Source organism: Segeticoccus rhizosphaerae, from assembly GCF_005222685.1.
In the GTDB taxonomy this organism is placed as follows: Bacteria; Actinomycetota; Actinomycetes; order Actinomycetales; family Dermatophilaceae; genus Segeticoccus; species Segeticoccus rhizosphaerae.
The window spans coordinates 1-55045 of record NZ_SWMA01000022.1 but is presented as its reverse complement, the minus strand read 5'-3'; the positions used below and the strand labels follow the sequence as shown (position 1 = coordinate 55045).

At 70.7% G+C, this 55045-nt stretch carries 57 protein-coding genes and 1 pseudogene; 28 read left to right on the top strand and 30 right to left on the bottom strand.

What is annotated here, in order from left to right:
• Positions 1-132: 132 nt before the first annotated feature.
• From FCN22_RS14580 to FCN22_RS14570, 3 genes are all read left to right on the top strand, one after another.
• A complete protein-coding gene (locus tag FCN22_RS14580) occupies positions 133-618 on the top strand; it encodes a flavin reductase family protein (protein ID WP_202911589.1) in 486 nt (161 codons plus the stop codon).
• A gap of 73 nt (positions 619-691) precedes the next feature.
• A complete protein-coding gene (locus FCN22_RS14575; protein WP_137122294.1) occupies positions 692-1120 on the top strand; it encodes a CBS domain-containing protein in 429 nt (142 codons plus the stop codon).
• A gap of 179 nt (positions 1121-1299) precedes the next feature.
• On the top strand, positions 1300-1515 hold the full coding sequence (locus FCN22_RS14570) for a hypothetical protein (RefSeq protein WP_137122293.1): 216 nt from the start codon (positions 1300-1302) through the stop codon (positions 1513-1515).
• A 55-nt stretch (positions 1516-1570) separates the two neighbouring features.
• Here the strand turns inward: FCN22_RS14570 and FCN22_RS14565 are convergent, their stop codons facing one another.
• A complete protein-coding gene (locus FCN22_RS14565; protein ID WP_137122292.1) occupies positions 1571-2221 on the bottom strand; it encodes a class I SAM-dependent methyltransferase in 651 nt (216 codons plus the stop codon).
• A 151-nt stretch (positions 2222-2372) separates the two neighbouring features.
• Here FCN22_RS14565 and FCN22_RS14560 point away from each other — a divergent pair, with 151 nt between their 5' ends.
• Positions 2373-3281, top strand: coding sequence for a glycosyltransferase family 2 protein (locus tag FCN22_RS14560; protein WP_137122291.1), 909 nt, complete (start codon positions 2373-2375; stop codon positions 3279-3281).
• On the opposite strand, the gene FCN22_RS14555 is transcribed toward FCN22_RS14560, so the two are convergent.
• The 9 genes from FCN22_RS14555 to FCN22_RS14515 all read right to left on the bottom strand — a co-directional run bounded on the left by FCN22_RS14555 (position 3247) and on the right by FCN22_RS14515 (position 11911).
• Positions 3247-4251: a glycosyltransferase family 9 protein gene (locus tag FCN22_RS14555; protein WP_238384748.1), complete on the bottom strand. Its 1005-nt coding sequence runs from the start codon at positions 4249-4251 to the stop codon at positions 3247-3249. The two genes, FCN22_RS14560 and FCN22_RS14555, sit on opposite strands and share 35 nt — an antisense overlap.
• Positions 4248-4940, bottom strand: a complete 693-nt coding sequence (locus FCN22_RS14550) for an SDR family oxidoreductase (RefSeq protein ID WP_137122289.1) — start codon at positions 4938-4940, stop codon at positions 4248-4250. Before FCN22_RS14550 ends, FCN22_RS14555 begins: the two co-directional genes overlap by 4 nt.
• A gap of 76 nt (positions 4941-5016) precedes the next feature.
• The gene (locus tag FCN22_RS14545) at positions 5017-6000 is read right to left on the bottom strand and encodes a glycosyltransferase (RefSeq protein WP_137122288.1); all 984 of its coding nucleotides are present in this window, start codon (positions 5998-6000) and stop codon (positions 5017-5019) included.
• On the bottom strand, positions 5988-7049 hold the full coding sequence (locus FCN22_RS14540) for a glycosyltransferase family 9 protein (RefSeq protein WP_137122287.1): 1062 nt from the start codon (positions 7047-7049) through the stop codon (positions 5988-5990). Before FCN22_RS14540 ends, FCN22_RS14545 begins: the two co-directional genes overlap by 13 nt.
• On the bottom strand, positions 7046-8608 hold the full coding sequence (locus FCN22_RS22720) for an HAD-IIIA family hydrolase (RefSeq protein WP_137122286.1): 1563 nt from the start codon (positions 8606-8608) through the stop codon (positions 7046-7048). The genes FCN22_RS14540 and FCN22_RS22720 overlap by 4 nt, the downstream gene beginning before the upstream one ends.
• A gap of 161 nt (positions 8609-8769) precedes the next feature.
• Entirely contained in the window at positions 8770-9549 is a 780-nt protein-coding gene (locus FCN22_RS14530) for a glycosyltransferase family 2 protein (RefSeq protein ID WP_137122285.1), read from the bottom strand.
• Entirely contained in the window at positions 9533-10522 is a 990-nt protein-coding gene (locus FCN22_RS14525; RefSeq protein ID WP_137122284.1) for an acyl-CoA dehydrogenase family protein, read from the bottom strand. The genes FCN22_RS14530 and FCN22_RS14525 overlap by 17 nt, the downstream gene beginning before the upstream one ends.
• Complete coding sequence (locus tag FCN22_RS14520; protein WP_137122283.1) at positions 10519-11133, bottom strand: class I SAM-dependent methyltransferase; 615 nt, start codon at positions 11131-11133, stop codon at positions 10519-10521. Before FCN22_RS14520 ends, FCN22_RS14525 begins: the two co-directional genes overlap by 4 nt.
• Entirely contained in the window at positions 11126-11911 is a 786-nt protein-coding gene (locus tag FCN22_RS14515; RefSeq protein WP_137122282.1) for a PIG-L deacetylase family protein, read from the bottom strand. Before FCN22_RS14515 ends, FCN22_RS14520 begins: the two co-directional genes overlap by 8 nt.
• 135 nt (positions 11912-12046) lie before the next feature.
• Here FCN22_RS14515 and FCN22_RS14510 point away from each other — a divergent pair, with 135 nt between their 5' ends.
• A complete protein-coding gene (locus FCN22_RS14510) occupies positions 12047-12946 on the top strand; it encodes a Rieske (2Fe-2S) protein (protein ID WP_137122281.1) in 900 nt (299 codons plus the stop codon).
• 58 nt (positions 12947-13004) lie between these two features.
• On the opposite strand, the gene FCN22_RS14505 is transcribed toward FCN22_RS14510, so the two are convergent.
• Both FCN22_RS14505 and FCN22_RS14500 read right to left on the bottom strand, forming a co-directional pair.
• Positions 13005-13733 (bottom strand): GAF and ANTAR domain-containing protein, encoded by a 729-nt coding sequence (locus tag FCN22_RS14505; protein WP_162308215.1) that lies wholly within the window; start codon positions 13731-13733, stop codon positions 13005-13007.
• Positions 13734-13833: 100 nt separating this feature from the next.
• Complete coding sequence (locus FCN22_RS14500; RefSeq protein ID WP_238384747.1) at positions 13834-14376, bottom strand: ferritin-like domain-containing protein; 543 nt, start codon at positions 14374-14376, stop codon at positions 13834-13836.
• Positions 14377-14505: 129 nt separating this feature from the next.
• Here FCN22_RS14500 and argG point away from each other — a divergent pair, with 129 nt between their 5' ends.
• Positions 14506-15921 (top strand): argininosuccinate synthase, encoded by a 1416-nt coding sequence (gene argG, locus FCN22_RS14495; RefSeq protein WP_137122278.1) that lies wholly within the window; start codon positions 14506-14508, stop codon positions 15919-15921.
• Positions 15922-16037: 116 nt separating this feature from the next.
• Positions 16038-16622, top strand: a complete 585-nt coding sequence (locus FCN22_RS14490; protein WP_137122277.1) for a type 1 glutamine amidotransferase domain-containing protein — start codon at positions 16038-16040, stop codon at positions 16620-16622.
• A gap of 8 nt (positions 16623-16630) precedes the next feature.
• On the opposite strand, the gene FCN22_RS14485 is transcribed toward FCN22_RS14490, so the two are convergent.
• From FCN22_RS14485 to FCN22_RS14475, 3 genes are read right to left on the bottom strand one after another with little or no spacing between them, the layout of a single operon-like run.
• A complete protein-coding gene (locus FCN22_RS14485) occupies positions 16631-17563 on the bottom strand; it encodes a DMT family transporter (protein ID WP_202911588.1) in 933 nt (310 codons plus the stop codon).
• 4 nt (positions 17564-17567) lie between these two features.
• Positions 17568-18482 (bottom strand): SDR family oxidoreductase, encoded by a 915-nt coding sequence (locus FCN22_RS14480; RefSeq protein ID WP_137122276.1) that lies wholly within the window; start codon positions 18480-18482, stop codon positions 17568-17570.
• Complete coding sequence (locus FCN22_RS14475; protein WP_137122275.1) at positions 18482-20317, bottom strand: cytochrome P450; 1836 nt, start codon at positions 20315-20317, stop codon at positions 18482-18484. The genes FCN22_RS14480 and FCN22_RS14475 overlap by 1 nt, the downstream gene beginning before the upstream one ends.
• 107 nt (positions 20318-20424) lie before the next feature.
• Here FCN22_RS14475 and FCN22_RS14470 point away from each other — a divergent pair, with 107 nt between their 5' ends.
• Positions 20425-21582, top strand: coding sequence for an FUSC family protein (locus FCN22_RS14470; RefSeq protein WP_137122274.1), 1158 nt, complete (start codon positions 20425-20427; stop codon positions 21580-21582).
• 39 nt (positions 21583-21621) lie between these two features.
• Here the strand turns inward: FCN22_RS14470 and FCN22_RS14465 are convergent, their stop codons facing one another.
• Positions 21622-22359 (bottom strand): GAF and ANTAR domain-containing protein, encoded by a 738-nt coding sequence (locus FCN22_RS14465; RefSeq protein ID WP_162308214.1) that lies wholly within the window; start codon positions 22357-22359, stop codon positions 21622-21624.
• Between the two features lie 122 nt (positions 22360-22481).
• On the bottom strand, positions 22482-23228 hold the full coding sequence (locus FCN22_RS14460; RefSeq protein WP_162308213.1) for a sigma-70 family RNA polymerase sigma factor: 747 nt from the start codon (positions 23226-23228) through the stop codon (positions 22482-22484).
• A 324-nt stretch (positions 23229-23552) separates the two neighbouring features.
• On the opposite strand from FCN22_RS14460, the gene FCN22_RS14455 reads away from it, so the two are divergent.
• Positions 23553-24638 carry an AI-2E family transporter gene (locus tag FCN22_RS14455; RefSeq protein WP_152185224.1) on the top strand — a complete coding sequence of 362 codons (1086 nt, stop codon included), beginning with the start codon at positions 23553-23555 and terminating at the stop codon, positions 24636-24638.
• A 67-nt stretch (positions 24639-24705) separates the two neighbouring features.
• Here FCN22_RS14455 and FCN22_RS14450 read toward each other — a convergent pair whose 3' ends face one another.
• The 6 genes from FCN22_RS14450 to FCN22_RS14420 are packed head-to-tail and all read right to left on the bottom strand — an operon-like array spanning position 24706 to position 29268.
• Complete coding sequence (locus FCN22_RS14450) at positions 24706-26460, bottom strand: complex I subunit 5 family protein (protein ID WP_137122270.1); 1755 nt, start codon at positions 26458-26460, stop codon at positions 24706-24708.
• Entirely contained in the window at positions 26457-26825 is a 369-nt protein-coding gene (locus FCN22_RS14445) for a sodium:proton antiporter (protein WP_137122269.1), read from the bottom strand. The genes FCN22_RS14450 and FCN22_RS14445 overlap by 4 nt, the downstream gene beginning before the upstream one ends.
• Positions 26822-28093, bottom strand: a complete 1272-nt coding sequence (locus FCN22_RS14440) for an MnhB domain-containing protein (RefSeq protein WP_202911587.1) — start codon at positions 28091-28093, stop codon at positions 26822-26824. The genes FCN22_RS14445 and FCN22_RS14440 overlap by 4 nt, the downstream gene beginning before the upstream one ends.
• Positions 28094-28097: 4 nt before the next feature.
• Positions 28098-28499: a monovalent cation/H(+) antiporter subunit G gene (mnhG, locus tag FCN22_RS14430; protein ID WP_137122268.1), complete on the bottom strand. Its 402-nt coding sequence runs from the start codon at positions 28497-28499 to the stop codon at positions 28098-28100.
• Positions 28499-28759 (bottom strand): MrpF/PhaF family protein, encoded by a 261-nt coding sequence (locus tag FCN22_RS14425; RefSeq protein ID WP_137122267.1) that lies wholly within the window; start codon positions 28757-28759, stop codon positions 28499-28501. Before FCN22_RS14425 ends, mnhG begins: the two co-directional genes overlap by 1 nt.
• Positions 28756-29268 carry a Na+/H+ antiporter subunit E gene (locus FCN22_RS14420; RefSeq protein ID WP_137122266.1) on the bottom strand — a complete coding sequence of 171 codons (513 nt, stop codon included), beginning with the start codon at positions 29266-29268 and terminating at the stop codon, positions 28756-28758. The genes FCN22_RS14425 and FCN22_RS14420 overlap by 4 nt, the downstream gene beginning before the upstream one ends.
• 81 nt (positions 29269-29349) lie before the next feature.
• Between FCN22_RS14420 and FCN22_RS14415 the strand changes: the two genes are divergently transcribed.
• The 5 genes from FCN22_RS14415 (at position 29350) to FCN22_RS14395 (ending at position 34326) form a co-directional block, all read left to right on the top strand.
• Complete coding sequence (locus FCN22_RS14415; RefSeq protein ID WP_137122265.1) at positions 29350-31221, top strand: transketolase; 1872 nt, start codon at positions 29350-29352, stop codon at positions 31219-31221.
• Positions 31222-31269: 48 nt separating this feature from the next.
• Entirely contained in the window at positions 31270-31836 is a 567-nt protein-coding gene (locus FCN22_RS14410; protein WP_137122264.1) for a hemerythrin domain-containing protein, read from the top strand.
• A gap of 284 nt (positions 31837-32120) precedes the next feature.
• Complete coding sequence (locus FCN22_RS14405; RefSeq protein ID WP_137122263.1) at positions 32121-32306, top strand: hypothetical protein; 186 nt, start codon at positions 32121-32123, stop codon at positions 32304-32306.
• Positions 32296-33684, top strand: coding sequence for an amidase (locus FCN22_RS14400; RefSeq protein ID WP_137122262.1), 1389 nt, complete (start codon positions 32296-32298; stop codon positions 33682-33684). The genes FCN22_RS14405 and FCN22_RS14400 overlap by 11 nt, the downstream gene beginning before the upstream one ends.
• Positions 33685-33837: 153 nt before the next feature.
• Positions 33838-34326 (top strand): hemerythrin domain-containing protein, encoded by a 489-nt coding sequence (locus tag FCN22_RS14395; protein WP_137122261.1) that lies wholly within the window; start codon positions 33838-33840, stop codon positions 34324-34326.
• A 43-nt stretch (positions 34327-34369) separates the two neighbouring features.
• On the opposite strand, the gene FCN22_RS21625 is transcribed toward FCN22_RS14395, so the two are convergent.
• Together FCN22_RS21625 and FCN22_RS21620 are read right to left on the bottom strand one after the other, a co-directional pair.
• Positions 34370-34801: a class F sortase gene (locus FCN22_RS21625; protein WP_162308212.1), complete on the bottom strand. Its 432-nt coding sequence runs from the start codon at positions 34799-34801 to the stop codon at positions 34370-34372.
• A 427-nt stretch (positions 34802-35228) separates the two neighbouring features.
• A complete protein-coding gene (locus FCN22_RS21620; RefSeq protein WP_162308211.1) occupies positions 35229-35366 on the bottom strand; it encodes a hypothetical protein in 138 nt (45 codons plus the stop codon).
• Here FCN22_RS21620 and FCN22_RS14385 point away from each other — a divergent pair.
• The 3 genes from FCN22_RS14385 (at position 35359) to FCN22_RS14375 (ending at position 38215) form a co-directional block, all read left to right on the top strand.
• Positions 35359-35682 carry a hypothetical protein gene (locus FCN22_RS14385; protein WP_162308210.1) on the top strand — a complete coding sequence of 108 codons (324 nt, stop codon included), beginning with the start codon at positions 35359-35361 and terminating at the stop codon, positions 35680-35682. The genes FCN22_RS21620 and FCN22_RS14385 overlap by 8 nt on opposite strands.
• A 372-nt stretch (positions 35683-36054) precedes the next feature.
• Positions 36055-36813, top strand: a complete 759-nt coding sequence (locus FCN22_RS14380) for an alpha/beta fold hydrolase (RefSeq protein WP_137122258.1) — start codon at positions 36055-36057, stop codon at positions 36811-36813.
• A gap of 34 nt (positions 36814-36847) precedes the next feature.
• Positions 36848-38215 carry a cytochrome P450 gene (locus FCN22_RS14375; protein ID WP_137122257.1) on the top strand — a complete coding sequence of 456 codons (1368 nt, stop codon included), beginning with the start codon at positions 36848-36850 and terminating at the stop codon, positions 38213-38215.
• 53 nt (positions 38216-38268) lie between these two features.
• Here the strand turns inward: FCN22_RS14375 and FCN22_RS14370 are convergent, their stop codons facing one another.
• The gene (locus tag FCN22_RS14370) at positions 38269-39933 is read right to left on the bottom strand and encodes a DUF3352 domain-containing protein (RefSeq protein ID WP_162308209.1); all 1665 of its coding nucleotides are present in this window, start codon (positions 39931-39933) and stop codon (positions 38269-38271) included.
• A gap of 462 nt (positions 39934-40395) precedes the next feature.
• On the opposite strand from FCN22_RS14370, the gene FCN22_RS14365 reads away from it, so the two are divergent.
• Positions 40396-41835 (top strand): C40 family peptidase, encoded by a 1440-nt coding sequence (locus FCN22_RS14365; RefSeq protein WP_137122255.1) that lies wholly within the window; start codon positions 40396-40398, stop codon positions 41833-41835.
• Positions 41836-41868: 33 nt separating this feature from the next.
• Here FCN22_RS14365 and FCN22_RS14360 read toward each other — a convergent pair whose 3' ends face one another.
• Positions 41869-42387: an inorganic diphosphatase gene (locus FCN22_RS14360; RefSeq protein WP_137122254.1), complete on the bottom strand. Its 519-nt coding sequence runs from the start codon at positions 42385-42387 to the stop codon at positions 41869-41871.
• A 92-nt stretch (positions 42388-42479) separates the two neighbouring features.
• Here FCN22_RS14360 and dacB point away from each other — a divergent pair, with 92 nt between their 5' ends.
• From dacB to FCN22_RS14315, 9 genes are all read left to right on the top strand, one after another.
• The gene (gene dacB / locus FCN22_RS14355; RefSeq protein ID WP_137122253.1) at positions 42480-44066 is read left to right on the top strand and encodes a D-alanyl-D-alanine carboxypeptidase/D-alanyl-D-alanine endopeptidase; all 1587 of its coding nucleotides are present in this window, start codon (positions 42480-42482) and stop codon (positions 44064-44066) included.
• 77 nt (positions 44067-44143) lie between these two features.
• Positions 44144-45220 (top strand): Rv3626c family coenzyme F420 biosynthesis-associated protein, encoded by a 1077-nt coding sequence (locus FCN22_RS14350; RefSeq protein ID WP_137122252.1) that lies wholly within the window; start codon positions 44144-44146, stop codon positions 45218-45220.
• Positions 45221-45232: 12 nt separating this feature from the next.
• Positions 45233-46285, top strand: a complete 1053-nt coding sequence (gene tilS, locus FCN22_RS14345) for a tRNA lysidine(34) synthetase TilS (protein ID WP_137122251.1) — start codon at positions 45233-45235, stop codon at positions 46283-46285.
• Positions 46286-46294: 9 nt separating this feature from the next.
• Positions 46295-46846, top strand: a complete 552-nt coding sequence (gene hpt / locus FCN22_RS14340) for a hypoxanthine phosphoribosyltransferase (RefSeq protein WP_137122250.1) — start codon at positions 46295-46297, stop codon at positions 46844-46846.
• Between the two features lie 183 nt (positions 46847-47029).
• Positions 47030-49057: an ATP-dependent zinc metalloprotease FtsH gene (gene ftsH / locus FCN22_RS14335; protein WP_137122249.1), complete on the top strand. Its 2028-nt coding sequence runs from the start codon at positions 47030-47032 to the stop codon at positions 49055-49057.
• Positions 49035-49619: a GTP cyclohydrolase I FolE gene (gene folE, locus FCN22_RS14330; RefSeq protein ID WP_137122248.1), complete on the top strand. Its 585-nt coding sequence runs from the start codon at positions 49035-49037 to the stop codon at positions 49617-49619. Before ftsH ends, folE begins: the two co-directional genes overlap by 23 nt.
• Positions 49616-50425, top strand: a complete 810-nt coding sequence (folP, locus tag FCN22_RS14325; RefSeq protein WP_137122247.1) for a dihydropteroate synthase — start codon at positions 49616-49618, stop codon at positions 50423-50425. Before folE ends, folP begins: the two co-directional genes overlap by 4 nt.
• The gene (folK, locus tag FCN22_RS14320) at positions 50422-51303 is read left to right on the top strand and encodes a 2-amino-4-hydroxy-6-hydroxymethyldihydropteridine diphosphokinase (protein ID WP_137122246.1); all 882 of its coding nucleotides are present in this window, start codon (positions 50422-50424) and stop codon (positions 51301-51303) included. The genes folP and folK overlap by 4 nt, the downstream gene beginning before the upstream one ends.
• Positions 51297-51818: a DUF3180 domain-containing protein gene (locus FCN22_RS14315; protein WP_162308208.1), complete on the top strand. Its 522-nt coding sequence runs from the start codon at positions 51297-51299 to the stop codon at positions 51816-51818. Before folK ends, FCN22_RS14315 begins: the two co-directional genes overlap by 7 nt.
• A 195-nt stretch (positions 51819-52013) precedes the next feature.
• On the opposite strand, the gene FCN22_RS14310 is transcribed toward FCN22_RS14315, so the two are convergent.
• From FCN22_RS14310 to FCN22_RS22265, 3 genes are all read right to left on the bottom strand, one after another.
• Complete coding sequence (locus FCN22_RS14310) at positions 52014-53186, bottom strand: NADH-quinone oxidoreductase subunit D (protein WP_137122244.1); 1173 nt, start codon at positions 53184-53186, stop codon at positions 52014-52016.
• A 99-nt stretch (positions 53187-53285) separates the two neighbouring features.
• Complete coding sequence (locus FCN22_RS14305) at positions 53286-53909, bottom strand: hypothetical protein (RefSeq protein ID WP_137122243.1); 624 nt, start codon at positions 53907-53909, stop codon at positions 53286-53288.
• A 115-nt stretch (positions 53910-54024) separates the two neighbouring features.
• Positions 54025-54675 (bottom strand): CGNR zinc finger domain-containing protein, encoded by a 651-nt coding sequence (locus FCN22_RS22265; protein WP_137122242.1) that lies wholly within the window; start codon positions 54673-54675, stop codon positions 54025-54027.
• A gap of 116 nt (positions 54676-54791) precedes the next feature.
• On the opposite strand from FCN22_RS22265, the pseudogene FCN22_RS14295 reads away from it, so the two are divergent.
• A pseudogene (locus tag FCN22_RS14295) lies at positions 54792-55045 on the top strand (hypothetical protein); the annotation flags it as partial.

The window sequence follows — 55045 nt, the reverse complement described above, 5'->3', positions numbered from 1 at the left end:
CGCGGAACCTGCCTCGTGCGGGCGGCCCACGTCGGTCGGCGTCCGTTGGCCTCCGCTGGCCGGGCCGTCGCGCACCGAGGCGCTACCGTGGGCGCTACCGAGGCGGGAGCGGGTGACTGAGCCATCGAGGCGTTGGGAGTCGACGAGTTCGACCCGTTCGTGCGCGGGTTGGACTACCCCATGTTCGTGGTGACCAGCGCGCACGGTGGCGTCCGGGCGGGGTGCCTGGTCGGTTTCGTGACCCAGGCGAGCATCGATCCGCCGAGGCTGCTGGTCTGCCTGTCGGTGCAGAACCACACCTATCGGGTGGCGCGAGAAGCGTCGGTGTTGGCCGTGCACGTCCTCGCCTCCGACCAGCACCACCTGGCTGAGTTGTTCGGCGGCCAGACCGGCGACGAGGTGGACAAGCTCGAACAGTGTCGCTGGCGGCCGGGACCGGACGGCGTGCCGTTGCTGCAGGACTGCACGCCGCGGTGCGTCGGTCGCGTCCTGGCCCGGCACCCCCTCGGCGACCATGTCGGCTTCCTCATCGAGCCGGTCGTCGTCGAAGGGGACACCAGCGCTGACGTGCTGACCCTGCAACAGTGCCACGACCTGTCGCCCGGTCACCCGGCCTGACCGCGGGAGCGAGTGTGGATCGTGACCGAGTGGGTATCGGTCGGGGATCCACGAGCTCGAGAGGGTGACTCAGATGAAGACCGCACGGGAAATCATGACGGGCGATGCCACATGCGCCGGGGTCAACGAGACGTTGGTCGACGTGGCGCGCAAGCTGCGCGACCTGGAGGTCGGATCGCTGCCGATCTGCGGTGAGGACGACCGGTTGAAGGGCATGATCACCGATCGCGACATCGTCGTGCGGTGCATCGCCGAGGGCGGTGACCCTGCCTCGACGCAGGCGGGCGAGTTTGCCCAGGGCAAGCCGGTGACCATCGGCGCCGACGACTCCGTCGAGGAGGCGCTGCGGACGATGAGCGAGCACGGCGTGCGGCGCCTGCCGGTCATCGACGGACACGACCTGATCGGCATGGTGAGCCAGGCTGATGTGGCGGCCAACCTGCCGGAGGACATGAGCGGGCAGCTGGTCGAGAGCATCTCGGTGCAACGCAGCAACAACTGACCACCGGGCCGGGCCGGCCACTCTTCCGACTCGGTGTGCAGTGACTCGGCCCGGCACGTGGTGACCCGGCTTGTCCGCGGCGTTCTGGGCGACCGAGGGGCTGAGGGAGTCAACTGTTGCCGGCAGCAGTTTCGGGCGTTCTCAGGACGCGGAGCACTGCCCTTGCCTACGGTGCTTGCATGGGCGGACAGCCGCGAGTCACCTTCGGGCAGTTGCGGCCCGGCGAGTGGGTGGTGGCCGTCGACGATGCCACGGTGGGCAGGGTCCGGGGTGACGAAGAAGCCGGTTTCCAGGCTCGTCTGGATGCCGGTGAGTGGCTCCCCACCGTCTACGCCGACATCTCGACCGCGGTCGAGGTGATCGCGTTGGAGGCAGCGCTGCGGGCGAGACGCTGAACGCCCGGGGCTCAGCCGGATACCGTTGTGGCGACTGGTCGTCGGTCCTGCGCCGTCACGGCCCCGTGGGCGGCTTCACGGCGGTCCCGACGATCATCGGTTGACCCGGGAGGAGTGCTGCCACCCGCAACCCGAAGCGACGCAGACGCGTCACGGTCAGCGGAGAACGCTCCAGGGCCGCTGCCGTGTCGCGGTTCTGGTGGCAGTTGCCGTCGACTCGGCGAGACAGGGGCGTGAGCGCGTCCTGGGCCAGCGCCGCGACCCGGTTCTGGGCCCTCACGTGCTCCCCGAACCGCAGCTCCCCGCCGGGACGCAGGACGCGGTTCACCTCGGTGAGGGCAGTGCCGAGGTCGGGCACCGAGCACAGCACGAGCGTCATCACGACGGCGTCGGCGCTCCCGTCCGCCACCGGCACGTCGTCGGCGTGACCGGCCACCACGTCGACGGGGACAGCAGCCGAAGCCGCGTTCTGCTCCGCGTGTCGGCGCAGGACGTCGTCCGGTTCCACCGCCACGACGCGGGTCACCGTCGGCGGGTAGTGCCTGAAGTTCTTGCCGTCACCGCATCCGACGTCCACGACACAGCCGTGCAGTCCCTGCAGCAGCTCACGCCGAAGGTCACCGACGCCGAGCTGCTCCAAACGGTCGCTGATGCCGATGTAGCGCCTCGCGAACCGAGGATGCTGGAACTGGGTCAGGTCGCTCATGCGGGTCACGTCCTCGGTCCCTCGTGGATCCAGTGTCGACATCATGCCTGACCGGGCTGGAGCCGAGTTTGCGAGCAGGCTGCTCGGGTAGATCACGGGGGCCGGGTCTGCCGGCCCAGAACCCGTCACCCCGGCACACGAGCGAGGAATCATGCAGATTTCGCTCGGGCGGCGCCTGAGCGTGGTGCTGCTCACCCACAACTGCGCCACGCGCGTCGGCGAGACCCTCGACCGCCTCGTGGAGCTCCACGTCCCGGTGGTCGTCGTGGACAACGCGTCCTCCGACGGCACCGATGCACTGGTCCGCCACCACCCCAGCCTTCAGCTGGTCAGTCTCAGCGAGAACCTCGGAGCCGCGGGACGCAACGTGGGAGCGCGACGGGTCGGGACGCCATACATCGCCTTCTGCGACGACGACGAGTGGTTCGAGCTCGACGGTCTGCACCGCGCCGTCGAGCTGCTGGACCGGCATCCGTCGTTGGCGCTGGTGAGCGGGCGCATCCTGGTGGACCCCGATGGCCGGCTCGACCCGATCTGCGCCGAGATGGCGGAAAGCCCCCTGCCTGACGGCGCCGGAGTCCCCGGAGCCGTCCTGTTGGGGTTCATGGCTGGCGCGGTGGTGGTCCGCCGGTCCGCCTTCGAGCAGGTCGGCGGCTACGACCGCCGCTTCTTCATGGGCGGTGAGGAGGAAACCCTGGCCCTGCCGCTGGCCAAGCGGGGATGGCAGATGCGGTATGTCGAGGAGGTCGTCATCCACCACCAGCCGAGCATGGCCAACGCCTCGAGGTTGCGGCACTACGGGGTGCGCAACACGATCGTCAACGCTTGGCTGCACCGCCCCGTCCGGTCGGCGGCCCGGTGGACGTGGTTCATCATCCGGACCACGCCATCCCGGTGGCAGATGGTGCGGGGGGTCGCGATGGCCGTGCGTTGCGTGCCCTGGGTGCTGCGCGAGCGCTCGCCGATGCGGCCCGAGCTGGACCAGTGGCTCAGGATGCTGGAGGACCGCCGCCGCACCGCCACTCCTACCCGCCGGCGGGCGGACAGTGTGCCGTGGTGAGCATCCCCTCGGCCGCAGTGAGGACCTCCTCGGTCGTGATCGCCAGGAGACGCGGATCCACCTGGTCCGCATGCGGATCGCCGGACGCCGTCACCTCCGGATGCCAGAGAACCTGGTGCAGCTGCTGGTCGATGGAGGGCCCCCAGGCCGAGGGCGGCGTCGGGCCGAAGAGCAGGACCGACGGGGTCCCGAGTGCGGTGGCCAGGTGCGCCACCCCGGTGTCGCCGCACAGCAGCAACCGGGCCCGGGCGACCAGTTGTGCGAGATCGCGCGGCGACAACCGGCCACAGACGTCCTCCGCCGAGTTCGTCCCGGCAACGACCTCGTGACACAGGGAGGCTTCGGCCTGCGTGCCGGTGACGACGACCCGATGCGATGCCGCCAGGGCCGCCACCACGGTGTGCCAGCGCGACACCGGCCATCGCCGGGCCACGCAAGCGGCGCCCGGATGCACGACCACGGGCGCGCCGAGGCCGCCGTCCACCACGCCGCCCGCGCCGCCGTCCGCCGCGCACGCCGCACCCGGCTGCCCAGCACCCGGCAACCGCAGGTCTTCCCGGCCGCATGGTCCTCCCGCCCACTCCACCAGCCGGCACCAGCGGTCGACCTCGTGCAGCGTCGGGCACCACGGGGGTCCATCGTCGAAACCCACTGCGTCGCAGGCGTGGGCGATGACCGCGGCCGGGTGCCAGCCCCGCAGGACCTCGTGGCTCTGCGGGCCGCGGCCGTGCAGGTTCACTGCGACGTCGGGTGGGCGACCCGGCCACTGCGTCGGCGTCAGCCCGTCCTGCTCCACGGTGTCGTCGACGATGCCCTGCTCGACCAGCCACCGGGGCCAGGGTGGTGGGGCGGCCAGGACCAGCCGGTGGTCGGGAAAGGCACGCCGCAGCCCCCGCAGCGCGGGGACACCGGTGAGCGCATCACCCAGCCCCAGCGCCCGCAGCACCGCCACCGTGCCGACACCGGTCACGGCCAGGACGGCTCCGTGGAGGAGGTCATGATCAGCTCCCGCACCTCCGTGCCCGGGGGCTGACGCAGCGCCAACAACACGGCGGAGGCCACGTCGGCGGGATCCATCAGGTGGGCGTCGGGGCCGGGTTGGTACTGCGGGTCGCGCCCGTCGAAGAAGTGGGTCTGCATGCCCGCGGGCACCAGCATGGTGACGCCGACCTCGCCCGCCAGCTCCATCGCCAACGCCCGCGTGAAGCCGACGACGCCGTACTTCGAGGCGCAGTATGCCGTGGCGTCACCGGCGGGCCGCAGGCCCAGCGTCGACCCCACGGTGACGACCCGGCCGTGGCGCTGCCTGAGGTGGGGCAGGGCCGCCCGCACGACGGCCGCCGTGCCGATGAGGTTGACCTTGATGACCCGGTCCCACTCCTCGGCGGGCACCTTGTCGAGGGGGCCGCAGCAGTCGGTGCCGGCGGCCGTGACCACGGCGTCCGGGGGTCCGACCTGCTCCACGAGCCGGTCGAGCGCCTCCGCCGTCGCGGCACCGTCGCTGAGATCTGCCTTCTGCCAAGGCAGGTCGTCGCGCGGTGGGTTGATGTCCATGACAGCGGGGATGCCGCCAGCATCCCGCACGGCCAGGGCGACGGCCTCGCCGAGGCCGCTGGCCCCTCCGGTGACGAAGATGGTCCCGATCGTCGGTGTGGTCATGGGTCTCCTCCTGTTGTTCCTGTCATCTCGACAGCTGGGGTTGGGGCGGCGCCTGCTTTGCCGCCGGGGATTGCCGTCATCGGGCGACCTCCCCCAGAACCGCGTCCCAGTCCGCCAGGAACCGGGGCAGTCCGTACTGGTCGAGCGCGTGGCGGCGCGCGGCCGCGCCGCGCTCGCGGGCCTCGTCGGGTCGTGCCAGCCATCGTTGCGCCTGCTCTCGCAGCCGGGTGAGGTCGGACGAGACCAGCCCGGCTTCGGGCGGCACGGCGACGGGCGCCTCCGTGGTGGCGAGCACCAGCACGGGCAGTCCGAGCAACATCGCCTCGATGAGGGACAGCCCGAGGCTGGTCCACCGAAAGGGGTGCAGGTAGGCCCGGTGCCGTGCGAGCTCGGTGTGCAACCGGTGTTGCGGCACGTCCTCGTGCAGGCGATCCGCCAGGTCGGGCAGGCCCTCGTCGGCGGCCAGCTCTGCGAGGGCGGACATCCCCATGCCGTAGACGTGCACCGGCACGTCGCGTGCCAGCTCCAGCAGCAGGTCCGTGCCTACGACCCGGAGGCGCCGGACCGGCTCGTTGACCACCGCGGCGATGCTTGCATCGCTACCGTCGTAGAGGTGCCCCGGATCCGGCACCCCGTGCTCGACGACGATCACCGGCTGCTTGCCGTTGTCCCACATGACGGCGTTGAAGTGGGTCACGTGCACGATGGGCACGTCGGACAGCCGCTCGTCGTCGGCCACCGGGTGGCGGGTCGCGACCGGGTCGCCGCGCGGCGTGTTGTGCTCCACGTAGACGGCCGGCAGGTCGCGGCCGGGGCGCCGGCCGGTCCACCGTTCGCACAGCTCGACCTCCTCGGGGCGTTGCAGCACCACGACATCGAGCGGTTCGTCGTGCAGGTCCCGGGCAGCGACCTCCCGCGCACGCTCGGGCCAGTCCCACGTGTCGGCCCGGCCACGACCCTCCGGTCCCCGGTCGGGCGTGGTGGGAAGGATGACGTCGTGGTCGCCCTGGACGAAGCTGGTGGCCCAGGAGCCGTGGACGTGCCACATCAGCACGCGCATCGGACACCTGCCTCGGACGCGGGGGACCCCGCCAGCGTGGCGACGGCCTGCACCACGTCTTCCACCGACACCGAGGTCAGGCAGGGGTGCCCGGGCACCGGGCAGGTGCGGGCACGGCTGCCGGCGCAGGGTGCCGACTGATCGCCGAGCACCACGGTCGGCACCCCCCAGGGCCGCCACCGCTCCACCGGCACCACCGGCGAGAAGAGTGATACGACAGGCGTTCCCACGGCCGCGGCCAGGTGAGCCGCTCCGGTGTTGCCGACGACGACCGCGCTGGCGCGACGGAGGACCTCCGCCAGCTGCGAGATCGTGGTGGCGCCGATCAGGTTGCGGTAGGAGACGGCACCGACGTCGTGGGCGGGCGCCCGGTCCGAGAGGCCGCCGGTGACGACCACGTCCCAGCCGGAACGGCCCAGGGCGACCGGGAGCCGGTCGGCCAGCGCGTCGGGGATCGCGCGCGCCGGCACCGAGGCACCTGGATGCACCACGACGTAAGGTTCGGCCGAGGCCGACGTCTCGTGCGTCGCTGGTGTCAGCCGCAGCCTGCCGTCGTCCTGGGGTGGGAGGGCATATCCGGCCGCTTCGGCCAGTCGCAGGCCAGCCTCCACCTCGTGCCCGCCCCCGTGGGTTCCGCCGTCGTCCCCGACCGCCAGCCGGCGGTGTCGCACGTCCAGCAGGGCGCCGGGGTAGTCGTCGCTGGTGCCGACGACGTGGGGGATCCCGGCCATCCGGCAGACCATGGCGGTGGGCAGCGGACTCTGGTGGAACGAGGTGAAGATGACCGCCGCGTCGTAGCTCTCCCGGCTCAGCCGCCGGATCAGGTCGGCCACGTCGTCCCGGTCGAAGGACGTTGTCCGGGGATCGCACCAGGCGGCGCTGAAGGTGTGGACGCGCGTGACACCGGGCAGCAGCGCCGCCGCGCCGCGCGCCGCCGGCGAGGTGAGCAGGTCGACCTGGTCGGCGCCGTGCGCCAGGGCCCGGACGGCCGGCCCGCAGAGCAGCACATCACCGATCCCGTCGAGGCGGACGGCGAGGATCCGGGTCATCGACCGTTGCCCTTCGACAGGTTGCCCCCGGAGAGGTTCCCCTTCAGCAGCAGGTCCACGGCCGTCGCCAGGCTCTTCGCCACGAGAGGTGCGGCGAGGACCTCCTCGGGGCGCGTGTGCCGCGTCGGCACGAGGACCGGCCGGGCGCCAGCCGCGAGTGCCGCCTCGACGTCGCTTCCGACATCGCCCACGACCGCGCACCGGGAGACCGACACCCCGAGGTCGGCCGCCGCGGCGAACACCATGCCGGGCTGCGGCTTGCGGCACTCGCACCCGTCGGTGGAGGCGTGGTGGCACACCTGCCACGTGTCGAACGGCCCGAGCAGCTCCTCCACCCGACGGTTGATCCGGGCCACGTCGTCCTCCGATATCTCGCCGCGGCCGACGGCGGCCTGGTTGGTGACCACGCCGGTGCGAAGGTGGTGGCGGCGGGCCGTGTCCAGGGCCTTTCGGGCATCCGGCAGGGGTGCGACGCGAGCCGGGTCGGTGTTGAGCGGCACGTCGTGGATCAGGGTGCCGTCGCGATCGAAGAGGATCGCCTCGATGGCGGGAGGCCATGGACCGGCACGCCGGTGTCGCACGGCACCGCGCACCCGGTGGGCGATCGCGGCGGGCGGGATCAGCACGCTGGTCACCGCCATCCGGGCGACTTCGCGCGGGTTACGCGGTCCGGGTGCGATGCGTCGTCGGGCGAAGTCGAGGGTGATGGCCGCCCAGCCGGTCGACCCGGCGACGACGACGGCGTCGCGGGCCCGGCCGCGAAGGAGCAGACCCGCCGCGGCCAGCGCCGCGGACGACACGGTGACGGCATGCCACGGCAGGCGTCCTCGCGGCACCTCCAGCCGCTCCCGCCAGCGTGAACCGTGCAGACGGCGCAACAAGGAGTCGTCGGCGTTGCCGCACTGGACGCGCACGCTGGCCCAGAACGGCGCCGGACGCACCGGGTGCACGGTGAGGCGCTGCCCCCGCGACAGACGCCAGCCCGCGCGCCGCACCCGGAAGGCCAGGTCGGCGTCCTCGCGGTAGGCCCGAGGGAAGCGTTCGTCGAAGCCGTCGACCTCGATGAGGGCATCACGGCGGTAGGCCATGTCAGCGGTGATCCACGCCGAGCGCTCCAGCGAAGCGGTGGAGCGCTCCCAGTCCGTGGGCCGGCGGTCCTGCGGCAGCGGCACGCGCAGCCTGGACTGCACCCCCGCCACGTCACTCGCGGCGGCGGCAAGGTCGGTCGCGAGGTCCGTGGCCCATCCCTCGGGCAGGAGGACGTCGTCATCGAGGAACACGACCCAGGGCGCAGTCGTGGACCGCCACCCGGCGTTGCGCGCCGCTGCCGGCCCGCGCCCGCCGGATCTCAGGATCCGCACGTCGACCCGCTCGGTCAACGCCGTCGGAACCTGCACCGGTGGCGGCGACGCGGGGCGGTCGTCGGCGAGGACGACCTCGATCGGGAGGGCGCCGTCCTGCGATGCCAGAGACCCGAGCAGGTCCTGCAGGCTCTGCCGACCGATGGTCGGTATGACGACCGCGTAGTCGGGCGGGGCCTGCTGGTGCGTGCTGGTCACGCCGGACAACTACCCACACGAAGCACTTCGAAGCACTTCTCCCGAAGGACCGCCCCGGCGCCGACGTCGCAGCCGCCGCCGACAACACCTGCCGACGCCGACAACGCCTACCGCGCCGGCGCGAGCGATGGGACGTTCGCCCGGGGTGGACCTGGATCTGCTCAGGTGGTCTCTGGCACCAGCGGGAGGTCGGTCACGGCGGTCTGTCCGACATGCTGGCCCACCAGCGTCTGCAACAGGGCGCCCAGGCCGTGGGAGGCCCGGCCGGGCATGCGGCCGGAGGTGCGGACCACGGGTTGCAGCGGGGTCAGCACCGGGTGCCCCGCCCGGCGCAGTCGTTGCACGATCGCCTGGTCCTCGCCGTGGAGCACCGCGGGGAAGCCACCGACGGCGGCGTAGGCGTCCATCCGGATGGCGAGGTTGGCGCCGTAGACGTGCGTGTGGCCGGTGGCATGCAAACCGGAGGCGAGGATGCGGCGGTAGTCGTGGCGTGCCTGGGGCGAGGCCTCCCAGTCGAGCAGCTCGACGAGGCCGGCGACAGCGGACGAGCCGGAGGCGTGGGCCAGGCGGAGGCAGGTGGTGATCCAGTCGACGGGGGCGATCGAGTCGGCGTCCGTGTTGAAGACCCACCGCTGCCGCTGCCCGGACCCCCACCGGCCGGTGAGCCGACGGATCGCCCTGTCCCGCACCTCACCCACGGTCTCGGAGGTCCAGTCCTCCCAGACCGCCCCCTCCACGGAGGACTCGGCGAGGAGCCGGCCGGCCAAGGCCGCCGTCCGGTCGGAGCAGCGGTGGGCTGCCACCCCGACCACGGCGTCGGCCACCACTCCCTCCGCCCGGGCCCGCGCCACGGCTTCGACCACGCTGTTGAGGCACGCGTCGATGTGGTCCTGCTCGTCGTGGGCCGGCACGGCGACGAGGACGTCAACCGGGGAGGCCACCGAGGTATCCCGCGTCGGAGACTGGATTCTGTTGCCGGACATAGAGGTCCAGGTCATCGATGCCTCTCGTGAGGTCGAGATCGTAGGCGAGCCCGGCGGGCCCGGCCAGGTCGCGCGCGTGTGCCACCAGCCGCCGGACCGCGCCCGCCACCGCGGCCCGGACCTCGGTCGCGAGCACCCGTGGTGACCCCCCGTCATACGGCGGAGTCTTCCGGGAGGCGGCGAGGATGACCGCCTGCGCGGTGGCCAGCTCGGTGCGGATGTCTCCCAGCCGCTGGTCGCGTGCGGCCGATGGTGGTGCGGCCCGGCAGGATTCGACGGCCAGGTCCGTGAGCCGCGCGGCCCCACCGGCCCAGACGGCCGCGACACCGACGCCCCCGAGGAAGAAGCCCGGTCGTCCGAGGTAGAAGCACTCCTCACCGACGCAGGCCGACGAGGGCACGCTCGCTCCGTCGAGGGTGATCGTGTGTGACCGGCTCACGGCCATCGCGGCTGTGCGCCAGGTGGAGGTGTCGACCGGCCAGTCCTCGACCGCCACGTCGAGCAGCAGGTGACGGTCCTCGCTCAGCCAGACGGGCACGAGCGCGCGGTCGACCAGGCCGGCGCCGGAGGCGAAACGCAAGGTGCCGGACAGGACCAGGCCGTCGCGCTGCCACTGGGCAGTCACGCCGGTGGCGTGCGAACGGGAGGCCCACACGGCATACAGCTGGTCCGGGCGAGCGGGCACGGAGGCCTCGGCGAGGATCCGCAGCGCGTCGACGTGTCCCTCCACGAGTCGGCTGAGGGGGATGTCGGTCCGCCCGAGCGCGACCAGGCTCTCCAGGAAGCCGGCCCAGGTCAGGCGGGTCCAGTCGCGCTCGCCGGCCAGGGCAGTCATGGCCTCGCGCAACTCGGCGGTGGTCGGGTCGTGGCGGTCGTAGCCCTCCGGCAGCGGCAGCGGATCTGGGCTGGGAGCCAGCTCGCTGGGCATCATCCGGCCTCCTGCCCCGCCGCCTCGCGCACCCAGCTGGTGAGGGCGAAGTCCTGGTCGTCGTGGCGGACCGCAACGCTCCACCTCCGCCGCGCGAGCACCTCGCCCAGCTCTCGGTTGACGTCGGCTCCCGACAGGTGGGCGTCGTGCGGACGGTGCCGCCAGTGGACCGCCACCACCTCGGCGACTGGTTTCGCCGCGTCGTCGACGAGCGCATACGTGGCCATCCGAGCCTCCTTGGTCAGGTAGTACAGCACCTCGGCGAGCACGATCAGGTCGAAGGGGCCGGTGGAGCCGGTGGGAGGGGCGGAGGTGGCCGGGTCGGCGGGCAGCGAGTGATGGCGGACGTCGACCTGCGTCCCCGTCGTCAGCTCCGCAGTCAGCTGCACCGCCCGCTCCGAGTCGTCGGTGGCCAGCAGCTGGGTGCAGCGCGGCGCAAGGGCGAGGGCGAGGTCGCCCGTGCCGCAGGCGACGTCCCACGCGGCCGGGTAGGTCTGCCGGCACAGGCTGGCCAGCACGATGCCCTGCTTGCGCCGCTCGTACCAGCTCGTCCGCACGCGGAAGGGGTCCGGGTCGCGCCGGTACAGCGCCTCGAAGTCCGGAGCCTCAGGCATCGGCCGGCTCCTGGGGCTGCAGGACCAGCTGGCAGCGGTGGTGCTGCAGCATCTCCTCCGGGACCACCGGTGTGAGGCCCGGGAGCAGGGGGAGCCGCTGCGAGGCGTAGTGGGCGAGGGCGGTCAGGCGGGCCGTCTCGTCGGCATCGTCGGTGCCCACCCGCCGCAGCCGGTATGCCGTGCGGTCCAGCACCTCCGGATCGCACCAGGAGGTCATCCAGACCGGGTACTCCAGCAGGGTGGCGCCCATCTGCGCGGTGGCCGCCCGGGCGATGCGCCCGGCCGCCGCGTGGTCGGGGTGCGGGTCGTGCAGCCACGGTGCCAGCACGACGTCGTCCGGGTGGAGGTGCGAACCGAGGGCCTCCACCAGGTGGTTCCTGCTTGCGGCGACGGCACCATCGGGGACGTCACAGCAGCCGACGGGTTCGGCCCCCAGGGCTGTGACCGCGCCGCGCCACTCGCGCAGCCGTCGCGCCGCCAGTCCCGGCACGTGCGCGTCGAGGTGGGCCAGGCAGTTCTCCCCGGCGGTGAAGGTGATGGCTTGCGCTGGGCCGGTCCGCAGGGCCCAGTGGGCGATGAGGCGACCCGCTCCGATCGTCTCGTCGTCCGGGTGGGCGGCGACGGCGACCAGGCGCCGGCCGGCCGCCGCGAGCTGCCGCGGATCGAGCCACGCAGCGGCCTCGACGGTGGAGCGCCAGGTGTCGACCGGGTGACCCGCGGGGGTCACGACCTGGGCCGGCCCGGGCGCGTGGCCGGAGGGCGTGCGGAACTGGTGCATGCGAAGAGGCCTCTCTGCGGACAAGGGTCGTGCCCCGACTCCTACCCGCCGTGCCGGAGAGCATACCGAAGCACGGCGCGTGTGCCGCCCGGCTCGATGGGTACCGGTAGAGGACGCGACGAGAAGAGGGCGGCAATGATCACCACGGTGGGCAAGAGCCTCGAGAAGGTTGTTCGGGCGTGCGAAGAGGCGACGGGGCTGGACGCCGTCACCGGGCCACTCGGTTCGGTGGTATCGAAGGTCATCGGTCGGGGCACGGTCAACGACGTGCTCAGCGGCACCCCCACCGGCCACCCGGCTCATCCGGCCGCGGTCCTGGTGCCGGTGGGCGCGTGGCTGTCCGCCGCTGCCCTCGATGTGTTCGGAGGAGTGGCCGGGCGTCCCGCGGCACAGCGGCTCGTCGGGCTGGGTTGCCTCGGCGCGCTGCCCGCTGCCGCCACCGGGGCCAATGACTGGATGGACACCACGGGCGCGGAACGCCGGGTCGGACTCGTGCACGCCCTGTGCAACCTGACGGCACTGACCCTCTCGGCGGCCAGCTGGTCGGCGCGTCGGCGCGGGCAGCATCGCGCCGGTGCGGCCCTGGGCCTCAGTGGCGCCACCGTGGCGATGGCGTCCGGGTGGCTCGGAGGACACCTTGCCTACGGCCTGGGGGTCGGTGTTGACACCACGGCCTTCCAGGTGGTCCCGACGGAGTGGACCGACGTCTGCGCCGAGACCGAGGTGGTGCAGGAGCGCGGACTGCTGGTGCACGCGGACGGCATGCCGATCCTGCTCGTCAGGAGTGAGGGCCGGATCGCAGCACTCGCCGACCGGTGCAGCCACCGCGGCGGGCCGCTGCACGAGGGGTCGGTCGCCGACGGCTGTGTCACGTGCCCCTGGCACGGGAGCAGGTTCCTGCTGCGCGACGGATCTGTGCAGCACGGCCCGGCCAGCCGGCCGATGCCCACCTTCGAGGTGCGGGTCCAGGACGGGCGGGTCCAGGTGCGCGCGGGTGACGAGGACAGGTCGCTGCGGACCAACCCGGTGTCCTGATCCTGGCCATCACGCTGTTCGAGCGGACCCGCGACCACGACCGAGTCGGCGCGCTGGGTCAGCTCGGCTGGACCGCAGCGAACGGGTTCGCCTGGTCGTCCGCGATGTGGCCGTCGGCCACCAGCTGCTCGGCGAGGTCCCGGAGCCGGATGTTCTGGTCCTGGGAGTAGCGGCGCAGAACCTCGAAGGACTGGTCCAGGGTCAGCTCGTAGCGCTGCATCAGCATGCCCTGCGCCACCCCGATGAGCTGACGTGAGCGCAGGGCGATGCGTAGCCCCTTGCGCTCCTGCGCGACGTCGAGCGCGTCGGCGGCGTGCCGCGCGAAGATGCTGGCGACCGCCACGTCGGTGGGATCGAAGGCAGCGGTGGCAGCCGCGTAGAGGTTGAGCGCTCCCAGGACCTGGTTGGGGGTGGACAGCCGCAGGCTGAGCACGGAGCCGATGCCGAGATCGTGGGCCCGGGGAGACCACTGTGGCCACCGCTTGTCGGCGCCCACGTCGTCGATGACATAGGTGTCCAAGGCGAAGAGGGCCGACAGGCAGGGACCTTCGGAGAGCTCGTTCTGCAGGGCATCCAGCTTCTCGACCACCCGCGAGCTCGCGGCCGGGCTCTCGACCCCGTCCTTGGTGGAGAGGGTGACACCGCAGAAGTCACAGGCGGGGATGGTCTGGACCGCGAGCTCGACGATTCGCTCCAGAGTGGGTTGTTCCTCGGGCAGCGCGCGCAACTCGCTGCTGATGCGGGCGAACTCAGCTGCGCGGTTCAACCCCGATGGTTCCTCGTGCACGGAAGACTCCCAGCGTGACGCGAAGGGATCAAGGACGCGCACTGCTTGCGCGGCGTTCCCATCCTACGTCGCGGTCCCCGTGGATCGCCCACGCCCCGGCTCAGTTGCCGAGCAGGTCGTTGAGGTCGTCGGCGTGCTCCTCCTCCTCCGCGAGGATGTCCTCCATCATCCGCCGCGTGGTCGGGTCGGAGTCGCCGATCCACCGGATGATCTCCTGGTAGCTCGTGATGACGATCCGCTCCGCGACCAGGTTCTCCTGGAGCATCCGATCGAGGTCGGTGTCGGACACCGTGACGTACTCGGTGTGACTGCGCTTCGCCAGCGTGGCCGGGTCGAAGTCCGGTGCTCCGCCGAGCTGGCTGACCCGCTCGGCCGCGCGCTGGCCGTGCTGCATCTCCTCCGCGGCGTGCTCGACGAACTCGGCGGCAACCTGCGCGCGGTCCATGCCGCTGGCCGCGATCGCGTGCTGGCTGTAGCGCAGGTAACAGACGATCTCGGTCGCCACGACCTGGTTGAGGATCTCGATCATCCGGTCGGTGTCGGCCGTGTTGCCCGCGGTGACGGGCCCCTTGTCCATGTGCTGCCGCGCCTCGTCGCGGATCTTCTTGACGTCGAGCTCGAACTGGTTCGTCTGGTTTGCCACGGTTGCCTTCCCTACTCGCTGCGTGGTGCCTCGAGGGCACGATTCCACCAAGGGACTACCCGATCGGGGTGACCGCATGCTTCCACACCGAGGTTGCATAATCATGCATTCGAGTGCATACTCTTCCTCGTGTCCAAGGTACTGACTTCCCTCCCCGTCGGCGAACGCGTCGGCATCGCCTTCTCCGGAGGCCTCGACACCTCCGTGGCCGTCGCGTGGATGCGCGACAAGGGCGCCGTTCCCTGCACCTACACCGCTGACCTCGGCCAGTACGACGAGCCGGACATCGCGTCCGTGCCCGGGCGAGCCACGGCATACGGGGCCGAGCTCACGCGACTGGTGGACTGCCGGGAGGCGTTGGTCGAGGAGGGTCTGGCCGCCCTGACGTGCGGCGCGTTCCACATCCGCTCGGCGGGGCGGCCCTACTTCAACACCACCCCGCTCGGCCGGGCCGTGACCGGCACGCTGCTGGTGCGGGCCATGCTCCAGGACGACGTGCAGATCTGGGGCGACGGGTCGACCTTCAAGGGCAACGACATCGAGCGGTTCTACCGCTACGGGCTGCTCGCCAACCCCATGCTGCGCGTCTACAAGCCGTGGCTCGACGCGGACTTCGTCACCGAGCTGGGCGGCCGCAAGGAGATGTCGGAGTGGCTGCTGGAGCACGAGCTGCCCTACCGCGACAGCACGGAGAAGGCCTACTCCACCGACGCCAACATCTGGGGCGCCACCCACGAGGCCAAGACCCTCGAGCACCTGGCCACCAGCCTGGAGACGGTCGACCCCATCATGGGCGTGAAGTTCTGGGACCCGGAGGTCGAGATCCTCCCCGAGGACGTGACGATCCGCTACGTCCAAGGACGCCCGGTCGCCATCAACGGCAAGGAGTTTCCGAGCCCGGTGGACCTGGTGGATGAGGCCAACGCCATCGGCGGTCGACACGGACTCGGCATGTCCGACCAGATCGAGAACCGGATCATCGAGGCGAAGAGCCGGGGTATCTACGAGGCTCCGGGGATGGCGCTGCTGCACATCGGCTACGAGCGACTCGTCAACGCCATCCACAACGAGGACACGATCGCCAACTACCACAATGAGGGCCGGCGCCTGGGGCGGCTGATGTACGAGGGCAGGTGGCTCGACCCGCAGTCCCTGATGCTCCGGGAGTCCCTGCAACGCTGGGTCGGCGCGGCCGTGACCGGCGAGGTGGTGCTGCGGCTGCGCCGCGGCGAGGACTACTCGATCCTCGACACGACCGGTCCCGCCTTCAGCTACCACCCGGACAAGCTCTCCATGGAGCGGACGCTCGACTCGGCGTTCGGGCCGGTCGACCGGATCGGCCAGCTCACGATGCGCAACCTGGACATCGCCGACTCCCGGGCCAAGCTCGAGCAGTATGCCGGGCTGGGCATGGTGGGCGACGCCCACACCAAGCTGGTCGGCGCGTTGCAGAGCGGCGGCGCGGACGCGATCGCATCCCGCGGCGAGGACAGCGCGGAGTCGGAGGCGCTGGACCGCGCGGCCATGGAGTTCGGCACGGACTGACGCGAGCCGCCCCTTGGGACTCCGGCCAGGGTCGCGAGCCGTCGCAGTCGCGGTGGCGCTCCACGGTAGTTGGCTCCGGAGCGAGTCGTCCTCGCGGCATTGGGTAGCGAGAGGTCATGGGTACACAACTCCAAGACAAGAAGATCGCGTTCCTCGTGGCCGGTTCCGGCGTCGAGCAGGTCGAGCTCACCACCCCGTGGCAGGCCGTCGTCGACAGCGCCGGCGCGCCCACTCTGGTGGCCCCCGACGCGGGCGTGGTGCAGGCGTTCCACCACGACGTCGAGAAGGCCGACGAGTTCACGGCAGACCTGGCCATCAAGGAGGCGGACGAGGCCGACTTCGACGCCCTGGTCCTCCCGGGCGGCACCACGAACGCCGACCGGCTGCGGCTGGTGCCGGAGGCGGTCGAGCTGGTGTCCCGGTTCGTGCGCGCCGGCAAGCCGGTCGCCGCCATCTGTCACGGCCCGTGGGCCCTCGTGGAGGCCGACGTCCTGCACGGCAAGATCCTCACGAGCTTTCCGAGCCTGCGCACCGACATCACCAACGCCGGCGGGACGTGGGTCGACAAGGAGGTGTGCGTGTGCACGGACGAGGGCTGGCCGCTCGTCACCAGCCGGAAGCCGGATGACCTCGAGGCCTTCTGCGCCGCGATGGTGACCGAGTTCTCCGCACCGCCCCAGCCGTCACCACCCCGGTCGTAGCCACTCCGTCAGCCACCCGCCGAGCCGGTCGGCGAGGAGTCCTCCTGCCCGGTCGGGGGCGAGTCCGCCTGGGCCGAGTCGTCCTGCGCCCTGTCGTCGGTCAGCAGGGGCGACCGGGCGAGCTGGATGGTGCAGAACGCCACGAGGGCGGCCCCGGCGATCTCCGCGACCAGCCAGGGTCCGGCCCTGACCTGTTCGCCGAAGACGGCCACCCCCCAGCCGATCGACACCAGCGGGTTGGCCAGGCTGAGTCCCGGCTGCGAAGCCACGAGCTTGCCTGCCCGCAGCGCGTTCTGGAGCATGAAGAAGCCGGCCGGCCCCATCAGCACCATGGCCCAGGTCTGCCAGGTGCCGAGGACCCCGCTCACCCCGAGGGGGAAGGCCGCGGTGACACCTGAGACCAGTGCTGCCGTGAATCCAAAGCCGGCGCCGGCGGCCACGCCCAGCAGCTCGGCGCGGCGTGCACCCCAGACCCGGTGTCCAGCGACGGTCAGGGCGGCGACCAGCCCCAGGTTGGCGACGCAGCCGAGGACCCACGTCAGGGTCGATGCGCCCCTGGGGTCGCCGGCCACCGGGCGCAGCCCGACCAGCAGCAGCGCGAGCCCGGCGCTCATACCGAGGATGGAGGCCCAGACCCGTCGGCCCAGGTTGCCGCCGAAGACGAGCCCGCTCAGCAGCAGGGCGACGGCGAGCTCGAGCACCAGCAGCGGCTGGACCAAGGTGATCGGCCCGGTCGCGAGTGCCGCCGCCTGCAGGGCGAAGCCGAGCAGCAGCGCCGCGATCCCGGCGATCCACGCCTTCTGGTGCGCGAGCTGCCACAGCACGGCGATGCCCATGCCGGCTTCGTTGTCGGTGTGTCGCGCGGCCTTCCGCTGCAGCACGGAGGCCGTGGCGTTCGACGTCGCGGCGAGGACAGCCAGGGTGGCGCAGACCGCGAGCACGGTGTCAGAAGACCGGTTTTCCGCCCGTGACCCCGACCACGGTGCCCGACACGTAGCTCGCCTCGGCGGGTGCGGCCAGGAAGACGTAGGCGGGAGCCACCTCGCTGGGCTGGCCCGCCCGGCCCAACGGCGTGTCGCCGCCGAATTTCTCGAGGTGGTCACCCTCCTGGGTCGCCGGCTGCAGCGGCGTCCAGATCGGGCCGGGGGCCACGGCGTTGACGCGGATACCGCGCGGTCCGAGCTCGGCCGCAAGGTTCACGGTGAAGTTGTTGATGGCGGCCTTGGTGGAGGCGTAGTCCAACAACGGTACCGACGGCTCGAAGGCCTGGATCGACGTCGTGTTGATGATGCTGGACCCCGGACCCAACAGCGGCACACTTGCCCGGGTGATCCAGAAGAGCGCGTAGAGGTTCGTCTTGAGCACGCGGTCGAGCCGGTCCGGGTCGATCTCCTCGATGCCTCCGCCACGAGCCATCTGGTAGCCCGCGTTGTTGACGAGGATATCCAGTCCGCCCAACGCCCCCGCGGCCCGCTCCGGCAGACCGGCTGCCGTGTCGTGATCGGTCAGGTCGCCGGGCAGCAGGACTGCCTTGCGCCCAGCCTCCTCGACGATCCCTGCGGTGTCCTCGGCGTCCTCCCGCTCCGCGTCCAGGAAGGACAGCGCGACGTCTGCGCCCTCCCGCGCGTAGGCGATCGCCACCGCTCGTCCGATCCCGGAGTCGCCACCGGTGATGAGGGCGCGCAGTCCGCGCAGGCGGTCGTGCCCGACATACGTCTGCTCCCCGTGGTCGGGGAGGGGACGCATCTGCCCGGTCCAACCGGGCGGCTCCTGCTCCTGGGAGGAAAAGCCACCCTGGTCGTTGGTCAGCTCGGACGCGCGCCGCGAGACCTCCGGCTCGGCCCTCTGCTGCTCGTTCATCAACCGTTCCTCCCGTCTGCTGGGGTGGTCGCCACCGCAAACAGCGTGGCCGCCGAGCGCACCATCGCCCCGAAGGAGCGGTCCCCCGGCGACCACTCCGACTCCGGGGAGCTCAGCTGCTCCACCGTCGAGAGAGCCCCGATCGCACGGCGCAGGTCCGCCTCCGGAGCATCCCGAAGCCTGGGCAGCTCGCGGGTCTCCTCGGCGTTGGCGTGGAACGTCACGGCCTCCTCGAGCAGCTGCACCTGGATGGTGAACTCGTAGCTGGTCACGTCGAACGACTCGAGGCGCTCCATCAGGTTCGACGCCTCGTCCTCCTCCTCGACGCGTTCCTGCCCGACCTCGGATCCCTCGCCGTTCGACGCCGTCACCAGCGGGTGGATGGTCGCCTGTTCCGCGGCTTCGTGCAGGGCCATCAGACGCCGCAGCGCCTCGAAGGCCTCGCGGCGTGTTTCGCCCTCGCTCTGCGCCGTGCGGCTGATCAGCTGGGCGATCTGCCCGTGCTGGGCCGTGACGGCAGCGACCAGGTCGGCATGACTGCTCATGGTCCAGTCCTCCTCGTGGGGTTCACGGTTCGTCTCGACGGAAACGCCGGTGGGGTGTCGCGCGGCGGCTCCGAGGTCGCGCAGGACCGGCCCCCGGAGCGGCCGCGTCGGCACTCGGTGCGCAGGGAACGACAGCTCGGCGCGGGAGATGTGGAAGGGCAGGTCGGCGAGCGCTCGCGCGAGCTCTTCCAGCAGTGCCACCGTGGTCGGTTCACCGGGGCAGCGGTGCCCGGTGGCGAAGGGCCCACCGCCCTGGGCGACGAAGTCGTACTCGCCCGGTACGCGGCGCAGGAACCGCTCGGGCTCGAATCGCCAGGGCGCGTTCCACAGCCGCGGGTCGTGGTTGATCCCGATGATGTCGAGAAGCACCCGCTGTCCCGGCTGGACGGTCGAACCGGCGAAGCTGAACTCCTTCTTGGCCCGGGCGGCCAGGAGCGGCGCTAGGGGGTAGTAGCGGCGGATCTCGTGGACGAAGGCGGTGCGGTCTGCGTCGCTGCCAGCGGTGCTCACCCGTGCCCTCCACCGCGGATGCTTGGCCAACGCGATGGCGGCGAAGTCGACGAACCACGCCACGGCGACGATCGGGCGCAGCAGGTTCAGCAGCTCGACCCCCGCGACCCGAAGGTCCAACAGCGAGCCATCGGCCTCGCGGGCGTGGGCGACGGCCTGCAGGGGAGACCGCGCTCGGATCCCGGTGGCCGGTGCGGTTCGCCGAGCGGTGGCGACGGCGTCGCGCGCCAGCTGTTCGCAACGTCGACGCGCCAGACGGCCCCGGAGGTTGCGCAGACCGATCGACCCGAAGCCGTCGATGATGGCGGCCAGGTCGTGGGCCGTCCGGACCGGGTCAGGAGCGTCGACGCCGGCCCACTCCAGGGCGGACCTGCCCAGCACCTCGACGGCCGCCCCGTGCAACGACGCGTGACCGGCGGCGACCCAGTGGTACTGCGCCTCCTGCCATCTGCGGCGCACCACGTCGGTGAGCCGGGCGACGCCTTCCCGGTCCAGCACGTCCAGGAACAAGCGGCGACGGGCCTGGTGCGCTTCTCCCTCCAGTCCCTGCACGCCACCTCGGCCGAAGATGAGGTTGCCCGCGGCGGCCGGAGCGGCGTCCACGCGGGTGAGGCGGGAGTCGTCATAGAAGAGCCTGGCGCCCGTCTCGCCCGTGACGAAGAGGGTGGGCTGCCCCAGGAAGCGGATGACCACCGCGTCACGGTCGTCGCCGTGGCCGAAGACGCTCGAACGGAAGGTGTAGCCGCGCCGCAGCATCGAGAGGGTCTGGTCCTGGGGCATGTCTCTCCTCTACCCGGATGACAGGCAGACATTCGTCGGCGACTGCCCCTGCCCCCTTGGTGCGATCGTCCAGCGTGTGATGTCCTCTGCCGGTAGAAGGGAGTCCTGTGAAAACCACTGACGACGGCTCGGCCGTGCCCGAACCCGCTGATGACGGCTCGGAGCTGCCTGAGCCGACCGAAGATGAGCGCGAGTATGCCGAGCGCGATGCCACCGCATCCAGGATGAGCACCTTCGTGCACCACCCGTTGCTGCGCCTGACGATGCGCTCGATGGTCGCCGCCGGCCTCGCCTACGAGCTGGGCTCCTGGGTGCCGCGTGGACTCGGCCAGTACCCCTACTACGCGGCATTGGGTGCACTGACGGTCATGGTGCCGGCCGTGAGCGATTCGGTGAAGGAGGCGATGCGCGTCACCAGCGCGATCCTCCTCGGAGTGCTGCTCGCGGTGGCCACGCAGGCGATCACCTGGCCGAATGCGCTGACCGTGGGCATCGTCATCGGCGTGGGGACCGTCCTCGGCGGCATCCGGTGGTTTGGCGCCCAGCGGGCCTGGGTCCCCTTGGCCGCGCTCTTCGTGTTGACCGTGCAGGGGGCGAGCACGGACTGGTATGCCGTGGCCTACCTCGTCCAGGTGGCGCTCGGTGCCGTGGTGGCTTTGTTGCTGAATTTCGTGTTTCCCCCGCTGCCACTGCACGAGGTGGACATCGCGGTCACCCGCATGAGGAGTCTGCTCGTGCAGCAGCTGCGCGAGATGGTGCAGGTGCTGACTCTGGACGATCTCCCGGGCCGCGAGTTGTGGCACGAGCGACTCCGCGCGCTGAACACTCCCCGTGAGGAGATGAGTGGTCTGGCGCACCAGTCGCAGCGGGCCAAGATCGGCAACCTGAGGGCCCGCAGGTGGGACCCCGTGCAGGTGAACCTCATCGAGGTCAGCCATGCCCTCGAACGCTGTAGCTGGCTGGTGGAGGACCTCGGGGTGGTGCTGATGGAGTTCGAGCACCGGGACTACTCCATCTTCGGCGAGCAGCTCCGGCAGGACTCTGCCAAGGCGCTCGCCGCGCTCGCCGACGTGCTGGACACCCCGGAGCGAGCAGCGCCGGGCAGCGTGCTGCAGCGACGGGCCGACGAGGCCATCGACGCGCTGCTCGACCAGGTCGACGACCAGCAGTTCGACGACCGGATGGACCGCTACCTGGCCGGTGCCGTGGCGGTCACCGCGAAGCGCTGTCTGCACACCTACACCCAGCGGCACGGCGACCAGTGATGATGCCCATGGCCGGCCGACCCGTTCTCGGTGATCCGCTCAAGCCTCGTCGGCGGAATCGAGTGCGAGCCGCCCGGTGGCGTCGGTGGGGATTCTCCCCTCGATCACGAGCTGCTCGGCCAGTTCGCGCAGTTTCAGGTTCTGGTTCTGCGAGTAGCGGCGCAGCACTTCGAACGACTGGTCGAGGGAGAGGTTGAACCGCTGCATGAGCAGACCCTGGGCCACTCCGATGACCTGCCGGCTGCGCAGGGCCTTCCGCAGCCCGGCTCGCTCCTCCGCGGCATCCAGGGCATCGGCTGCGTGGCGGGCGAAGATGCTCGCGACGGCCTCGTCGGTGCTGTCGAAGGCGCGGGTGGCGGTGGAATAGCAATTGAGTCCGCCCAGCGTGCCGCTGGCGCCGCGGATGCGGACACTGAGCACCGAGCCGAGACCGAGGTCGGCGGCACGCGGCGCCCACTTCGGCCACCGCCCCTCCTGGCGCAGGTCGTCGATGACCACCAGGTCCAGCGACCAGATGGCGTCGAGGCACGGTCCCTCCCCGAACTCGTACTGCAGCGCATCGGCCTTCTCCACGATGGTTGACGTGCTCGCGGGAGTCTCCACGGTGTTGTCGCTGTGACGCAGAGAGACACCGCAGTGCTCACAGGCCGGGATCGACTCCACCGCCAGCTCGACGATGCGGTCGAGCGTCGGCCCGGTGCCGGGCTCGGCGTGCAGCTCCCGGCTGATGCGGGCAAACTCGACTGCCCGGTCGAGCGCCTCGGACTGGTTGTCCACCACACCTCCACGAGACCTGCGCCCCACCGGGCGTCCACACGAAGTTCGTGGACCACCGTGCGAAGGAGGGTCCGCGTCTTCCACCGTACGCCATCGCCGGACCCGCTTCGCCCGTTCGAGGGTCAACTGGCCCGCGCGCGCGGAACCACTTGGGCACGGAGCTTGCCGAGAATGCGGCTGAGCAGTCGCGACACCTGCATCTGGCTCACGCCGAGGGTCTGCCCGATTTCCTGCTGGGTCCAGCCGCACACGAACCTGAGGTAGATGATGCGGCGTTCCCTGGGCGACAGGACCTCGACGGCCGGCCGCAGGAGTACCCGGGCCTCGACCAGGTCGTAGGACTTCTCCTGTGTGGCGAGATGGTCGGACCACGTGGTGCCAGAGCCCGACTCGGTTGGGGCATCGATGGATATCGTGGTCGACACCCGCCCCGCAACCTGAGCGTCACGCAGCGCGCTCTCGTCGATCCCGAGGGCGGCGGCAAGCTCGCGGTCGGAGGGGCTGTGGCCCAGTTGCTGGCCGAGGTGTCCCTCGCACTCGCGCAGGTCCAGCTGGAGCTCCTGCAGCCGTCGGGGTGGTCGCACGTCCCAGACGTGGTCACGGAAGTAGCGCTTGATCTCGCCGGTGATGGTCGGGACGGCATACGCGCGGAAACCGGGTCCCCTCCCGCTGCGGTAGCCGGTGATGGCCTTGCACAGTGCGAGCCGACCGACCTGGACCAGGTCGTCCCACTCGACCCCCCGCCTGCGGTAACGGTTGGCGATCGCGTTGACCAGGTCGAGGTGTCGCTCCACCAACTGCTCGTAGATGAGCTCAATCTGGGCCGGGTCTTGCTCTGTCGCAAGGCGGCTCAGGAGATCTTCGGTCACGCTGTCAACGTCGTCGGAACAATTCTCGACACCATTCTCGACGGTGCGGGGAGTTCTCTCGACAGTCCGGGACTGGAGAGTGCGGCAGGAACTGGTTCGGGCGGAGAGTAGGTTCACGGTCGAGCCACCTCGGGGGAGAAGCGGACACGAGGGCCGACGCTGCTGGACCGACTCGCCTGTTTTGAATCAAAGCATCACTTCTCCACCTTGGCAAGAGGCCGACGGTGAATCTGCCGCCGACAGGCCGCGAGATGTGCTCACGGTTTTGACGGCCTGGTGCACGGGTAGGTCCACCACGTGTCTTCCTCGGACGGTGGTGACAGCATGTCCGGGCGACTTCCGGTGCCACCCTTGCTCCGGGACCTGTCCGCGTGGTCGTGGCGGTTGCTCATGGTCGCCGCCGCGGGTTGGCTGCTGCTGCGGATCGTCGAGACGTTCGGTCTGGTGTTCCTCCCCCTGGTGGCAGCACTACTGCTCGTCGCGCTGCTGTCACCGGTCACGGGCTGGTTGAGCCGGCACCGCATTCCGCGCGTCGTGGCGACGGTCTTCACCGTGGTCCTCAGCCTGGTGCTCCTGGGCGCGACGATCACGTGGGTCGTGCAACAGGTCGTCGACGAGGCCCCCACGCTGGTGGAGCAGCTGAGCCGGACGGTCGCGAGGCTGCACCTTCGCAATGACACACTGACCTCCTTGCAGGGACACGTGGTCCAGGAGCTGGAGTCGCACCGCGACACCTTGGCGCGGGGTGCACTCACCGGATTGGCCACTGGCGCCGAGGTTTTGACCGGCGCCGTCCTCACGTTGCTCTTCACGCTGATTCTGCTTGCCGACGGAAGGCGGATGTGGCGATGGATCGTGGGCGGCCTCCCGCACAGGGCGCGTCGACAGGTGGACGAGGCGGCGGAGCGCGCCTTCGGTCGACTCTCCGGGTGGATCCGCGGCACCATCCTGATCGCCGCCTTCCACACGGTGGTCGTCGCCGTCACGCTGCTGCTCCTCGGGGTGCCTCTGGCGGCGCCGCTGGCGGTGCTCGTCTTCTTCGGGAGCTTCGTCCCGCTGCTCGGGGTGCTCCTCGCGGGTGGGATCGCGGTGCTGGTGACCTTCGCGACGGCCGGCCCCACGGGGGCGATCGTCCTGGTGGTGGTCCTGTTCGTGACAGACCAGATCGAGGCCCACGTGTTGCAGCCCTTCCTCGTGGGCCGCTACGTGCGGCTGCACCCGTTCGTGGTGGCCGTGGTGATCACGGTGGGTGGTGTCCTCGACGGATTGCCCGGCGCGCTGGTGGCGGTGCCGGTGACCGCCGCGGCATACGCGGCCATCCAGCGCATCGAGGGCGTTCCAGCCGAGCCGCGCGACCCTCCGGCAGAGCCACGTCCGACGGAGCGCGAGTCCGGCCGTGGGCCAAGGTGATTCGCTCGCGTCCCTTCATCGAGACCGAAGACATCGCCCACCAACTGTCCCGACTCGCAGCACCGCTTCAGCGCAGCGCGAAGCCGGCCACGACGAGGATCGCGCCGAGGCTGAGATAGGCGGCGTAGTCGTTGACCGACCCCGAGTGCAGCCGGCGCAGCGCCGTCACGGCGTGCGGTTCGTCGCGCCGCAGGTAGAGCGGCACGAGGCAGATGCCGAGCAGAACCGTGACGACAACGATGGCGAGTTCCTTGCGTTCCCAGTAGGACCAGTGGACCACCACGGGGCTAACGCGTGCCACTGGCGGGGCCAAGAGGCTCTTGACGTAGCCGTGCGGATGCAGCAGCCCTGCCGCTGCCGGCGCCATCAGGCGAGACAGCGCGGCCTCGCCGAGGACGCCGAAGGCCAGGCAGAGGGCGGCAAGGGCGGCGAGTGCCGTGAGCATCCCGGGCCGTGCCTTCGCCTCGTTCTCGTAGGCGGACTGCCGGGGACGAAGGAAGCCCAGCCACACGGCGCGCGCCAACGCCGCGATGGTGAGGACCTGGGCGAGCAGCATAACGCCGTAGACCACATGCTCTCCCGTGGTGGCCACCCCTTCGTGGATCAGTCCCAGGGAGACGTAACCGTTGAACGGCGGCGCGCCAGCGATGGACAGCGTGCCGACGATGAAGGCGATGGTCAGGCTGGGCGTGCTTCGCCAGAGCCCGCCGAGCTGGGACAGCTTGGTCACGCCGGTCCGGTGGACGATCGCCCCCGCGACGAGGAAGAGCAGCGACTTGAAGAGCGCGTGGTTCAGCAGGTGGTAGGTCGCCCCGGCAGTGCCTGCCGGGCTGCCGGTGCCGAATCCGACTGCCAGCACGCCCATCTGGGACACCGTGTCGTAGGCGAGCACTCGCTTGAGGTCGTCCTGCGCCAGGGCCAGCAGCGCGCCGAGCAGCGCCGACACCACACCGAGACAGGTGAGCAGGCCCAATCCGTGGGTCGCATGCAGTGGAAAGACCTGGTAGAGCAGCCGGACGATCGCCAGCAGGCCCAGGTTGACCATGAGCCCCGAGAAGAGGGCCGAGACGGGACCGGGCGCGGCGGTGTGCGCGTCAGGGAGCCACCCGTGGAAGGGCATCAACCCGGCCTTGGTCGCAAAGCCGGCGACCAACAGTCCCAACGCGATCCGGTCGCTGCTGCTGACCTGGACCGCCAGGCTGTGACGCAGCGCGCCGAAGCCCAGGGCACCGTGCTCGGCATACAGCAGCGCGATCCCGACGAGGATGAGGAAGCCTGCGATCGTGGTGAGCACGAGGATCTTGAACGCCGCCTCCACGGCGATCGGCCGTTCAAGGAAGAAGCCGGTCAGACCATAGCTGGCGAGCCCGGCGACCTCGAACCAGACGAAGAGGTTGAAGATGTCCGCGGTGAGGCCAGCCGCCACCAGTGCTGCGAGAAGCAGCTGGAACAGACCGGCGTAGCCACCGAGCTCACGAGGACCCAGGTGACCCAGTTCCGAGAGGGTGTAGAGCAGCAGGACCGCTCCGACCACCGAGGTGGTGAGGGCGAAGATGAGGCCCCAGGCGTCGACGGCGAACGCGATACCGAGGACCGAGCCGTGTGACGGACCCCAGTGGCCGAAGTAGTGGCTGACCACTTTGCCGTGCAGGACCGTGGGGACGAAGAGGCACAGGATCGCCGCCGATGCTGCTGTCGTGGCCACGGACACGATGACGGGGAGCCGCAGCGACCACCGGGCCAGCAACGGCGACAGAACCGCTCCGGCGAGGGGGACGACGACCGGGAGGGGGGTCAGGCTCGCGAGCGTCGTCGGAGTCATCCGCGCATGCCCCTGACGTCATCGGCGTCCAGGGTTCGGTAGTGCTGCGCAATGCGCACGACGGCCGACAGGAACACGGCGGTCAGGGCGACGCCGATGACGATCGCGGTCAGGCAGAAGTTCTGCAGCACGGGGTCGGCGACGTCACCGGTGACGAGCTGTTGTGCGGTGCGGCCCGGGGGAGGTTCGACCAGGACCGGCGCGGTCGAGTGGGGTCGGTGCGCGAGCGACACGATCAGCAGATAGGTCGAGCTCTCCATGAGGGACAGACCCATGACCATCTTGACCAGGTTGCGCCGGGTCAGGACGGTGTAGAGGCCGAGGACGAACAGCAGGGCGGCAGCGACGTAGTTGGCGACGATCACGATTCGTCACCACCCTCGTGAGCCGTCCGGTCCTGGCCAGCGGAGTCGGCCGAGTCGTCGTCGGAGGTCCAGTCACGCGTGGCACCCAGCACGGCGAACACGACGATGACCAGGCCGCTCGAGACCACCACGAACTCCCCGAGGGAGAACGCCTGGGCGATCCCGCCGCTACGGAGGGTGCGCGCCGGGGCGAGCGGGACCCAGTTGGCGGTGAAGGAGCCGCGCAGGAGCAGGCCGAGCGACTGCAGCACGATGATCGCGAGGGCACCGAGCAGCTCGATCGTCTCGGCGACCGCCGGGCGCACCACGGCCGCGACCCGGTGGTAACCGTGTGCCACGTAGATGAGCAGCACGACGCCGAGCAGCACTGCCCCGGCGGGGAATCCGCCTCCCGGGGTATACCCTTGCACGACGAGGAAGCAGCCGGCGGTGGTGAGCAGCACCGCGACGACGCGGACCCCCATCCGCACCACCACGGTCATCTCCTCCCCTCGCTCGGGGAAGGGTTTGGCGAACGGTTGCGCATCGGTGGTCAGCGGCCCTCTGCCCAGGCCTTCCTCCTCCCGTTCGGCTTCGCGTGCCTGCCTCTCGTCGGGCCCGCTCCGGAGGTGCGGATCGATCTCGAGCTGTTCCTGACGGCCTGCGACGTCCTCGCCCACGTAGCCGCTGCGTGGTTCTCTCGGCCGGGTGAGGACCACGACGCTCAGCACCGCGGCGAGGAGCAGAAACGTCTCGCCGAAGGTGTCGAAAGCCCTGGTGCCGTAGACCACCTCGTTCACCACCTCCGTCAGGTGCCACTGCGGTAGGGCGACCTGGATGGCGTGTCGGGCCATGCCGGGTAGGGGTCGTGCGCCGCGGGGGATCGCGAGCATCGCGACCACCAGTGCGGCCAGCAGGAGGAGCGACAGCACGGCGGCGTGGGGGCGGTGGCGCAGCAGGTCGGGAGCACCGGTCCCGCCGGTCCGCAGCGAGGTCGACGAGCGTGCCGGCGACTGGCTGGTCTCCTCCAGATTGGTCTGCTCGGGTTCGGCGACCTCAGTGCGCGCCTTGCCGATCGCGATCAGGAAGAGCGTGGGCAACGCGACCCCGCCCACCACCACCTCCGCATGGGCCACGTCCGGCGCGCCGAGGACCACGAACACCACGGTGAGCAGGAGCCCCAGAGCGGACAGCGCCATGACGCACGCGTTGAGGTTGCGCAGCCGAATCACCAGGAACGCGGCGGTCAGCAGGAGCGCGAGCAGCAGGTAGTCGACAGCCCAGAACACCGGCTCAGCCCCGTGCCTGCGGCTCGGGGCCGGCACCGCTGTCGGGCTCGTCACCGGCATCCGCTCCGGAGTCCTTCCCGCGCAGTCGGTCACGTGGTTGGTCGACCTTCGCGCCCGACCAGAGCGGCACCCGGCCGCGGTAGGTGGCCCGTAGCAGGGCGTGGGCCGACAGGGGCGCAAACACCAGCACGAGGATGCAGGCCAGCAGCGACTCACCGCCGTACCGGCTGATCGGACCCTTGCCGACGACCAGGGCGAGGAACACCGGCACGGCGCCCAGCACCGCTGCCAGCGTCGAGCTGTGGACCCGGGTGTAGACGTCGGGCATGCGGATCAGTCCCAGGCCCGCCGTGAGCGAGAAGCCGACGCCGATGGTGAGGAGAGCCGCCACGACGACCAGGCGCATCAGAGCAGCCCCCGCTCGAGGTAGCGCGCCCACAACATCGTGCCGAGGTAGGAGAAGGACGCGAGCCAGAGGGCCACCCCGAGGTAGATGTCACGGCCCGCCGCGGCGGCGAACAGGAAGACCGCGAGCATGCTCTGGGTGGCCACGAGGTTGACGGCGACGATGCGGTCACCGATCGTGGGGCCGCTGGCCAGGCGCCACAGGGGGAGGACGGTGAGGACCAGCTCCGCGAGTGCTGCGGCCAGGAAGACCTGGCTCACGTCGACTCCTCCCGGCGTCCGAGGGCACCGAGGAGCAGCCGCTCGACGGGACCGTTGATCGCCCGGCGCGCGTCCTCGGCGCCGCCCGCTGGGGCCTGCAGGACGTGGAACTGGAGCTCGTCGTCGGCCCTGGCGAGGTCCACCAGCTGGCTGTCGACGACCAACGAGGTGAGGATGCCGACGGCGGCGAGCTCGGCGTCGGTGCGGGCCCGGGTCGGGACGATGACCATCCCGCTGGCCAAGGGACGGCGGGGGGTCCAGATCCGTGCCGCGAGCCGCAGCGATGAGGCGGTCGAGTGGACGAGGACCCAGGTCCCCAGCGCCAGGACGGCCGCTGCCCGTCGGGGTCGAAGGAGGGTCCAGGGCCCGGGCAGGTGACCGAGCGGGCTGAGGGCCAGGCCGACTGCGAGCGAGACCAGGAGGCCGGCGACGGCGAACTCCACGGTTGCCGTCCAGCTCAGCGCCACCCACACGAGGTAGCACCACGTGGCCACTGCGACGACCCTCATGCGAGATCCTTACCCCGATCGCGCCGCGCTCACCGGGGCAGCGCCGTTTGAACCGGTGCCCTGCGGGTACTCGCAATCACTATGAGTGACGACCAGTTCTGCCGTGATCTCGCCCAGCAGCTGCGGGTCGACTCGGTGCGGATGAGCGATGCCGCTGGATCGGGCCACCCCACGTCGTCGATGTCCGCGGCCGACCTGATGGCCGTCTTGTTCGACCGCCACCTGCGACTCGATGTCGATGAGCTCGACGACGCCCGCCGCGACCACCTGATCTTCTCCAAGGGCCATGCCTCACCGCTCTACTACGCGTTGCTGAAGGCGGCGGGCATCATCTCCGACGAGGAGATGCTGACCTACCGCCGCTTCGGGAGCCGGCTGGAGGGCCACCCCACACCGCGCATCCCGCCCACCGACGTGGCGACCGGGTCGCTCGGGCAGGGGCTGCCGATCGGCGTCGGGCTGGCCCTCGCGGCGCGCCGGCTGGACCGGCTCCCCTACCGGGTCTGGGTGCTGTGCGGAGACTCCGAGATGGCCGAGGGATCGATCTGGGAGGCCTTCCAGCACGCCGCGTGGGAGCAGCTCGACAACCTCGTCGCGATCGTCGACGTGAACCGGCTCGGGCAGACCCGGGAGACCATGCTGGGCTGGGACCTCGAGGGCTACGCACGCCGGGCGAGGGCCTTCGGGTGGCGGGCCCTCGTGCTGGACGGTCACGACGTGGGCGAGATCGCCACGGCGCTGTCCCAGGCCGTGAGCGAGTCGTCCAAGCCCACCGTGCTGTTCGCCAAGACTCGCAAGGGGCGGGGAGTGGCGGCGGTCGAGGACAAGCCGGGCTTCCACGGCAAACCGTTGGAGGACGCGCAGGCCGCCATCAAGGAGCTCGGTGGTCAACGCCACCTGACCGTGACCCTGGCAGGGCCCGAGACGCAGGACGAGCCGCACCTCTTCGACACCAAGCAGGCGGAACGCCCGTCGTGGGACCTGGGCGAGGAGGTCGCCACGCGATCCGCCTACGGGACTGCGCTGTCGTGGTTGGGCGACGTCGACGGCGGCGTCGTCGCCCTGGACGGCGAGGTGTCCAACTCCACCCACTCCGACCTCTTCGCGGAGGCGCACCCCGACCGATACTTCGAGATGTTCATCGCCGAGCAGCAGATGGTCGCGGCTGCCGTGGGCATGCAGGTGCGTGGCTGGAAGCCCTTCGCCTCCACGTTCGCGGCCTTCTTCACCCGGGCGCAGGACTTCACCAGGATGGCGGCGATCTCCCGCGCCGACCTGCGCCTGGTCGGGTCGCACGCCGGCGTTTCCATCGGTGAGGACGGGCCGTCGCAGATGGCGCTGGAGGACCTCGCGACCTTCCGGGCGGTGCACGGCAGCGCAGTGCTGCACCCGTCCGACGCCAACCAGACCGTGCAGCTGGTGCAGCAGATGGCCGACCGTCCGGGCATCAGTTACCTGCGGACGCTTCGGGGGAAGACGCCCGTGCGGACGCCCTCGTCCGAGGCAGTGACCATCGGCGGCAGCCGGACGGCACGGTCGACCGACCACGACCAGGTGACAGTCGTCGCGTGCGGGGCCACGGTCGACGAGGCCCTGGGTGCGGCCGACGTGCTGGCAGGTGAGGGCATCGACATACGCGTCCTCGACTGCTACAGCATCAAGCCCATCGACGCCGACGCGCTGGCGGCCGCGGCCCGGGAGACACGCGCGCTGGTGACGGTCGAGGACCACTGGCCCGAGGGGGGTCTCGGCGACGCTGTCCTCGCGGCATTGGCGACGGACCCGCAACGGCCGGCGGTGGTGAAGCTCGCGGTGCGGGAGATGCCGGTCTCCGGCACGCCTGAGGAGTTGCGACATGCCGCAGGCATCGATGCGGAGGCTGTCGCGGCAGCAGTGCGCGACGTGCTCGCCGAGCCGGCACGGTCCGGGGCCGAGAGCACCGCCAAAACGTAGGCGCCAGAGGGCAGTCCGGGGGAGCACAACCAGCGACGAGGAGTGACGATGCAGTTCGCGACGACGAGTTCCGCCGAAGAGGTCATGGAGCTGGTGCAGGAGCAGCACCGTGACCTCAAGCAGCTGCTGGAGGCGGTGACCAAGACCGCAGGGGCGGAGCGGAGCGCCACGTTCTCGACCTTGCGCCGCTACCTGGCGGTCCACGAGGCGGTGGAGGAGTCCTTCATCCACCCGGTCGGAGAGCAGGAACTGGCCGATCCGGACGTCGCCCGGGAGCGGGTCGACGAGGAGGACGACGCCGGTGAGGTCATGACGACCCTGGAGGGCCTCGACCCCGGCTCGGCCGACTTCGAGCAGACCCTGGGAGAGCTCGCGGAAGCCGTCACGTCGCACGCCGAGGCGGAGGAGACGGAGGAGCTGCCGGCGCTGCTGGCCGCTGCCGACGATGCGGCGCTCGGCCAGATGGCCCAAGGCCTGGAGTACGTCGCGGAGCTGGTGATGCAGCCGGGAAGCCCCCTCGGGCGGGGTGACACGTCTCCGTTCCTCGTGATCCTCGACAGCGCCAAGGAGGAGCTCGGGCAGCTGGCCGAGCACCGCAACGACTCTCCCGGCTGAGCGCGCTGCAGGCGGTCCTCGACGGCCGCACGAAAGTGGGGGCTCAGAGCAGGAATGGCCGTCACAAACCGGGGTAGATGGGCGGCGACATGCTGATAGCCGTCGCTCCCCGGAGCGGGACGGAACTCATGTCCGGGCGGGCGCTCCTCGAGCGCCCGCCCGTAAAGCTCCCGCCCGCATCCGGCGCCGGACTCGGCCGGCTCGGCCCCTCTCCGTCGGCGTGTGCCGGCGCCGTAGTCTGGCCTGACCCGGGCCGCAGGGCTCGGTCAGGCCAAGGAGAGCTGATGGATCCGATCGCGGTGCGGCTGCTGCGGGCCCGTGGCATCGAGGTCCCGGTCGGCGACCACCAGGAGGTCGAGGACCACTGGCAGAGCCTGCTGGCCGGACGCCAGGGGGTGGACGAGGCGATGCTGGGCGACTTCGACATACCCCTCGTCTTCCCGGCCCAGGGGCACGACCGTGACGCGTGAGCTGACCGACCACTCCATCGCGGAGCTGTCCTCGCTGATCAGGTCCCGGACGGTCTCCCCGGTCGAGCTGACGGATGCCGTCCTGGAGCGGATCGACCGCCACGACGACACCCTGCGGGCCTACATCTCCGTCTACCGCGAGGAGGCCGCGGCGCGGGCGAAGGAGGCGGAGCAGGAGATCACTGCCGGCCGATGGAGGGGCCCGCTGCACGGCATACCCCTGGGCATCAAGGACAACCTGTATGTCGCGGGTCGCGTCACCACGATGGGCTCCACCATCCACCGCGACTTCGTCCCCGAGGACACGGCGACGGTCGTCTCCCGGCTGACCGATGCTGGTGCCGTCGTCCTGGGCAAGCTGAACCTGCACGAGTACGCCCTCGGCGGCACGACGGACAATCGGGTCTTCGGCACCTGCCGCAACCCGTGGCGACTGGACAGGTCACCGGGCGGCTCGAGCGGGGGTTCGGCGGTCTCGGTCGCGACGGGACTGGCCCTGGGTGCCCTCGGCTCGGACACCTCGGGTTCGATCCGGGTGCCGGCGTCTCTCTGCGGGATCGTCGGCCTGAAGCCGACCTACGGGCGGGTCAGCAAGTACGGCTGCTTCCCGGAGGCGTGGACCCTTGACCACGTCGGCCCGATGACTCGCACCGTCACCGACGCCGCGATCCTCCTCGACGCCATCAGTGGGTTCGATCCGCGCGACCCGGCCTCCGTCGACCTGCCGCCCACCACCACAGTTGGCGGTCTCTCGGCAGACTGCACCGGGGTCGTGCTGGGCGTCGACGAGAAGTACTTCTTCCACGACGTCGATCCCGAGATCGAGGCTGTCGTCCGCGCCGCGATCGCAGGCCTCGAGCGGGCTGGCGCCGTGGTCCGGCCGGTGGAGGTGCGCGGGCTGCGACACGGCGACCATGCCCTGACGGTGATCGACACGGCCGAGGCGAGCACGGTCCACCACGCGAACCTGCGCGACCGGCCGCAGGACTTCGCGGACGATGTGCGGCTGCTCCTCGAGTGCGGAGAGCTCCCGAGCGCCGTGGAGTACCTCCAGGCCCAGCAGTTGCGCCGCCGGCTCCGACAGGAGATGCAGCGCGTGTTCGACGAGGTCGACCTGCTCGTGGCGCCGATGGTCCCCGTGCCCACGCCCACCATCGGCGGTTCGGGCGCTGGCGTGTTCTCCGTGGTGACTCCGGCCAGCCTGCTGGGCCTGCCGTCCCTGTCGGTGCCGTGTGGTCTCGTCGATGGTATGCCGGTCGGCCTCCAGATCATCGGGCCGGCGCTCGCCGATCAGCGGGTGCTCGACACCGGCCGGGCGGTCGAAGAGCTCGGCCTGTTGGGCTCGGCCGGGCCGACCGCCCATCTCGATCGCGAGTAGGCGCCCAGGTGGGTGGGGAAGGCGCGAGAACCCTTGTGCACGGCATCGGTCGAGCCTGCGCGCTGTCGCCGAACCACCCCTGAAGCGGCCACCATGCGGCAACGGCGACGGGCCTGGGCGACAATCGGGTGAAGTCGTCAACGAGGAGGGGCAGTGTGCCAGTACTGCGGGTGTCGGGACATCCCGCTGCTGCGTGACTACATCGCCGAGCACGAGCGCTCGACGCATTCCGGCGAGGAGGCGCTCCGAGCCTGCGAACGCGGCGACTTCGACGCCGCCCGGGAGCACTTGTCCTCGATGGCGGACGAGCTCCGGGCGCACTGGCAGGGCGAGGAACAGGGACTCTTCGCCGTCTTGCGACGCGAAGAGCTCTACGCCGAGCACATCGACCCGCTCGTCGCTGAACACCGCGAGCTGGCAGGGCTGTTGGCGAGCGTCGACCTCACGAAGGAGAGCGACCGGCACCGGATCCGGGAGGCGCTGGACGAGCTCTACGTCCACATCCGCAAGGAGGAGGACGGTCTCTTCCCGGCGTCGCTCACCGAGCTCGATGGTGACGAGTGGGACACGGCGATCGACGCGTGGCATGCCGCCCACGCGGGCAGGGAGATGATCGCGAGCGTGGACGGCATCTCCACCTGACGCTGCCGGCCCACGAGCCTTCCTGCCCCGCCGACTGGCTGGGTCAGGCCGGAACGGCCCACACCACCCAGTTCCCGAGGTAGTGGTGGTTGACGAAGGTGGTCGAAGGGTCACAGGTGATGAGGCGCAACAGCGGTCGCGGGTTGCCGGCGTCCCAGATGCTGGTGTCGTGCGGCACCGACGTCTTGCGCTCCGGCGACGACCTGGTCACCGTGAAGCGGACCTTCTGACCGGACGTGTAGGTGACGACGACCGTGTCACCGATCCGGACCCGCGGGAGGTTCCAGAAGACATCCGGCTGGTGGCTCCAGCTGATGTGGCCGACGAGGATCGACGTGCCCGGGTAGCCGGGCTTCGGCCAGCCTGCCTCCGCGTACCACCCGGCAGCACCGGGGGCGGGGATGAGGTAGTCCTGTTTGTCGAGATAGGCCGGGCGCAGGGAGGTGTCGACCTGCTCCACGCCGTGGGCCGACACGACGGTCACGTGGGACGGCGCGCCCTGGGGTGCCCGCGGATTCGGTCGCGAGGGTGATGACGTCTTCCGATCACCCAAGGAGGCTGCCGTCGACGTCGACGTCGACGTCGCGCGCTGCGTGCTGGGCGCGGATGGCTGTTGGGTCTTGGCCGACGGTTCACCCTTTCGCTGCCGGCCCGAGTGCGTGCTGGTGGGTGTTGCCGTCGGGCCAGTGCTCCGTGTCCGAGCCGGGGCCTTCGTCGCCGGCTGGCCGGTGGGCGCCACGAGGCCGGCGTGTCCTTCGTGAGTGATGACACTGGGCGAGACGTAACCGCCGGGCTGCGAATCGGGATGAAACAGGCTGCTGCCCGTGAGGGTGAGCGTGAGCCCACCCGTCACGAGCAGCAGTCCTGCGGCAAAGCCGGCCCGCTGGTATCGGGCCATCGCGTCAGTGCTCGGACTCGTCCTCGCGGCGGCGGATGGTTGCCGTCGTGATTGCGATGCCGGCCATGGCGATCGCCAGGCCACCGAGCATCAGCGTGGCCGACGAGCCTCCGCCTTCGACCGGACCGCCGTCGGTGTGCACGAGCCTCGGCACCTCAGGGGTGTTCGAGGGGTGCACCACCGGCGTCGTGCTGGTGGACGGGGGTGGCGTGGTCTCGGTGGGAGGCGGGGTCGTCTCGGTGGGAGGCGGGGTCGTCTCGGTGGGAGGCGGGGTGGTCTCGGTGGGAGGCGGGGTGGTCTCGGTGGGAGGCGGGGTGGTCTCGGTGGGAGGCGGGGTGGTCTCGGTGGGAGGCGGGGTGGTCTCGGTGGGAGGCGGCGTCGTCTGGGTGACCGCCGGGCTGGAGGGCGCCGGCGTGGAGGCGAGGGATGAGGTGGACGTGGCGCTGGCGGATGGGTAGCTCGCGTCAGCGGGGGCGCTGGTGGCGCCCATCACCATGACCCCCGCCCCGGCCAGGCTCACGGCCAGGCCAAGCGTTCGCGCTGCTCGTCGTCCTGTCGTCGGTACCTGCATGAAGTTCCCCTTGCGTGAGGGCCCGCTCGGTGCGGGGCCGGTTCCCCGTTCTCAGCCAAGGTAAAGGCAAGGCAAGAGGGAAGTCTTGAGAACGCAAGAACTCGTCAAGAAATAGTCATTAGCGGGAAATGCGCTGCCCGTTCGGCCCTGCCGCCGCGCCAGTTCTGGCCGCGCTCCGACTCCGCTCCGCACCGGGTCACGATCTGACTAGGCTGCCCTCATCCGACCCCGTCCGGGGCTGCTTCGAGGAGGAGTTGCCATGAGTATTGCCCACCGCCGCGTCGGCACGGGCCCGAATGTGGTTATTTGCCTGCCCGGCTGGTTTGGGTCATCGGAAGGCTGGGGGCACTGGCCCGAGCTGCTGGACGGCGAGCGCCGCAGTTTCCTGTTCACCGACTACCGCGGTTACGGCGCCCGTCAGGACGAGGAGGGCGAGCACACCATCGACGAGATCGCCCGAGACACCCTCGCCTTGGCGGATGAGGTGGGTGCGCAGACGTTTTCGCTGATTGGCCACTCGATGGGTGGCAGCGCAGTCCAACGCGTCCTCTCGATGGCGCCAGACCGCGTCGAGCGGATGATCGGCATCAGCCCCGTGCCGGCCTCGGGTGTTCCGTTCGACGATGACGGCTGGGCGTTGTTCTCGGGAGCAGCCCAGTCCGACGACAACCGTGCGGCGATCATCGATCTCACCACCGGAAACCGGCTGACCAGGCGGTGGATCGACCAGATGGTCGCCAGCTCGGTCGAGAACTCGACACGCGAGGCCTTCGGCGACTACCTGGAGGCGTGGGCCAAGACCGACTTCGCCTCTGAGGTCGAGGGAAGCTCCGTCCAGGCTCTGGCGATCGTGGGGGAGCACGACCCGGCGCTCGGTGAAGAGACCATCAACGCGACCTGGCGGGAGACCTACCGCAACTGCGTGGTGCAGGTCATGGCCAATGCCGGTCACTACGCCATGTTCGAGACCCCGGTCGCGTTGGCGACGAGCGTCGAGGCCTTCCTGGACCGGGCCTGAGCGGGCAGCAAGTTTGGGCCAGGAGCTGGCGAACATGAACGCGAGGATCGCCACGGCATACGACCGGCTACCGGCACACGTGCAGGAGCTCACCACGCTGGCGCACGATCCGGCGACCTACCAGACGGGAGTGCCCTACGAGGGCCTCGCCGCACTGCGTGACGGGTATGGCGTGGTGCCCGTCGCCGAGCCTGCGCTCACCGGCTGGCCGGAGGGCCCGGGCTACTGGCTCGTGCTGCGGCACGCCGATGTGGAACGGGTGCTGCGGGACCCGCACACCTTCTCGTCTGCCGTCGGGGGCACCCAGATCCGCGACCCCGCGAGTGCGGAGGACCTCGCCTACGTGCAGCGGATGATGCTCAACATGGACCCGCCCGACCACACCCGACTGCGACGGATGCTGGCGAAGTCGTTCACCCCGAGGGCCGTGTCCAAGCTGGAGGAGCAGATCCAGGCACATGTCGACCGGATCGTGGACCGCATGCTGGCACATGGAGACTCGGGGGAGTGTGACTTCGCGAAGGACGTGGCGGCCGACCTGCCGCTGCTCGCCCTGGCCGACGTGCTGGGCGTGCCGAGCCAGGATCGGTGGCTGCTCTTCGACTGGTCGAACCGCGTGATCGGCTGGCAGGACCCCGACTACGCCACGAGCGGCTCCTTCGACCCCAGCCGCGGCACTGACCTGGCCCGTGCGGCTCTCGCCGAGCGGCCTGAGCCTGGGGCGGACGGGCTCATGCCCGACCCTCGCTCGCGCGAGGGGATGCTCGACCTCTACACCTATGCGCACCTGCTCGGCGAGGCCAAGCGTCGCGAACCGGGCGAGGACGTGATGTCGATCCTCATGGCGCAGCGTGACGGCGAGGACGGAACGGTCAGCGTCGAGGAGTTCGAGAACCTCTTCTGGCTCTTTGCGGTGGCCGGCAACGAGACGCTGCGAAACGGCATACCAGGAGGGATGATCGCCCTGCTGCAGCATCCGGAGACGCAGCGGCAGCTGCGGGACCAGCCGGACCAGGTGCCCGCGGCGGTCGAGGAGATGCTGCGCTGGTGGACTCCGGTGATGGCCTTCCGCCGGACGGCGACATCCGCGACCCGGCTCGGCGACGTGGAGCTGCGGGCCGGGGACAAGATCGTCGTCTCCTTCGCGGCGGCGAACCGGGACGCGGCCGTCTTCACCGAACCCGACCGCTTCGACATCGAGCGATCCACCTCGGCCCACCTGACCTTCGGCCACGGGCCGCACTTCTGCCTCGGCTCCCACCTCGCACGAGTGCAGATGCGTTGTCTTTTCACCACGTTGCTCGCACGCACGAGCTGGCTCGAGGCTGCCGGCGAGCCGGCGCTGCTGCGGTCGAACTTCCAGCGGGGTGTGAAGCGACTGCCTCTGGCCTGGACACGCTGAGCCGCGCGCGGTCCAGGACCACGCGCGGCTCAGCACGCCTGCAACCGGTCGGCTCAGTTGCCGACGAGCCTGATCGAGAAACTGCCCTCCCCGTCACCCGTGAGGTGGGCGGTCATCCCGAAGCTGCGGAGCGACTTGACGAACTCACGCTCCTCGTCGTCCTTGATCGCGCCCAGGTAGTGGTGTTCGAGGTCGTCGAGGTCCACGTAGGAGACCCACTCCGCGGTCTTGGCACCAGGGACCGCCAGCCGGAAGGAGTCGCTGTCGCCCAGCCTGCCGCCCCGCGCGATCCAGTCCAGGCCGGGCTGTCCGGTGGCCACCAGGAACGAGTCACCCTTGGCATGGTGCACGAGCGGCAGCTCGGAACCCTCGTCCCGGGCGAGCTTCTCGAGCTTGGTCATGACCTCCGTCGCCTTGCCGGTGTCGGTCTTGACCCGGACGCCGGCGATGACGTCCTCCGGACCCGAGGTGTTCTCGAAGTCCTGGTCAGGAGCGGCGATGACCAGGTTGCGGCCGACCAACGTCTGGAGGTCCTCGGGCAGGGCGATGCCGTAGCGCTCCTTGAACTCGTCGAGGAGCTGCTGGGCCGACTGGGTCGAACCCAGCGGCTGTGACTGGTCGTCGGCCAGCTTCATGAAGGAGTCCCAGGCGTTGCCGATGATCTGGTCACCGTGGGAGAGAGCGACGGCGACGGCCGTGTCGTCGGGCAGTGAGGTGATGGCCGACTCCACCTCGTCCTGCGGAGCCTTGGTGGACTCCTGACCGCGGGTGATGCCGGCCAGCTCGAGGTAGTCGGAGTCGAAGCGCAGGGCGACGGCGAAGCGGCCGGCCTTCTTCAGCTGCTCCGCGCGCGTCCGCGGACCCATCAGGTCGCCGGCCCGCTCGGCCAGCCCGCCGAGGTCCGCCCAGCCCGAGACGATGCCCGGCTCGCCGAGGTCGTCCATGTCGCCCGCGAACGTCGTGTTGTCGGACAGCGGCCCTTCGTCGATGGCCGACCTGACCTCGGCAGCCCGGCCGGGCATGGTGAAGACGGCGTAGTCACCATGGAAGAAGTAGTCCGGCTTGTCGGAGTCCTTGGCCACCAGCTCGTGGGTGCCGCCCGGGATCGGGGCGCTCGCGCCGAAGGAGGTGGCCGGGCCAGCCGGCACGGCGGCGAGGATCTTGTCGATGCCCTCGCGTGCCTTGCCCTCGTCCTTGACCTGGAGGGCCACGGCCACCATCGGGTCGTCTCCGCTCTGGTGGGGGGCGGAGACGCTCATGCCCAGCCTGTCGCCGAGCCAAGGCTTGATGTCCCGGTCGTAGTCGATGTCCTTGATCGACGGGTTGTCCTTCTGGGCGGCGTCCCACAGCTTCTTGCGGATGTCTCCGGTCGTGAAGTCTCCGTTGGACTTGGGGAACGTGGACAGGAACCGCACGGCCGCCACCTTCTGACCGACCGAGGGATCGATGTCCATGCGCCAGTAAGCGATCGCGTTGCCGGGCAGCGCCTCAGCAGGTTGCTGCCCACCGCCGCCGAGCTTCGTGACGGCGAAGGCGGCGCCACCTGCGAGCACCAGCGCGACGGCCAGCAGGACCGTGATGATCGCGCTCTTGTGGGACTTGCGCTGCCCCCGTCCCGCCGGCGGCTGGGCGTAGGGCTGGCCGACATAGGGCTGGGCGCCATACGGACCGGACTGGTGTCCCCCCGGTGGCGGGCCGTCGCCGGAAGGCGGCGGCATCGGTCGGTCCGGACCGGATGGTGGGTGTTCAGACATGGTGCTCCCCTGTTGTGTGGTGATGACCCCGTGACGGAGTAGGCGTGTGGTCCTGCTGCGTCGTGCGTCGTCCTTGGGTTCCGAATGACCGGGCGAGCGGACAGCGCCGAAGTGCGCAGGATGCAGTGCTATCGGCGTCTGGGTTGGGTAAATTTTCAATTTGTGACCATTTCGTGACCTTTGCTCCGCGGCCGAGGCCGGTCGGTCCCGAACCTTCCGAGTGACCTGCAAAAAGACATTGGTGTAACTCGGCGTGTCCTCTTGGACGCGAGGCCGGTGGGGGAGATGATGCGCGCGGGAGCGGTGTGACTTGTGTTCCCAGTGGGGCGAATTAGCTCTAGTCTCCGTCGTTGTCAGCTTCCCGACGGAGAGGTCCTCACCGTGCCCCGCAGTAGTCGGTCGACCCGAATCACCTTGGTCACAGCCGTGGGCAGCGCCTTGGCCATGGTGGTCAGCGCCGGGCCCGCTCAGGCCAGCGTCGACCCGGTCTACCCCTCCGCGGGAGAGGTGCAGGCGGCCCAGTCCGCGGTGACCAGCAAGAAGCAGCAGGTCGAAGCACTCCAGGGCCGGCTCAACGCCTCGTATGCCCAGGAGCAGCAGGTGCGCAAGGAGGCCGGCGAGGCGGCCGAGAAGTACAACGGTGCCCGCGTCGAGCTGCAACAGAAGCGGGCCGCGGCCAAGGTCGCGTCACGCAAGTCGCGCGAGGCCCGGCAGCAGGCCCACACCGCCCGCACCGCGGTGGGCGAGCTGGCGGCCGGCATCTACCGACAGGGCGGCAGCCTCGGTGACCTGGAGATGTTCCTGTCCGATGGTGGGCCGCAGACTGTGCTCGACCGGGCAGCCGGATTCGCCGTGGTCGGCAAGTATCGAGACCGGACCCTCGAGCAGGCGTCGGCCAGCTCGCAGACGGCGGCGACGTTGGAGCGCCAGGCGGCTCGGGCGCAGGCCCAGGAGGCCGCGGCCGAGATGAGGGCCAAGCAGGCCAAGGGCGAGGCCGAGGCGAAGGTCGCCGCGGTGCAGTCGGAGACCCGGCGGCTGCAGAGCCAGCAGTCCGCGATGGTCACCGAACTGGCCCAGCTGCGGCGCACCTCGGTGAGCAAGGAGCGGCAGCGTCAGGCGGGGCTGCGGGCCGAAGCCGAGCGCCGGGCCGCCGAGGCCGCGCGCAAACGGCTCGAGGCGCAGCGGCGCAAGGCAGCGGCCCTGCAGCGGGCCAAGGAGGAGGCCGCTCGGGAGGCTGCCGCCCAGAAGGCCAGGGAAGAGGCCGCTGCGAGGGCGGCCGCCCAGGAGAAGGCGCGCGAGCGGGCCGCCCAGGAGGCGCGTGCCGAGGCGGCGCGACGCGCAGAGTCGCAGCGGCAGCAGGAGGCAGCGGCCCGACGGGCAGCCGCGCAGAAGGCCCGGGAGCAGAAGGCCGCCGACGAGCGGGCCGCCGCCGAACGCGAGCAGGCGCAGGCCATTCCGGTTTCCGCACCCGAACCGGCCCCGGCTCCGTCCGGACCGGCGAGTGGTGCGAGCGCCGCCATCGCGTTCGCTCGTGCCCAGCTGGGTGACCGCTACGTCTGGGCCGCGGACGGCCCGAGCACCTGGGACTGCTCTGGTCTGACCCAGGGGGCGTGGCGGGCCGCGGGCGTGTACCTGCCGCACCAGTCAAAGCTGCAGTACAACGACACGATGCGCGTGCCGATCAGTGAGCTGCAGCCCGGCGACCTGGTGTTCTACGGGTCCTCGCCGTCGACCATCTACCACGTCGCCCTCTACATCGGAGGCGACACCATCATCGAGGCGCCGTTCGCGGGCGGTTACGTCCGCACCTACTCAGTCTTCCGCTACGGCGACCTGCTGCCCTACGGCGGTCGCGTCCTGTCCTGACCGCAGCGACGCGCTGGGTCCGAAGGACCCGACTCAGGCGTGCGGTCCGGGCCAACGAGCGGTGGTCATCCCGGCGTCCTTCGCCCGCTGGATGGAGGCCAGGATCTCCTGCTCGGACTCCTCCCGGCCGGCCCAGTGGGCGCCCTCGACCGACTTGCCCGGCTCGAGCTCCTTGTAGGTCTCGAAGAAGTGCTGGATCTCGAGCCGGTCGTACTTGCTCACGTGCTCCAGCTCGGTGATGTGTGACTGGCGGGGGTCGTCGGCCGGCACGCACAGCACCTTGTCGTCGCCGCCGGCCTCGTCACGCATCCGGAACATCCCGATCGCCCGTGCCGCCACCAGCACGCCGGGGAAGGTCGGCTCCTCGAGCAGCACGAGGGCGTCGAGCGGGTCTCCGTCCTGCCCGAGTGTGTCCTCGATGTAGCCGTAGTCGGCCGGGTAGCGGGTCGAGGTGAAGAGCATGCGGTCCAAGCGGATTCGGCCGGTGAGGTGGTCGACCTCGTACTTGTTGCGCTGACCCTGCGGGATCTCGATCGTGACGTCGAACTTCATGGGAGGCCCCTTCTGGGTCTTTCGCGGTCCACGGGTGGCTTAGGCTCGCTCGCAAGTGTCCCGTATCCGCACCCGCGTCGTTAAGGGGGGTTGTGCGTCTCGTCAAAGTCGTCTCGGGGGTCATCGCCGTGTCCGTCGTGGCCGTGGTGGGCTATGGCGCCCTCGACGTCTACGACAAGGTGCCCGGCGTCCTCACCCGCGACCAGACGACCTCGGCGCCGAGCCCGAGGACCGGCCAAAGCTCCACGTCCGGTGCGGCCACTGCCGAGCAGCACACCGAGCAACACACCAGGATCGCGCCGGTCAGCAACCCGCGGCCGCCGCTGCCGCGGCTCGAGGCCGGGGCCCCGGTGCCGACCGAGAAGGGGCTGCGGACCTTCCTCGCCGGCGCGTTGCGGGACAAGCAGCTGGGCAACTCGCTCGGCGTGACGATCCGGGATGCGTCGACCGGGAAGCACCTGCTCGACCTCAGCGCATCCGCACCCCGCACCCCGGCGTCGACCACCAAGCTGCTGACCGCGGCGGCGGTGACCACCACCTTGGACCCCGGCGGTCGCTTCACGACCAAGGTCGTCCAGGGATCGAGCCCGCGCAGCATCGTACTGGTCGCGGGAGGCGACAGCCTGCTCAGCCCCGGCAAGGGCGACCGCTCCTCGACGTCGGGCCACGCCGGGCTCGACGAGCTCGCAGCCGAGGTCAAGGCATCGCTGGCCAGGTCGCCGCGCCCGAGCAAGACCAGCAAGTCAGCCAAGTCAGCCAGTTCGAAGCCGCTGCGGCTGACCGTGGATGACTCGTATGCCGCGGGGCCGCTGCACGCGCCCGGCTGGAGCCAGGGCGTCATCAACCAGGGATTCGTCGGCGGCGTGGCCATGCTCGGTCTGTCCACGCAGCGCGCCACGACCGGCCACCCAGCCTCGACCGACCCCGTGATGAGCACGGCGTGGGCCTTCCGCGAGGCGTTGGCCCGGCATGGGGTCACAGTGGCCGACGCCGTGGAGCGCGGCCGCGCTCCGTCCTCCGGGCGCACACTGGGGGCGGTGCGTTCGGCACCGATCGGCGACGTGCTCGCGTTGGCCCTCGACCAGAGCGACAACGCGCTGACCGAGCAGCTCGCTCGCATCGCCGCCGCGCACGAGGGCGCCCGGACCGACTTCCCGTCGGTCGCCCGGTGGGTGACGCGCACGGTCAAGGGTCTCGGCATCGACGTCACAGGAGTGCACCTCGTCGACTCCTGTGGGCTGTCCACAGGCACCAGGATCCCTGCCCGTGTGATCGGTGATGTGCTCACACTGGCGACGACCGGGCGGGACCGGGCCCTGCAGAGCGTGCTCAGCCAACTGCCCGTCGCCGGGCTGACCGGTACCCTCTACGACCGCTTCCTCAACCCGGAGGCGCGGGTCGCCGACGGGATCGCGCGCGCCAAGACCGGCAGCCTGCCGGGCGTCTCCTCGCTGGCCGGCACCGTGCTCGACCGGGACGGGCGGCTGCTCGTCTTCGTGCTGATCGCCGACAACGTGCGGCCCTTCACGCCCCCGGCCAAGGGCAAGGCCGCCGGCGGCTCCCGCGAGCGGCCCGGGAGCAAGGGAGTGAGTGGCAATGCGTGGGTCGCCATGACGCAGGTGCGGCGGGGACTCGACGCGGTCGTGGCTCGCTTGGCCGACTGCGGCTGTCGCGGCTGAGCGAAGAACACTCAAAGGAGCGCCACAGCCGCCGGGGATCGCGACCCCCGACACGACAAACCCGTACGGTGTTGGCCATGGCAACCACTTCGACCTCCGGCGCGACCGGGCCGCACGAGCTGGTCGACTGGGACTTCGCCGGGGCCACGGGCCGCCGGCTCGTCCCGGCCGGCCCCAAGGTGACGGCAGCGGAGGCGTCCTCCGTGGTCGAGGAGCTGCGCGCCGACGCGGAACGGGCCCGCACCCCGGTGGCGGAGACCGCGCGGCTGCACACGCCCCCGGACGCGCACGCGCCCCTCATCGTCGACCGGCCCGGCTGGATCGACGCCAACGTGAGCTCGATGCGCTCGATGCTGGGCCCGGTTTTCGACACGATGGCCGCCAAGCGACGCCGTGAGCCCGGGCAACTGACCCGATCGGTCGGCGGCAAGGTGACCGGCGGGGAGGCAGGAGCGCTGATGGCGTTCCTCGCCGGCAAGGTGCTCGGTCAGTACGACCTCGCGCCGGAGGGGAAGCCCCGCCTCCTGCTCGTGGCGCCGAACATCCTGCACGCGGAGACCCAGCTCGCCGTCGATCCCGCCGACTTCCGGCTGTGGGTGTGCCTGCACGAGGAGACCCACCGGGTCCAGTTCACCGCGGTGCCCTGGCTGCGCGAGCACCTGATCGGCAGCGCCCGGTCGCTGACCTCCGAGCTGGTCCCCGACCCCGACCAGCTCGGGGCCAAGCTGGCGCAGATCGCCTCCAGCCTGCCGGATGCCTTCCGCAGCGGTGGCACGGGACTCGCGGACGTCTTCGCGACGCCGGAGCAGCGGGCGCGGATGGCCCGGATCACCGCGGTCATGTCGCTGCTCGAGGGGCATGCCGACGTCGTGATGGACGACGTCGGCCCGCAGGTGATTCCGTCGGTCGCGCAGATCAGGGCCAAGTTCCAGCAACGGCGGCGCGGCGGGGGTGCGGTCGACCGCCTGCTGCGGCGGCTGCTCGGCCTGGAGGCGAAGATGCGGCAGTACCGCGACGGTGCGGCCTTCGTGCGCGGGGTCACCGACCGGGTCGGGGTCGACGGCTTCAATGCCGTCTGGACCTCCCCCGAGACGCTCCCGCTGCCCGAGGAGATCGAGGACCCGGGTGCCTGGGTCGCCCGTGTCCACGGCTGATCCCCTGATCCCGTGACCGGTCCGCCCGCCCCCGTCGCCGCGGCGCGTGTGGCCGTGCGCGAGTGCCTCGCGGGGCTGCCGTCCGACGTGCCGGTGCTGGTGGCCTGCAGCGGTGGGCCGGACTCGCTCGCCCTCGCCGCTGTCACGGCCTGGGAGGCTCCTCGCCTTGGCCACCCCACCGGCGCGCTGGTCGTGGACCATGGGCTGCAGGACGGTTCGGAAGAAGTCGCTGCCCGGGCCGCCGAGCAGTGTCGTGCGCTGGGCCTGTCGAGCGTTCAGGTCCTGCGGGTGCAGGTGGGCTCCGAGGGCGGCCCGGAGTCGGCAGCCAGGGACGCGCGCTACGCCGCTCTGGAGCAGGCCGCGGAGGCGAGCGGCTCGGCATACGTGCTGCTCGGCCACACCCAGAAGGACCAGGCGGAGCAGGTCCTGCTCGGCCTCGCCCGCGGCTCCGGCGCCCGTTCGCTGTCCGGTATGCCGCGTCGTCGCGGCCGCTTCCTGCGGCCCTTCCTCGCGCTGCCCGGGAGCACCACGCGCGAGGTGTGCGCGGCCGAGGGGCTGACCCCGTGGGAGGACCCGCACAATGCGGACCCGACCTATCGCAGGGTGCGGGCGCGGCGGCTGCTCGACCGGCTCGAGCACGAGCTCGGCCCCGGCGTCGTCGCGGGACTGGCCCGCAGCGCCGGCCTGCTGCGCACCGACGCGGACACGCTGGACGCCCTCGCGGTGACCGCCCGCGAGGAGCTCGGGCCCGGACCATGGGAGGCGCAGCGGCTCGCGGTGCTGCCGGACGGGATCCGGACCAGGGTGTGGCGCCGGCTGGTCGAGGAGGCGGGGACACCACGCGGTGCGCTGTTCGCGGTGCACGTGCGGTCGCTGGAGGCCCTGGTGAGCCGGTGGCGCGGACAGGGCCAGGTCGACCTGCCGGGGGGCGTGCGGGCGAGCCGCACGGGCGGGCGGGTGTCGATCGAGCGCGCAGGTCCGGTTCAATGGGAGCACACCGGCGCTGACAGCCTGGACGGGCCGGACCGCCCGACGACCGACCCGACGACCCACCCGACAACCTAGGAGAGTGCCGTGGACGCCGCCCACATGGGAGCCGACCTCGAGAAGGTGCTGATCACCGAGGAGGAGATCCAGACCAGACTCGGGGAGCTGGCCGAGCAGATCTGGGCCGACTACGAGGGCAAGGACCTGCTGCTCGTGGGGGTGCTCAAGGGCGCCGTCGTGGTGATGGCCGACCTGATGCGGGCCCTGCCGGGCACCGCGCCCATGGACTGGATGGCCATCTCGTCCTACGGCTCCGGCACCAAGTCGTCCGGGGTCGTCCGCATCCTGATGGACCTGCGGACCGACATCACCGACAAGCACGTGCTGATCGTCGAGGACATCATCGACTCCGGGCTGACCCTGTCGTGGATCAAGACCAACCTGGAGTCGCGCTCGCCCGCCTCCGTCGAGATCTGCACCCTGCTGCGCAAGCCGGAGGTGGCCAAGGTGGAGATCCCGGTCAAGTACGTCGGATTCGACATCCCGCCGGAGTTCGTCGTGGGCTATGGACTCGACTACGACGAGCGCTACCGCAACCTGCGCGTCGTGGGCACCCTCGCGCCGCACGTCTACTCCTGAGCGGGGCAAATAACGCGGCGGCGCGAGCCCGTCGGAACACTGACGGCATAATGGTCGTTGACCTGCAGGAATGCCGTTGCCGCCGAGCGGTGTACCTTTTTTCAGTCTGTCGCCGTGTCCGCGGGACATCGCGGACGACTTGGCCGAGCGACCAGGAGGGACGGGGCGAGACCCCGCACATACATGAACTTCAAGCGCATTCTCCGCACGCCGATGATCTGGATCGTCCTGATCATCGCCGTCGCCTTCCTGTATTTCACCGTCAACGGCAACAGCGGCTTCACCCGGATCGACACGTCCGCGGCGGAGCACCTGATCACCAGTGGCAAGGTCGAGTCGGCCAAGGTCACCCCCGACCGCATCGACCTGACCCTGAAGCCGGGGGAGAGCTACTCCGACGGTGACCAGGTCAAGGACGCGAACCGCGTCCAGGCCTATTACGTCCCCGCGCGCGGGGACCGGATCGTGAGTGAGCTGACCAAGGCGAACCCCTCCAAGGGCTACACCGACGACCCGGCCCAGCAGAGCTGGATCGTCAGCCTGCTGCTGACCGTGCTGCCGTTGCTGCTGGTCCTCGGTCTGTTCTGGTTCCTGATGAGCCAGATGCAAGGCGGCGGGTCCAAGGTCATGCAGTTCGGCAAGAGCAAGGCCAAGCTCGCCAGCAAGGACATGCCCAAGGTCACCTTCGCCGACGTCGCCGGGGCGGACGAGGCGGTCGAGGAGCTGCAGGAGATCAAGGACTTCCTCGCCGACCCCGCCAAGTTCCTCGCCGTCGGCGCCAAGATCCCCAAGGGCGTCCTGCTGTATGGCGCTCCGGGCACCGGCAAGACGCTGCTGGCGCGAGCCGTGGCGGGTGAGGCCGGCGTGCCGTTCTACACGATCTCGGGCTCGGACTTCGTCGAGATGTTCGTCGGTGTGGGAGCCTCCCGGGTGCGCGACCTGTTCGAGCAGGCCAAGTCCAACGCCCCCGCAATCATCTTCGTCGACGAGATCGATGCCGTCGGACGGCACCGCGGCGCCGGGCTGGGCGGCGGCCACGACGAGCGCGAGCAGACGCTGAACCAGCTGCTCGTCGAGATGGACGGCTTCGACGTCAAGACCAATGTCATCCTGATCGCCGCCACCAACCGGCCCGACATCCTCGACCCGGCGCTGCTGCGTCCCGGGCGGTTCGACCGGCAGATCGCCGTCGACGCGCCGGACATGATCGGGCGGCACCACATCCTGCAGGTGCACGCCAAGGGCAAGCCGATGGCCACGGACGTCGACCTGCTCGCGGTGGCACGGCGGACCCCCGGGTTCTCCGGCGCCGACCTGGCCAACGTGCTCAACGAGGCGGCGCTGCTCACCGCCCGCACCGGCGCCAACATGATCGACAACCACTCCCTCGACGAGGCGATCGACCGCGTCATCGCGGGGCCGCAGAAGCGTTCGCGGGTGATGAGTGCCAAGGAGCGCAAGATCACCGCCTACCACGAGGGCGGCCACGCGCTCGTCGCCTCGGCGATGCGGCACACCGACCCGGTCACCAAGATCACGATCCTGCCGCGCGGCCGTGCGCTCGGCTACACCATGGTGCTGCCGGCCGACGACAAGTACTCCACCACCCGCAACGAGCTGCTCGACCAGCTCGCCTACGCCCTCGGTGGGCGCGTCGCGGAGGAGCTGGTCTTCCACGACCCGACCACGGGCGCGTCCAACGACATCGAGAAAGCCACCGGACTGGCGCGGCAGATGGTGACGCAGTACGGCATGAGCGAGCGGGTCGGTGCGATCAAGCTCGGCTCGGGCAACAGCGAGGTCTTCCTCGGTCGTGACATGGGCCACGAGCGCGACTACTCCGAGGAGGTCGCGGGGGTCGTCGACGAGGAGGTGCGCCGCCTGATCGAGGCCGCGCACGACGAGGCGTGGCATGTCATCAACGACAACCGCGAGATCCTCGACCACCTGGTGCTGCAGCTGCTCGAGAAGGAGACCCTGGGCGCGGAAGCCCTCGCCGAGGTGTTCGCCGACGTGGTGAAACGGCCCCCACGCCCGATCTGGCTGTCGAGCGACCGGCGCCACGTGCACGACCTGCCGCCCGTCCTCACCCCGGCCGAGAAGGCGGCCCAGGCCAACGGCCAGCCACCTCCCGGCCCCAACGGTGAGCACCCGCCGGAGGCGGTCATCGAGGTGCCGGAAGGCGGCTATGTCGACCCCGAAGGGCATTGATGTCGATCGCGCCGAGCGCGCGATCCGGGAACTGCTGATCGCGGTCGGGGAGGATCCCGACCGCGACGGCTTGCAGGACACCCCGGCCCGGGTGGCGCGCGCCTACGGGGAGATGTTCGCGGGCATGCAGCAGGACCCGGCCAAGATCCTGGCGACCACCTTCGAGATGGATCACGACGAGATGATCCTGGTGCGCGACATCGAGCTCTACAGCACGTGCGAGCACCACTTGGTGCCGTTCCACGGCGTCGCGCACGTCGGCTACATCCCGAACAAGGACGGCCGGGTCACCGGACTGTCCAAGCTGGCCAGGCTGGTGGACGCGTTTGCCCGCAGACCACAGGTGCAGGAGCGGCTCACCTCCCAGATCGCCGACGCCATGGTGGAGCATCTGATGCCCCAGGGCGTCATCGTGGTGCTGGAGTGCGAGCACCTGTGCATGTCGATGCGCGGAGTCCGCCGACCCGGGTCGCGCACGATCACGTCCACGGTGCGGGGCCAGCTGCGCAACCCGGCCACCCGCGCCGAGGCGATGGGGCTGGTGCTCGGCGGTCGACGATGACGCTGGTGATGGGCGTGGTCAACGTCACCCCGGACTCGTTCAGCGATGGGGGAGAGTGGTTCGAGCCCCAGGCGGCGATCGAACACGGACAGCAGTTGCTCGACGACGGTGCCGACATCCTCGACGTGGGCGGTGAGTCGACCCGTCCGGGTGCCGAGCGCCCTTCCACCGAGGAGGAGCTGCGGCGGGTGTTGCCCGTGGTCCGTGGCCTGGCGACAGCCGGCGCCCGCGTGTCCATCGACACGATGCGGGCCGAGGTCGCGCGGCAGGCGATCGACGCCGGAGCCAGCCTGGTCAACGACGTCAGCGGTGGACAGGCCGACGATCGGATGGCCGACCTGGTGGCGCAGTCGGGCGTGCCGTTCGTGGTGATGCACTGGCGTGGGCACAGCGCCGACATGCAACGCCGAGCGGTCTATGCGGACGTCGTGCAGGACGTGTGCCGAGAGCTGACCGGGCGGGTCGAGGACCTGGTCGCCGCGGGGGCACGGCGTGAGCAGCTCATCCTCGACCCCGGCTTCGGCTTCGCGAAGCTCCCGGAGCACAACTGGGCGTTGCTCGCGCACCTCGACTCCCTGTCGGTGCTCGGGCTGCCGGTCCTGGTCGGCACCTCGCGCAAGACCTTTCTCGGGCGGCTGGGCCGAGGGCCCGACCAGGCGCCACGCCCCCCGCTGCAGCGCGACGCGGCGACGGTTGCCACGTCCCTGCTCGCGATTCAGGCTGGGGTGTGGGGAGTGCGGGTCCACGACGTGGCCGGCACCGTCGACGCGCTTCGCGTGTTCCGTGCCGTCGAGGAGGCGACGTGACCGATCGCATCGTCCTTCAGGGCCTCGCGGCGCGCGGGACCCACGGAGTGTTCGAGGCCGAGAAGGCCGACGGGCAGATGTTCATCGCTGACGTCACGCTCGAGGTCGACCTGCGACCGGCCGGTCAGAGCGACGACCTGGCGCGGACGGTGAACTACGCGCAGGTCGCCGAGCAGGCCGTCGCCGTCCTCGCCGGCGAGTCCCTCGACCTGATCGAGACGGTGGCGGAACGGATCGCGGCGGCAGCCTTGGAGCACGGACTGGTCGAGGCCGTCGAGGTGACGATCCACAAGCCCGAGGCCCCGGTCGGCGTCCCGTTCGGCGACGTGCAGGTCGGCATCCGCCGCGAGCGCGACGTGCCCGTCGTGGTCGCGCTCGGGGGCAACCTCGGCGACGTCCGTGCGACGCTCGAGGATGCCGTGGCACGGCTCGAGGCAATCGAGGGCTTCGCGGTCCAGAGTGTCTCCCCGCTGTTCGAGACCGACCCGGTCGGTGGACCAGACCAACCCGACTACCTCAACGCCGTGCTGCTCGGTCGCACGCGTCTCGCGCCGCACACCGTGCTGCGCCGACTGCACGAGGTCGAGGCGCGGCACGGGCGAGTGCGCGAACTGCGTTGGGGTGCAAGGACGCTCGACCTCGACCTCATCCAGTATGGTGACCCGGCACGGCAAACTGACGTCCTGATGGACGGCGACGAGCTCACCCTGCCGCACCCTCGTGCGCACGAGCGCGCGTTCGTCCTCCTCCCGTGGGTGGCCGCCGACCCCGCGGCACAGTTGCGGGTGGGCGGCCGGCTGCGCCCGGTGGCGGACCTGCTGCAGGAACGGTCGGCAGACGGGGTGCGGCCGGGTCCGGAATGGAGGCCGACGTGGTGAACAACGAGTCCGGTGTGAGCATCCGCGTCACGGTGCTCGTCGCGCTGGTGGTGGGCCTGCTCGCCTACGTCGGCTTGCGCCTCGTGGTCGACAGCGGCCACGAGCTGCCCCAGACCAGTTGGCTCGGCGTGGCCCTGCTCGTCCTGATGGCCGCCGTGATGCTGGCGGCCGGCTGGGAGATCCGCCGCTACCTGGGTGGCGACTCCGAGCGGATGCCGACGCCGCAGCGCGCCCGACGCACCGTGGTCGCCGCACAGGCCAGCGCCCTGGGTGGTGCCGTCGTGACCGGCTACTACGCCGCGCTCGCGGTGATTCTCGTGCCGAACGCCGACGTCTCCTCGGTCCTGGACGGGCTCTACCGCGCGCTGGCCCTGTGCGGGGCGGCGATCCTGCTCGCGGTGGTCGGGCACGTCGTGCAGGCCTGGTGCCGGATCCCGCACGACCACGACGACGACCCCAAGGGTGGCGGCGGGTCCCGCCGTTCCACCGCGGACGAGGAGCCCGGCCCCGCCTGACCGACCGCTGACCCGACGGTGCTCGCTGGGGGCCGGTTTCCCGCCGTCCGCGAGCGGCCTGTGGTGAGCAAAGCAGTGTGGGGTGAGCAGGCGGCATACGGGTCGAGGGGTGCGTGCTCGCTGGGGACCGGTTTCCAGCGGTCCGGGAGCGGCCTGTGGTGAGCAAAGCAGCCTGGGGCGAGCACGCCCGCCGGGCTACTTGTCGATGTCGCCGACGACGAAGAACATCGAGCCGAGGATCGCCACCATGTCGGAGATCAGGTTGCCGGGCAGCGTCTCGGAGAGGACCGAGACATTGTTGAAGGAGGCCGACCTCAGCTTGAGCCGCCACGGCGTCTTGTCGCCGCGCGAGACCAGGTAGTAGCCGTTGAAGCCAAGTGGGTTCTCCGTGGCGTAGTAGGTCTCGCCCTCGGGGACCCGCACGACCTTGGGCAGCTTGACGTTGATCGGCCCCTGGGGCAGCGACCCGAGCACACCGACACAGTGCTGGGCGATGTCGAGGCTGACGTGGACCTGCTCGAGCAGCACCTCGAGGCGGGCGAGACTGTCACCCTGCGTGCGGGTGACCACTCGTCCCGGGCCGCCGGACGAGAACACCTGGTCATAGGCGAGGTATGGCGTGTCGCGCCGCAGATCGACGTCCAGCCCCGACGCGCGCGCGATCGGGCCGGACACCCCATACGCAGCAACGGTCTCGGCGGACAGCACGCCCACCCCGCGGGTGCGGGCGTGCACGATCTCGTTGCCGACGAGCATGCTCTCCAGGTCGGGTAGCCGCCCACGGACGTCCTCGATCGTCGCCTCCACCCGGCCCAGCCAGCCGGCCGGGAGGTCGTGCAGCAGGCCACCGACCCGGTTGAACATGTAGTGCATCCGCCCGCCGGAGACCTCCTCCATCACGGTCTGCAGCTCCTCGCGCTCGCGGAACGCGTAGAAGATCGGCGTGATCGCGCCGAGCTCGAGGGGGTAGGAGCCGAGGAACATCAGGTGGTTGAGCACCCGATTGAGCTCGGCGAGGAGCATGCGGGCCCAGACGGCGCGCTCGGGCACCTCCATGCCAAGCATCGACTCGACCGCGAGCACCACGCCGAGCTCGTTGCTGAACGCGGACAGCCAGTCGTGCCGGTTGGCCAGCACGGTGATCTGGCGGTAGTCGCGCACCTCGAAGAGCTTCTCCGCCCCACGGTGCATGTAGCCGATGATCGGCTCGGCAGTGATGATGCGCTCGCCGTCCACGACGAGTCGCAACCGCAGAACGCCGTGGGTGGCGGGGTGCTGTGGGCCGATGTTGAGGACCATGTCGGCGGTGGCGAGTCCCCCGGCCCCCACGCCCACCGTGAGCTCGCGCGGGTCGGTCGTGGACGTCATACCGGCCAGTCTGCCAGCCGGACCCGGCTCTGCCACGCACGGTCCGGGCGGGGACGCCACGCGTTCACGACCGCGAGGGCCTCGGGGTGTCGCTGCGGCTCAGCAGGCGGGGTCGTTGGCGACCGCGGTGGCGCGACCCTCGCGGTCGAGGGTGACCAGCACCACCTGCTCGGCCCTGTCCAGGTCGGCCATGCGGCGGAGCGTGGAGCGCTCGGTGACCATGGGCTCGGTGATGTCGTTGCAGTGTTGATAGGTGAAGGTTGCTCCGCGGGCGACCGGGATCCGGTAGGTGCTCTGCGTGTTGATGTTGTAGAACGGCGTGCCCGAGTGGGGGGCCAGCGGGTAGCCGGCGCTCGCGATGGTGGAGTCCGCGACCCCCTTGGCCGTCCAGCGATCGAGCACGATGACCGGCACGCCCTTCTCGTTGCCGATGCCGACGATGACGCCGAGGTCGAAGGAGCGGCCGACGTCGTCGCTGTCCACGTGCGGCTGGGGTTTCGGGCTAGGCGGCGTCGGGGTCGTCGGCTTCGGCTTCGGCTTCGGCCCGGTGGAGGTCGGCGGAGGGGCCGTCGGGGTGCTCGAGGTGATCTCCGGCTGCGGCGTCGTCTCGGGGGACGTCGTCGTCGGGTCGCCCGGCCCTGCCCGTCCGCCGGCCGAGGGCGTGTACTCGCCGCCGCATGCCGGCACAACGCCGACGGTCACCGCCAGGACGACCGGCAGCACACACCGCCGCCTCACGAGGAGGTCCGGGTCCGGTGCCCCTCGGCAGAGGGGGGCGGCGGCGTGGTGGGTCGGTGCACGGGGCAACGGTAACCCGGATGGTTGGGCGGGACGTGGCTCAGCTCCCGGTGCCGAGCCGCCGCTCGGCGAAACGGCGGGCCTTGGCGCGGTTGCCGCAACTGGCCATCATGCACCAGCGCCGCCGCCCAGTGGTGTCGAGGAAGAGCCAGCCGCAGTCGATGCCGGCGCAGCGCCGGACGCGTTCCCGCTCCGGGGAGACCAGCAGACCGGCGGCGCTCCAGGCGGCGGCGAGGAGCGGCAGCCGCGCGCCCAGGTCGGCCGGGAAGGTGAACCGGGCCGAGGGCTCCAGCCGCAGTTGCAGCACCCGCGCCGCCTTCTCGACCTGCCCGGAGACGACCCGCCGGTCCTCGGGCGTGGGGTCGACCAGCGTGCGCCACAGCGCGACGCGGAACGCGCGGACCCGCTCGAGCTCGCGAGCCGCCGCCACCGAGTCGGCGGCCATCGCTCGGCGGGTGGCGGCCGCGAGGGTCGCATCGAGCAGGCCCTCACGGGTGGCCCAGACGCACAGGCTCTCGAAGTCCGCGAGGTAGTCGAAAGCGGCCTGGGGCTCGCTGCAGTTGGCCAGCGTGTTGCACAGTTCCAGGGCGGGGTGCCCGGCGAGCCGCCGGGGCAGGCGGACACCGTCGACCACCTCGACCCACACGGGTTCGCTCGCGCGGGGCTTCCCCGCTCCGATGGTCCTGCTCATGCCCGGATCGTAACCATCGGCTGGCGGTTCCGTCGAAGGTTCAACTAACCGGTAAAAAAGATTGACAGGTTATTTACCAAGTCTTTACGGTCCACTATCGGCGAAAACCTACGTGCGTGACCCCGGAGGAGAACATGTTGACCGCCCCGCGAACCGCCCTTCTTCTCGCGTCCCTGTCGACTGCCCTGGTCGTCGCGGCCTGCTCGGGAGGGGGTGGGACCGACACGGGCGGTGGGGGAGACGCGTTGGGCGGCGCCGGAAGCCAGGGTCCGACGAGCTCGGAGAAGGGCGGCACGCTCTACTACCTGACCCAGCGCAACGCGGAGCACCTGGACCCGCAGCGCACCTACATCGGCCGCGACATCGGCAA

Bases quoted from the DNA above. Each gene is read 5' to 3' on its own strand.
- FCN22_RS14455 (WP_152185224.1), top strand. From the start codon at position 23,553: ATGTCCGGGCGACTTCCGGTGCCACCCTTGCTCCGGGACCTGTCCGCG.
- FCN22_RS14490 (WP_137122277.1), top strand. From the start codon at position 16,038: ATGGGTACACAACTCCAAGACAAGAAGATCGCGTTCCTCGTGGCCGGT.
- FCN22_RS14410 (WP_137122264.1), top strand. From the start codon at position 31,270: ATGCAGTTCGCGACGACGAGTTCCGCCGAAGAGGTCATGGAGCTGGTG.
- FCN22_RS14515 (WP_137122282.1), bottom strand. From the start codon at position 11,911: ATGCACCAGTTCCGCACGCCCTCCGGCCACGCGCCCGGGCCGGCCCAG.
- FCN22_RS14560 (WP_137122291.1), top strand. From the start codon at position 2,373: ATGCAGATTTCGCTCGGGCGGCGCCTGAGCGTGGTGCTGCTCACCCAC.
- FCN22_RS14475 (WP_137122275.1), bottom strand. From the start codon at position 20,317: ATGCCCCAGGACCAGACCCTCTCGATGCTGCGGCGCGGCTACACCTTC.
- FCN22_RS14350 (WP_137122252.1), top strand. From the start codon at position 44,144: ATGGCAACCACTTCGACCTCCGGCGCGACCGGGCCGCACGAGCTGGTC.
- FCN22_RS14570 (WP_137122293.1), top strand. From the start codon at position 1,300: ATGGGCGGACAGCCGCGAGTCACCTTCGGGCAGTTGCGGCCCGGCGAG.
- FCN22_RS14520 (WP_137122283.1), bottom strand. From the start codon at position 11,133: ATGCCTGAGGCTCCGGACTTCGAGGCGCTGTACCGGCGCGACCCGGAC.
- FCN22_RS14360 (WP_137122254.1), bottom strand. From the start codon at position 42,387: ATGAAGTTCGACGTCACGATCGAGATCCCGCAGGGTCAGCGCAACAAG.
- FCN22_RS14480 (WP_137122276.1), bottom strand. From the start codon at position 18,482: ATGAACGAGCAGCAGAGGGCCGAGCCGGAGGTCTCGCGGCGCGCGTCC.
- mnhG (WP_137122268.1), bottom strand. From the start codon at position 28,499: ATGCGCCTGGTCGTCGTGGCGGCTCTCCTCACCATCGGCGTCGGCTTC.
- FCN22_RS14575 (WP_137122294.1), top strand. From the start codon at position 692: ATGAAGACCGCACGGGAAATCATGACGGGCGATGCCACATGCGCCGGG.
- FCN22_RS14310 (WP_137122244.1), bottom strand. From the start codon at position 53,186: ATGACGTCCACGACCGACCCGCGCGAGCTCACGGTGGGCGTGGGGGCC.
- FCN22_RS14420 (WP_137122266.1), bottom strand. From the start codon at position 29,268: ATGAGGGTCGTCGCAGTGGCCACGTGGTGCTACCTCGTGTGGGTGGCG.
- FCN22_RS14565 (WP_137122292.1), bottom strand. From the start codon at position 2,221: ATGAGCGACCTGACCCAGTTCCAGCATCCTCGGTTCGCGAGGCGCTAC.
- FCN22_RS22265 (WP_137122242.1), bottom strand. From the start codon at position 54,675: ATGAGCAGGACCATCGGAGCGGGGAAGCCCCGCGCGAGCGAACCCGTG.
- folE (WP_137122248.1), top strand. From the start codon at position 49,035: ATGTCGACCCCGAAGGGCATTGATGTCGATCGCGCCGAGCGCGCGATC.
- FCN22_RS14405 (WP_137122263.1), top strand. From the start codon at position 32,121: ATGGATCCGATCGCGGTGCGGCTGCTGCGGGCCCGTGGCATCGAGGTC.
- FCN22_RS14380 (WP_137122258.1), top strand. From the start codon at position 36,055: ATGAGTATTGCCCACCGCCGCGTCGGCACGGGCCCGAATGTGGTTATT.
- FCN22_RS14370 (WP_162308209.1), bottom strand. From the start codon at position 39,933: ATGCCGCCGCCTTCCGGCGACGGCCCGCCACCGGGGGGACACCAGTCC.
- folP (WP_137122247.1), top strand. From the start codon at position 49,616: ATGACGCTGGTGATGGGCGTGGTCAACGTCACCCCGGACTCGTTCAGC.
- FCN22_RS14375 (WP_137122257.1), top strand. From the start codon at position 36,848: ATGAACGCGAGGATCGCCACGGCATACGACCGGCTACCGGCACACGTG.
- FCN22_RS14415 (WP_137122265.1), top strand. From the start codon at position 29,350: ATGAGTGACGACCAGTTCTGCCGTGATCTCGCCCAGCAGCTGCGGGTC.
- FCN22_RS14525 (WP_137122284.1), bottom strand. From the start codon at position 10,522: ATGATGCCCAGCGAGCTGGCTCCCAGCCCAGATCCGCTGCCGCTGCCG.
- FCN22_RS14540 (WP_137122287.1), bottom strand. From the start codon at position 7,049: ATGACCCGGATCCTCGCCGTCCGCCTCGACGGGATCGGTGATGTGCTG.
- ftsH (WP_137122249.1), top strand. From the start codon at position 47,030: ATGAACTTCAAGCGCATTCTCCGCACGCCGATGATCTGGATCGTCCTG.
- FCN22_RS14450 (WP_137122270.1), bottom strand. From the start codon at position 26,460: ATGACTCCGACGACGCTCGCGAGCCTGACCCCCCTCCCGGTCGTCGTC.
- FCN22_RS14550 (WP_137122289.1), bottom strand. From the start codon at position 4,940: ATGACCACACCGACGATCGGGACCATCTTCGTCACCGGAGGGGCCAGC.
- FCN22_RS14510 (WP_137122281.1), top strand. From the start codon at position 12,047: ATGATCACCACGGTGGGCAAGAGCCTCGAGAAGGTTGTTCGGGCGTGC.
- FCN22_RS14545 (WP_137122288.1), bottom strand. From the start codon at position 6,000: ATGCGCGTGCTGATGTGGCACGTCCACGGCTCCTGGGCCACCAGCTTC.